General features: G+C 69.3%; 49 protein-coding genes, 1 other RNA gene and 1 pseudogene (1 of these 51 running past the window's edge). 26 read left to right on the plus strand and 25 right to left on the minus strand.

The features are described from left to right. Window positions 1–360, plus strand: a pseudogene (locus tag D7X99_RS00005) (glycosyl transferase family 1); the annotation flags it as partial. 99 nt (window positions 361–459) lie between these two features. Continuing rightward, complete coding sequence (locus D7X99_RS00010) at window positions 460–5058, plus strand: response regulator (RefSeq protein ID WP_121776027.1); 4599 nt, start codon at window positions 460–462, stop codon at window positions 5056–5058. Window positions 5059–5145: 87 nt separating this feature from the next. Here D7X99_RS00010 and D7X99_RS00015 read toward each other — a convergent pair whose 3' ends face one another. Then, window positions 5146–5373, minus strand: coding sequence for a hypothetical protein (locus D7X99_RS00015; protein ID WP_120565972.1), 228 nt, complete (start codon window positions 5371–5373; stop codon window positions 5146–5148). Window positions 5374–5563: 190 nt separating this feature from the next. Between D7X99_RS00015 and D7X99_RS00020 the strand changes: the two genes are divergently transcribed. From D7X99_RS00020 to D7X99_RS00050, 6 genes are all read left to right on the plus strand, one after another. Continuing rightward, window positions 5564–6505: a MoxR family ATPase gene (locus tag D7X99_RS00020; RefSeq protein WP_121775898.1), complete on the plus strand. Its 942-nt coding sequence runs from the start codon at window positions 5564–5566 to the stop codon at window positions 6503–6505. Window positions 6506–6619: 114 nt separating this feature from the next. Beyond that, window positions 6620–7570 (plus strand): branched-chain amino acid transaminase, encoded by a 951-nt coding sequence (locus tag D7X99_RS00025; RefSeq protein WP_121775899.1) that lies wholly within the window; start codon window positions 6620–6622, stop codon window positions 7568–7570. A 60-nt stretch (window positions 7571–7630) separates the two neighbouring features. Then, entirely contained in the window at window positions 7631–8968 is a 1338-nt protein-coding gene (locus tag D7X99_RS00030) for an AAA family ATPase (RefSeq protein ID WP_121775900.1), read from the plus strand. A gap of 120 nt (window positions 8969–9088) precedes the next feature. Further along, complete coding sequence (locus tag D7X99_RS00035) at window positions 9089–9928, plus strand: Fic family protein (RefSeq protein WP_121775901.1); 840 nt, start codon at window positions 9089–9091, stop codon at window positions 9926–9928. Window positions 9929–10116: 188 nt separating this feature from the next. After that, entirely contained in the window at window positions 10117–11238 is a 1122-nt protein-coding gene (locus tag D7X99_RS00045; protein ID WP_121775902.1) for a bifunctional oligoribonuclease/PAP phosphatase NrnA, read from the plus strand. Then, a complete protein-coding gene (locus D7X99_RS00050) occupies window positions 11235–12380 on the plus strand; it encodes a cysteine desulfurase family protein (protein WP_121775903.1) in 1146 nt (381 codons plus the stop codon). Before D7X99_RS00045 ends, D7X99_RS00050 begins: the two co-directional genes overlap by 4 nt. Before the next feature lie 59 nt (window positions 12381–12439). On the opposite strand, the gene D7X99_RS43060 is transcribed toward D7X99_RS00050, so the two are convergent. The 3 genes from D7X99_RS43060 to D7X99_RS00065 form a co-directional block, all read right to left on the minus strand. Then, entirely contained in the window at window positions 12440–12613 is a 174-nt protein-coding gene (locus D7X99_RS43060) for a hypothetical protein (RefSeq protein ID WP_167548636.1), read from the minus strand. Between the two features lie 108 nt (window positions 12614–12721). After that, the gene (locus D7X99_RS00060) at window positions 12722–13714 is read right to left on the minus strand and encodes a serine/threonine-protein kinase (protein ID WP_120595024.1); all 993 of its coding nucleotides are present in this window, start codon (window positions 13712–13714) and stop codon (window positions 12722–12724) included. Then, a complete protein-coding gene (locus D7X99_RS00065; protein WP_121775904.1) occupies window positions 13711–14631 on the minus strand; it encodes a hypothetical protein in 921 nt (306 codons plus the stop codon). Before D7X99_RS00065 ends, D7X99_RS00060 begins: the two co-directional genes overlap by 4 nt. Before the next feature lie 236 nt (window positions 14632–14867). Here D7X99_RS00065 and ssrS point away from each other — a divergent pair. The 3 genes from ssrS to tyrS all read left to right on the plus strand — a co-directional run bounded on the left by ssrS (window position 14868) and on the right by tyrS (window position 17079). Beyond that, window positions 14868–15060: non-coding RNA, 6S RNA (gene ssrS / locus D7X99_RS00070), on the plus strand. A gap of 19 nt (window positions 15061–15079) precedes the next feature. Then, window positions 15080–15712, plus strand: coding sequence for a 5-formyltetrahydrofolate cyclo-ligase (locus tag D7X99_RS00075; protein ID WP_169825797.1), 633 nt, complete (start codon window positions 15080–15082; stop codon window positions 15710–15712). 104 nt (window positions 15713–15816) lie between these two features. Next, on the plus strand, window positions 15817–17079 hold the full coding sequence (tyrS, locus tag D7X99_RS00080; RefSeq protein WP_121775905.1) for a tyrosine--tRNA ligase: 1263 nt from the start codon (window positions 15817–15819) through the stop codon (window positions 17077–17079). Between the two features lie 31 nt (window positions 17080–17110). Here the strand turns inward: tyrS and D7X99_RS00085 are convergent, their stop codons facing one another. Next, on the minus strand, window positions 17111–17926 hold the full coding sequence (locus tag D7X99_RS00085) for an SDR family oxidoreductase (protein WP_233613012.1): 816 nt from the start codon (window positions 17924–17926) through the stop codon (window positions 17111–17113). 94 nt (window positions 17927–18020) lie between these two features. Between D7X99_RS00085 and D7X99_RS00090 the strand changes: the two genes are divergently transcribed. Continuing rightward, a complete protein-coding gene (locus D7X99_RS00090; RefSeq protein ID WP_121775907.1) occupies window positions 18021–19187 on the plus strand; it encodes an EndoU domain-containing protein in 1167 nt (388 codons plus the stop codon). Between the two features lie 166 nt (window positions 19188–19353). Here the strand turns inward: D7X99_RS00090 and D7X99_RS00095 are convergent, their stop codons facing one another. Both D7X99_RS00095 and D7X99_RS00100 read right to left on the minus strand, forming a co-directional pair. Then, the gene (locus D7X99_RS00095) at window positions 19354–25410 is read right to left on the minus strand and encodes an alpha-2-macroglobulin (RefSeq protein ID WP_121775908.1); all 6057 of its coding nucleotides are present in this window, start codon (window positions 25408–25410) and stop codon (window positions 19354–19356) included. Window positions 25411–25469: 59 nt separating this feature from the next. Beyond that, window positions 25470–26102 carry an RlmE family RNA methyltransferase gene (locus tag D7X99_RS00100; protein ID WP_121775909.1) on the minus strand — a complete coding sequence of 211 codons (633 nt, stop codon included), beginning with the start codon at window positions 26100–26102 and terminating at the stop codon, window positions 25470–25472. 80 nt (window positions 26103–26182) lie between these two features. On the opposite strand from D7X99_RS00100, the gene D7X99_RS00105 reads away from it, so the two are divergent. Further along, on the plus strand, window positions 26183–26590 hold the full coding sequence (locus D7X99_RS00105; RefSeq protein ID WP_120595031.1) for a hypothetical protein: 408 nt from the start codon (window positions 26183–26185) through the stop codon (window positions 26588–26590). A 52-nt stretch (window positions 26591–26642) separates the two neighbouring features. After that, window positions 26643–26930: a hypothetical protein gene (locus tag D7X99_RS00110; RefSeq protein ID WP_121775910.1), complete on the plus strand. Its 288-nt coding sequence runs from the start codon at window positions 26643–26645 to the stop codon at window positions 26928–26930. Here D7X99_RS00110 and D7X99_RS00115 read toward each other — a convergent pair whose 3' ends face one another. Continuing rightward, window positions 26931–28070, minus strand: coding sequence for an acyl-CoA dehydrogenase family protein (locus D7X99_RS00115; protein ID WP_121775911.1), 1140 nt, complete (start codon window positions 28068–28070; stop codon window positions 26931–26933). Window positions 28071–28402: 332 nt separating this feature from the next. Between D7X99_RS00115 and D7X99_RS00120 the strand changes: the two genes are divergently transcribed. The 4 genes from D7X99_RS00120 to D7X99_RS00135 all read left to right on the plus strand — a co-directional run bounded on the left by D7X99_RS00120 (window position 28403) and on the right by D7X99_RS00135 (window position 34414). Beyond that, window positions 28403–29503, plus strand: a complete 1101-nt coding sequence (locus D7X99_RS00120; protein WP_121775912.1) for an efflux RND transporter periplasmic adaptor subunit — start codon at window positions 28403–28405, stop codon at window positions 29501–29503. 36 nt (window positions 29504–29539) lie between these two features. Then, window positions 29540–32689 carry an efflux RND transporter permease subunit gene (locus D7X99_RS00125; RefSeq protein WP_121775913.1) on the plus strand — a complete coding sequence of 1050 codons (3150 nt, stop codon included), beginning with the start codon at window positions 29540–29542 and terminating at the stop codon, window positions 32687–32689. Beyond that, a complete protein-coding gene (locus D7X99_RS00130; RefSeq protein ID WP_121775914.1) occupies window positions 32689–33252 on the plus strand; it encodes a MarR family winged helix-turn-helix transcriptional regulator in 564 nt (187 codons plus the stop codon). The genes D7X99_RS00125 and D7X99_RS00130 overlap by 1 nt, the downstream gene beginning before the upstream one ends. A 202-nt stretch (window positions 33253–33454) precedes the next feature. Beyond that, window positions 33455–34414, plus strand: coding sequence for a hypothetical protein (locus D7X99_RS00135; RefSeq protein ID WP_233613013.1), 960 nt, complete (start codon window positions 33455–33457; stop codon window positions 34412–34414). 21 nt (window positions 34415–34435) lie between these two features. On the opposite strand, the gene D7X99_RS00140 is transcribed toward D7X99_RS00135, so the two are convergent. From D7X99_RS00140 to D7X99_RS00180, 9 genes are all read right to left on the minus strand, one after another. Further along, window positions 34436–36187, minus strand: a complete 1752-nt coding sequence (locus D7X99_RS00140; protein WP_121775916.1) for an AMP-binding protein — start codon at window positions 36185–36187, stop codon at window positions 34436–34438. A gap of 36 nt (window positions 36188–36223) precedes the next feature. Beyond that, complete coding sequence (locus D7X99_RS00145; RefSeq protein WP_121775917.1) at window positions 36224–37141, minus strand: alpha/beta fold hydrolase; 918 nt, start codon at window positions 37139–37141, stop codon at window positions 36224–36226. Further along, window positions 37138–37584 (minus strand): thioesterase family protein, encoded by a 447-nt coding sequence (locus D7X99_RS00150; RefSeq protein WP_120576071.1) that lies wholly within the window; start codon window positions 37582–37584, stop codon window positions 37138–37140. The genes D7X99_RS00145 and D7X99_RS00150 overlap by 4 nt, the downstream gene beginning before the upstream one ends. A gap of 41 nt (window positions 37585–37625) precedes the next feature. Then, window positions 37626–37991: a holo-ACP synthase gene (locus tag D7X99_RS00155; protein ID WP_121775918.1), complete on the minus strand. Its 366-nt coding sequence runs from the start codon at window positions 37989–37991 to the stop codon at window positions 37626–37628. Beyond that, the gene (locus tag D7X99_RS00160; protein ID WP_121775919.1) at window positions 37991–38950 is read right to left on the minus strand and encodes a ferritin-like domain-containing protein; all 960 of its coding nucleotides are present in this window, start codon (window positions 38948–38950) and stop codon (window positions 37991–37993) included. The genes D7X99_RS00155 and D7X99_RS00160 overlap by 1 nt, the downstream gene beginning before the upstream one ends. Beyond that, on the minus strand, window positions 38947–39243 hold the full coding sequence (locus D7X99_RS00165; RefSeq protein ID WP_121775920.1) for a hypothetical protein: 297 nt from the start codon (window positions 39241–39243) through the stop codon (window positions 38947–38949). Before D7X99_RS00165 ends, D7X99_RS00160 begins: the two co-directional genes overlap by 4 nt. 146 nt (window positions 39244–39389) lie before the next feature. Continuing rightward, entirely contained in the window at window positions 39390–40568 is a 1179-nt protein-coding gene (locus tag D7X99_RS00170; protein ID WP_121775921.1) for a CaiB/BaiF CoA-transferase family protein, read from the minus strand. 90 nt (window positions 40569–40658) lie between these two features. Then, a complete protein-coding gene (locus D7X99_RS00175) occupies window positions 40659–40988 on the minus strand; it encodes an SCP2 sterol-binding domain-containing protein (RefSeq protein ID WP_120576076.1) in 330 nt (109 codons plus the stop codon). 99 nt (window positions 40989–41087) lie between these two features. Continuing rightward, complete coding sequence (locus D7X99_RS00180; RefSeq protein ID WP_169827494.1) at window positions 41088–41459, minus strand: response regulator; 372 nt, start codon at window positions 41457–41459, stop codon at window positions 41088–41090. A gap of 211 nt (window positions 41460–41670) precedes the next feature. Between D7X99_RS00180 and D7X99_RS00185 the strand changes: the two genes are divergently transcribed. Beyond that, window positions 41671–42720, plus strand: coding sequence for a sensor histidine kinase KdpD (locus D7X99_RS00185; protein ID WP_121775922.1), 1050 nt, complete (start codon window positions 41671–41673; stop codon window positions 42718–42720). A 78-nt stretch (window positions 42721–42798) separates the two neighbouring features. Further along, window positions 42799–43035 carry a twin-arginine translocase TatA/TatE family subunit gene (locus tag D7X99_RS00190; protein ID WP_121775923.1) on the plus strand — a complete coding sequence of 79 codons (237 nt, stop codon included), beginning with the start codon at window positions 42799–42801 and terminating at the stop codon, window positions 43033–43035. 127 nt (window positions 43036–43162) lie between these two features. On the opposite strand, the gene D7X99_RS00195 is transcribed toward D7X99_RS00190, so the two are convergent. From D7X99_RS00195 to folE, 5 genes are all read right to left on the minus strand, one after another. Further along, entirely contained in the window at window positions 43163–45031 is a 1869-nt protein-coding gene (locus D7X99_RS00195; RefSeq protein ID WP_121775924.1) for a long-chain fatty acid--CoA ligase, read from the minus strand. After that, complete coding sequence (locus D7X99_RS00200; protein ID WP_121775925.1) at window positions 45028–45768, minus strand: tetratricopeptide repeat protein; 741 nt, start codon at window positions 45766–45768, stop codon at window positions 45028–45030. The genes D7X99_RS00195 and D7X99_RS00200 overlap by 4 nt, the downstream gene beginning before the upstream one ends. A gap of 148 nt (window positions 45769–45916) precedes the next feature. Then, window positions 45917–46657, minus strand: coding sequence for an RNA polymerase sigma factor RpoD/SigA (locus D7X99_RS00205; RefSeq protein WP_120565939.1), 741 nt, complete (start codon window positions 46655–46657; stop codon window positions 45917–45919). A gap of 230 nt (window positions 46658–46887) precedes the next feature. Then, the gene (locus D7X99_RS00210; protein ID WP_121775926.1) at window positions 46888–48315 is read right to left on the minus strand and encodes an FAD-binding oxidoreductase; all 1428 of its coding nucleotides are present in this window, start codon (window positions 48313–48315) and stop codon (window positions 46888–46890) included. Then, window positions 48312–48881, minus strand: a complete 570-nt coding sequence (folE, locus tag D7X99_RS00215; protein ID WP_126935947.1) for a GTP cyclohydrolase I — start codon at window positions 48879–48881, stop codon at window positions 48312–48314. Before folE ends, D7X99_RS00210 begins: the two co-directional genes overlap by 4 nt. Before the next feature lie 257 nt (window positions 48882–49138). Between folE and D7X99_RS00220 the strand changes: the two genes are divergently transcribed. From D7X99_RS00220 to D7X99_RS00245, 6 genes are all read left to right on the plus strand, one after another. Next, a complete protein-coding gene (locus D7X99_RS00220; protein WP_120578126.1) occupies window positions 49139–49558 on the plus strand; it encodes a hypothetical protein in 420 nt (139 codons plus the stop codon). A gap of 100 nt (window positions 49559–49658) precedes the next feature. Then, entirely contained in the window at window positions 49659–51017 is a 1359-nt protein-coding gene (locus D7X99_RS00225; RefSeq protein ID WP_121775928.1) for a zinc-regulated TonB-dependent outer membrane receptor, read from the plus strand. 22 nt (window positions 51018–51039) lie between these two features. Further along, window positions 51040–51963: a metal ABC transporter solute-binding protein, Zn/Mn family gene (locus D7X99_RS00230; protein ID WP_121776029.1), complete on the plus strand. Its 924-nt coding sequence runs from the start codon at window positions 51040–51042 to the stop codon at window positions 51961–51963. Window positions 51964–51967: 4 nt separating this feature from the next. Beyond that, window positions 51968–52828 (plus strand): hypothetical protein, encoded by an 861-nt coding sequence (locus D7X99_RS00235; protein ID WP_121775929.1) that lies wholly within the window; start codon window positions 51968–51970, stop codon window positions 52826–52828. Beyond that, window positions 52815–53633 (plus strand): metal ABC transporter ATP-binding protein, encoded by an 819-nt coding sequence (locus tag D7X99_RS00240; RefSeq protein WP_169825119.1) that lies wholly within the window; start codon window positions 52815–52817, stop codon window positions 53631–53633. Before D7X99_RS00235 ends, D7X99_RS00240 begins: the two co-directional genes overlap by 14 nt. Next, complete coding sequence (locus D7X99_RS00245) at window positions 53614–54486, plus strand: metal ABC transporter permease (RefSeq protein ID WP_121775930.1); 873 nt, start codon at window positions 53614–53616, stop codon at window positions 54484–54486. The genes D7X99_RS00240 and D7X99_RS00245 overlap by 20 nt, the downstream gene beginning before the upstream one ends. A 25-nt stretch (window positions 54487–54511) precedes the next feature. On the opposite strand, the gene D7X99_RS00250 is transcribed toward D7X99_RS00245, so the two are convergent. The 3 genes from D7X99_RS00250 to D7X99_RS00260 form a co-directional block, all read right to left on the minus strand. Beyond that, the gene (locus tag D7X99_RS00250; protein ID WP_120578130.1) at window positions 54512–55060 is read right to left on the minus strand and encodes an isochorismatase family protein; all 549 of its coding nucleotides are present in this window, start codon (window positions 55058–55060) and stop codon (window positions 54512–54514) included. Window positions 55061–55133: 73 nt separating this feature from the next. Next, on the minus strand, window positions 55134–56876 hold the full coding sequence (locus D7X99_RS00255) for a hypothetical protein (protein WP_121775931.1): 1743 nt from the start codon (window positions 56874–56876) through the stop codon (window positions 55134–55136). Between the two features lie 10 nt (window positions 56877–56886). After that, window positions 56887–57287, minus strand: partial view of a hypothetical protein gene (locus tag D7X99_RS00260; RefSeq protein ID WP_121775932.1) — the 3' portion only. 211 nt of this gene lie beyond the right edge of the window; only the last 401 of its 612 coding nucleotides appear in the window; its start codon lies beyond the right edge, outside the window — the gene reads right to left on this strand; the stop codon is at window positions 56887–56889.

Below are 57287 nucleotides of genomic sequence, written 5' to 3' on the forward strand. Positions count from 1 at the left end.
GAGGAGATCGCCGCCGACGAGGCCCTGTCCCTGGACGACGACGCCGGGCACACGCCCTCCACCGCCAGCGCGGCGCTGGACGAAGCAGAGGAGATCAACGACGACGAGGTCCACGACGCGGACTCGCTCGACGTGGAGGCCGCGGACGCCGAGGACCCAGGGCCTCCGCCCGCGCCGCCCGACTCCACCCTCAACCCGTGGTTCGCCCAGCTCGCGCACGGGTACTGCCCTCCAGAGGGCGCTCGCTTCACCCGGCCCACCCCGCCCACCAACTTCCCCGGGCGGGATCCGGACGAAGGCGTGTCCCCCGAGTCGGTCCCCCCTGTCGGCCAGGGAGCGGTTCGCGGCAAGAACTCGTGAGGCAGCCGACCGAGCACTGCTCGGAAACTTCCCAAGCCTTGTGCCCGCCCGATAGGATGTGGCGGTTTTCACTGCACTTTTTGCTGGGTGAAGGGCTTCATGGAGCGTCGCGTCCTCATCGTCGAAAGCCAGAACGACTTCGCACTCAGCATGGCCTCCGTGCTCAAGAGCGCGGGCTACAACACGGCCATGGCCACCACTGCGTCAGACGCGCAGCGGGAATTGGAGAAGCGCCGACCGGACCTCGTCGTCGTGCGCGCGGAGCTGCCGGACCAGTCCGGCTTCGCCCTCTGTGGTCAGATCAAGAAGGGCAAGTGGGGCCAGAACCTCAAGGTCCTCCTGCTCTCCTCCGACTCCGGCGTGGAGGGTCTGAACAAGCACCGTGAGACGCCTGCCGCCGCGGACGGCTACCTCGTCATCCCGTTCGAGATGGGCGAGCTGGCCTCCATGAGCGCGGGCATCGTTCCGCCCGGCTCCGATGACTCGGACGCGGACCTGGACGCCGCGCTCTCCGGAGCCCCGCGTGAAGCCCCGCCGCCCATGCCCGGCGTGCGCACGGGCGCCCCGCCCAAGCTGCCCAAGCGCGAGCGCCGCAGCGCGATGACGGACGAGGACAAGGCCTTCATGGACCGGGCCTTCTCGTCCATCGCGGACCGCAAGGCGGAGCTGCTGGCGGAGTCGCGTCAGCTCAAGCGCCCGCCCCCGCGCCGCGAGCTGATGGGCACGCCCGAGGGCAAGGTCCAGATCCTCCGGGACGAATTGAAGACGCGCGAAGCCCAGCTCGCGCGCCTGTCCGAAATCTGGAGCGTCCGCGAGCGCGAGCTGCTCTCCGTCGAGGACCGCCTCCACGAGAAGGACGTGGAGCTGCAGGGCCTGAAGATGCAGGTGGACGACCTGCTGCGGCGCTTCAACGACGCTCAGCAGTCCATCGTCCAGAAGGAGCGCGAGCACGGCGCCACCGTCGACGACCTGCTCCTCCAGAAGTTCTCCTCGGAGAAGGACCTCATCGAGGTCGTCGCCTCCAAGGAGAAGGACATCAACGTCCTGCGCAAGGAGGTCAACCTCCGCGACGAGGAGCTGGCCCGGCGCGGCGCCGACCTGGAGTCCTGGCGCAACGAGTTCGACAAGCTGGAGAAGCACCTCGGCGTCGTCACGCTGGAGTTCGAGGTCAAGGAGCAGAAGCTCCAGGACACCGTCCGCGCCAACGAGGCGGACATCCTCCAGCTGCGCGAGCGCGGCGACCAGTTCGAGTCCGAGCTGTCCCGCACCGTCAGCGAGCGCGACCAGCGCTATGCCGAACTGGACGGCGAGCTGCAGGCCCTCCAGGAGCGGCTGACGCAGACCGAGCAGGAGCGCGACGCCACCGTGCGCGGCCTGGAGGCCCGGTCCACCACGGCGGAGGAGCACGCCATCCGCTCGGACGCGGAGATTGAACGCCTCAACGCCGAGCGCGCCGCCCTGGAGCAGCGCCTCACGCAGCAGGTGGCGGACCTGGAGTCCGACATCGCGCGCGTCACCGGCGAGCGCGACCAGCTCCGGCTGGACAAGGACGCCCTGGAGGCGGACCTCACGCAGCGCGTGGAGGAGCGGGACGGGAAGATCTCCGCGCTCGACCGCGAGCTGCAGGAGACCATCGCCCGCAACGAGAACAGCGAGGCGGAGCTCAACGCCACCATCCAGCAGCACCGCGAGCGCATCGGTGAGCTGGAAGGCGAAGTCGAGGCCGTCAAGACGCACCTGGAGGACCGCGAGAACGAGCTGAGCGCGGAGATCCAGGCGCTGCAGCAGGCCAAGGACGCGCTGGAGCAGGACCTCACCAGCCAGCTGGAGGACCTGCGCGCGGCGAAGGACGCCCTGGAGGCGGACCTCAACGGACAGATTCAAGCGCTCACCGAGCAGCTGGACGCGGCCCAGCGCCAGGGCGAGCAGCTCTCCGCGCGCGTGGCCTCGCTCGAGGACACCGTCGCCCAGCGCGACGGCACCATCGAGGGCCTGCAGACGGACGTCGCCGACCGCGACGCGCGCATCTCCGAGCTGACCGGCAACCTGGAGGCCACGAGCCAGCAGCTCTCCGATACGCAGGGCACGCTCTCCAGCACGGAAGCCACCCTCGCGGAGACGCGCGGCGAGCTGGAAGCCACCAGCCAGCAGCTCTCCGAGACGCAGGGCACGCTCTCCAACACGGAGGCCACCCTCTCCGAGACGCGCGGCGAGCTGGAGGCCACCAGCCAGCAGCTCTCCGAGACGCAGACGCGCCTGGCGCAGACGGAGGAGACGCTCTCCACCACGCGCGGCGAGCTGGAGGCCACCAGCCAGACGCTGGCCACCACCGAGGCGACCCTCGCGGACACGCAGGGAACGCTGGCGCGCACGGAAGGGACGCTCGCCGACACGCAGGCCACCCTCTCCAGCACGGAAGGCACGCTGGCGGAGACGCGCGGCGAACTGGAGGCCACCAGCCAGACGCTGGCGGACACCCAGTCCCGGCTCGCGCAGACGGAGGAGACGCTCTCCACCACGCGCGGTGAGCTGGACGCCACCAGCCAGACCCTCTCCGACACGCAGGCCACGCTCTCCAGCACGGAGGGCACGCTCGCGGAGACCCGCGGCGAGCTGGAGGCCACCAGCCAGACGCTGACGGACACGCAGGCAAAGCTCGCGCAGACGGAAGGGACGCTCGCGTCCACCCAGGGCGAGCTGGAGGCCACCAGCCAGACGCTGGCCACCACGGAGGCGACGCTCGCCCAGACGCAGGACACGCTGGCGCGCACGGAAGGCACGCTCGCCGACACGCAGGCGACGCTCTCCAGCACGGAAGGCACGCTCGCGGAGACGCGCGGTGAGCTGGAGGCCACCAGCCAGACGCTGACGCAGACCCAGGAGACCCTGGAGTCGACGCGCGCCGACCTGGCGAAGGTCACCCAGCACCGCGACGAACTGGACGCGGAGCTCAACGAGACGCGCGACATCCTCCAGGAGACCAACGGCCTCCTCGCCCGCACCACCGAGGAGCGCGACGCGCGCATCGCTGAGCTGCATTCGCTCAACGCGGCGAAGGACGCGCTGGAGCAGGACCTCACCGGCCAGATTGGCCAGCTGCGCGCGGACCTGTCGGAGACGCAGGGGAGCTACGACGCGGAGCGCACCGCCCATGCGGCGCTCGCGGAGGAGACCACCGCGAGCATCAACGCCCTCACCGGCGAGCGCGACAACCTGTTCGCGGAGCTGAACGCCACGTCCCAGCAGCTGGCCGACACGCAGGGCCAGCTCGCCAGCACCCAGGACGCGCTGGCCCGCGAGGAGCAGACCCACGCGCAGTCCCGCCAGGCCGCCGCCAGCGCCCAGGCGGAGCTCACGCGCCAGCTCACCGAGGCCCAGGCCAACGGCGAGGACCTGGCCGAACAGCTCATCGTCACCAAGCACGAGCTGGGCACGCGCGTGTCGGAAGTCACGCAGCTGTCCTCCAAGCTCGCGCAGACGGAGGACGCGCGGCACGACCTGGAGGACCGCCTCCAGACGCTCACCCACGAGTCGCAGCGCCGTGAGGAGCTCCTCCAGAACGAGGTCGACACCAAGGGCAAGGAGCTGTCGGACACGCTCCGCAAGCTCACGCACGTGACGCAGGAGAAGATGCGTCAGGCGGAGGTGCTCAACCGCGAGGTCTCCACCCGCACGGAGCACGTGAAGCAGCTGGAAGGTCAGCTGGAGCAGCAGGCCTCCGAGGCGAAGAAGCAGGCGGACGCGCTCAACCAGCAGGTCGCCAACGTCTCCGGCGAACTGGACGGGGCACGCAAGGCCATCGCGGACCGCGACTCGCAGCTTCAGCAGGGCGCGCAGCAGCAGAAGAAGCTCACCAGCGAGCGCGACGGACTGGCCGGACAGCTCCAGCAGGCCCAGGCGCAGGCGCAGCAGCAGGCCCAGCAGGCCCAAGCCTCCGCCGCCGAGGCGAAAAAGCAGTCGGACGACCTGGCCGCGAAGCTCGCCAAGGCGGAGCAGCGCATCACGCAGCTCTCCCAGGAGGCCCAGAAGTTCGCCGCCGACACGGAGACGAAGCTCAAGGACGCCCAGGCCCAGGTGCAGACCCGCACCAAGAAGGCCCAGGACCTGGAGCTGGCGCTGGAGAACGCCCAGAGCACCCGCGCCCGCGCGGAGAAGGACCTCAACGCCCGCGTCGCCGCGGCGGAGACCAAGGCCAACGAGGCGGCCGCCAGGCTCGCCACGGCGCAGAAGGACCGCAAGGACCTGGAGGCCCGTCAGGCCAAGGAGCTGGAGGACCTCAACGCCAAGCAGAAGGCGGAGCTCGAGCGCCGCGAGGCCATCAAGGCGCAGGAAGTCGCCCGCCTCCAGACGTCCGTCCAGGAGAAGAGCAAGGCGCTCAAGGTCGCCGAGCTGGAGCTGGCCCGCTACAAGACCAAGGCCCCGGCCGCGGCTGCCGCCCCCGCCGCGAAGGCCAGCACCAAGGCCACCGAGGAAGAGCACCTGGCCGCCACCGTCCAGGCGAACCCGGTCATCCCGGCCGCCGCCAAGCCCCCGGCCAAGGCCGCCGCCAAGCCCGCCTCGAAGAAGGCCGCTGCCGCGCCCACCCCCGTCCCCGTGGACGAGGAGGCCCCGGAGCGCACCATGGTGATGCAGCTGCCCACCGCCCCCGAAGCCGGTGAGGACGACTGGACGGCGCTCGTCGACGAGCTCGACAAGTAGCCCGCACTCCTCGCGGGAAACGACAAGGGCCCGTGCACTCCGTGGAGTGCCGGGCCCTTCGTCCATCTCAAGACTGTCCCGCGACGGTTACAGCGCCGTGGCCGCCTTCGCCTCACGGATGAGATCCCGGAAGTGCAGCGCGCCCACCACGTCCCGCACCACCGACACCGGACGGCCCTCTTCCAGCGCCAGCGCCTGCGCCTGCCGCCACCGCTCCAGCAGCGTCCTCGTCGCGATGTACGCCAGCACGAGGGGGAAGCCCCCCGGCATCACCACCACCAGCACCGCCATCGCCAGCTTCAGCCACGCCCACATGACCCGCGACCTCGTCGTCCTGAGATACGCACGCATAGATGCACGGTGCATGCCCGCGGTGCGAAAATAATTACGCACCCTGATTCCGCAGGGTTACAGCTCCCAAGGTCCTCAAGAGTGCGGACGGCGCCCCCACAACCCTGGCATTTTTGCCGCAGTGGCCACGGAACCGTCGGTTAAGTTGACGGGTGTGAGCCCCCCTCGACTGACTTCGGAGATTCGCTCGTTCACCAGCGTGGAGGACGCGGCGCGTTGCCTGGAGGCGGTGGGCTACCTGTCGTCCCCTGAAATCGCCACGGCGGTGTTCCTGGCGGACCGGATGGGCAAGCCCATCCTGGTGGAGGGCCCGGCCGGCGTGGGCAAGACGGAGCTGGCCAAGGCCCTGGCCCAGGCGTTGGACCGGACCTTCATCCGCCTCCAGTGCTACGAGGGCCTGGACGAGGCCAAGGCCCTCTACGAGTGGGAGTACGCCAAGCAGCTGCTCTACACCCAGCTGCTCAAGGACAAGATTGGCGAGCTGACCCAGGGCACGTCCACGCTGGCGGAGGCCGCGGACCGGCTCGCGTCCGGGGACGCGGTGTTCTTCTCCGAGCGCTTCCTCCTCCCCCGCCCCATCCTCCAGGCCCAGCTGTCGGACACGCCCGCCCTGCTGCTGGTGGACGAAATCGACAAGGCGGATCCGGAGTTCGAGGCCTTCCTCCTGGAGGTCCTCTCTGACAACGCTGTCACGGTGCCGGAGCTGGGCACCATCCGCGCGAAGCATGTCCCGCGCGTCATCCTCACCAGCAACAACGCCCGTGAGCTGTCGGACGCGCTCAAGCGCCGCTGCCTGCACCTGCACATCGACTTCCCGGACCGCGAGCGCGAGCTGCGCATCGTCCGCGCGCGCCTTCCGGACGTCCCCCAGGTGCTGGCCGAGCAGGTGGTGGAGGCCGTCGCCGCCATCCGCGCGTTGGATTTGAAGAAGGCCCCGTCCATCAGCGAGACCCTGGACTGGGCGCAGAGCCTGACGCTGCTCAACGCGGAAGCGCTCAGCGCGGACGTCGTCGCCGCCACGCTCAACCTCGTCCTCAAATACGAGGGCGACATCGAGAAGGCCCGCGCCAACCTGCCCACCATCGCGCAGGCCTGACGCAAAGCGCTGCACGCGGAGTGCAGATCGTTGGCACTTCACGCTTTGCGTCCCCGGTGTGCGTGGGTACAAGTCCCTCAGCTGTCCCACCCCTGGCCCGAGAGGAACATCCCGATGAGCTCAACCTCATCCACCGTGCTGCGCGCCGAACACATCTGGCTCGATGGGAAGCTGATAAAATGGGACGAGGGCAACGTGCACGTGATGACGCACGCCCTCCACTACGGCCTGGGCGTCTTCGAAGGCATCCGCGCCTACAAGACCCATGATGGCCGGCTCGCCGTCTTCCGGCTGCGCGAGCACATCCGCCGGCTGCTCGACTCCGCGCACATCATCATGCTGCCGATTCCCTACACCGAGGACGAGCTGGTCGAGGCCACGGTGGACCTGCTGCGCAAGCAGAAGCAGCAGTTCGCCAACGGCGCCTACCTGCGCCCGGTGGCCTTCATGGGCGACGGCGCCATGGGCCTGGGCGCGGTGAACCCCACCCGCGTGGGCATCACCGCCTGGGACTGGGGCTCGTACCTGGGCGACAAGGGAATGAAGGAGGGCATCCGCGCCAAGGTCAGCTCCTTCACGCGCAACCACGTGAACGTGAACATGGTGCGCGGGAAGATTACCGGCCAGTACGTGAACTCCATCCTCGCCAAGCGTGAGGCGGTGCTCGCCGGCTACGACGAGGCCATCCTCCTGGACATCAGCGGCTTCGTCGCGGAGGCCTCCGGGGAGAACATCTTCCTCGTGAACAAGAAGGGCATCATCAAGACGCCGCCCCTCTCCTCTCCCGTCCTGGACGGCATCACCCGCGACACGGTGCTCAAGCTGTTGCGCGACGCTGGCCACACCACCATCGAAGAGGTCACCGTCACCCGTGATGCCCTCTACATCGCCAACGAGGTCTTCTTCACCGGCACCGCCGCGGAGATCACCCCCGTGCGCGAGGTGGACAACCGGCAGATTGGCGACGGGAAGCCCGGCCCCATCAGCAAGTTCGTCCAGGACATGTACTTCCGCGTCGTACGGGGCCAGGAAGCCCGCTATGCGGACTGGCTGACCTACGTTTGACGGACAGTCGGCGGACGTGAAGTCCCGGCGGCCGGGGGAATCGGGTACAACCCGTACCCGATGCCTCCCGCCGGCTACGCGCACGAAGACAATCCCTTCAAGCTGGAGAACCCGTCCGTCCTCGACATCGCTCCCAGTGAGCCGAAGTCGCTGGAGGACACGGGCCTGAGGATGGGTCTGCTCGCGGACCTGGGCCTCAAGTTCCTCTACTACGCCGGCACCGGCACGGGCGTGGCCATCGCCGAAAGCATGTGCCTGCCCTGGTCCGGCGTGGTGGAGCACGTGGTGGACTTCCTCGCCGCGGAGAAGCTGGTGGACCTCCGAGGCGGCAAGGGCTTTGGCCGCGCGTCCGTGGAGTTCGCCCTCACGGAGAAGGGCCGCGAGTACGCGCGTGACGCACTCACCCGCTCCACCTACGTGGGCCCCGCCCCCGTCCCCATCGAGCAGTACAACGCCCTCATCAGCAGCCAGACGGAGGAGACGCCCGTCGTGGGCCAGGAGGACCTCATGGCCGCCCTGGGCCACCTCACCGTCTCCGCGGAGCTGATGGACAAGCTGGGCCCGGCGGTGAACTCCGGCCGCTCGCTCTTCCTCTACGGCCCGCCCGGCAACGGCAAGACGAGCCTGGCGGAGGCGATTTCCCACATGTTCGGCGGCGAGGTGTTCGTCCCGCACTGCCTCGAAATCGACAACCAGATCATCAAGGTCTTCGACCGCATCATCCACACGCCCGTGGCGCTGGAGGCGGGTCGTGATGCCAGCGGCCGCCGTCAGACCTTCGAAATGGACAAGCGCTGGTCGCTCTGCCGGCGCCCCGCGGTGGTGGTGGGCGGCGAGCTGACGCTGGAGACGTTGGACCTCATCTACTCGGAGAGCACCCGCTTCTACGAGGCGCCGTTCCAGGTGAAGGCCAACGGCGGCATGCTCCTCATCGACGACTTCGGCCGCCAGAAGGTCCACCCCACGGACCTGCTCAACCGGTGGATCGTCCCCCTGGAGAAGCGGGTGGACTTCCTCACCCTGCACACCGGCAAGAAGTTCGAGATTCCCTTCGATCAGCTGCTCGTCTTCTCCACCAACCTGGACCCCAAGGAGCTGGTGGACGAGGCCTTCCTGCGGCGCATCAAGTACAAGATTGAAGTAGGCAACCCGGATGAAGAGTCCTACCGGGAGATCTTCCGCCGGGTGTGCGAAGCGGCGGGCATCCCCTACGTGGACCAGGCCATCACCTACCTGGTGGAGCACTACTACAAGCCGCGCAGCATGGAGATGCGCTCCTGCCACCCCCGCGACCTCGTGTCGCTCATCCGGGACGCGGCCCGATACCGGCAAATCCCGCCAGCCCTTTCAAAAGACCTGCTGGATCAGGCGTGCGAAGTGTTCCTGGTGAATCTCTAGTCAGGTTTTATTTGTTCCAACCGCGCGGAATTTCTAGACTCCGCGTGCCGTTGTACCTCCCGGCGCAGCCTCTGAGAATCAGCGCCCGGGGCGGGCCGGAGCGAGAAGGAGCCGCAGTCCGTGAAGGAACGCTACCAGGACATCGACGAGAAGAACGAGCAGCTGCGCGAGTACCTTGAGATCTACAAGGGCAAGCCGCCGGCGCGTGAGTACCTCGACCGCTTCGAGATGTCGTGGATCTACCACGACGCCGCGCTCGAAGGCGTCGTGTACACGCACCAGGAGCTGATGGCCGCGCTCTTCCCGGAGCGCACGGCGGCGGAAGCCTCCATGATCCCGGTGGTGCTGGAGATCCGCAACCACAAGGCGGTGGCGGACTTCATCCGCGAGGAGGCCGTGGGCGCGAAGAAGCAGTCCGCGCTCACGCTCACCACCATCAAGCGGATGCACGACCTCTTCCTGGGCAACACGCCGGAAGCGCTGGCCGAGCGTGCTCGCATGGAGCGCCGCGAGCGCACGGAGAAGGAGCTGGCCAAGGAGCGCGACCGCGCGGGGCTGCGCAAGGACATGCCCCTGCACCGCACCTACTTCCACGACATCACCCAGCCCGCGAAGATCCAGGCGCGGCTGGAGAAGCTCGTGGACCACACCGCCAGCGCGGAGTTCCGCGAGTTCCACCCGATCAAACAGGCGGCGGTGGTGCAGCATGAGTTCCTGCAGATCTTCCCCTTCACCGAGCACAGCGGGAAGGTGGGGCGCATGTGCAGCAACCTCATCCTGCTGCGCAACGGCTACATGCCCGCGGTCATCCACTCCATCGACCGGCAGCGCTACTACGAGTCCTTCCGCACGCCCGTGGCCACGTTCCGCACGGTGCTGATGGACGCGATGGAGAACTCGCTGGACAACGGCGTGAAGTACTTCCGCGACCTGGGCCGCAAGTACAAGACGGTGGAGTAGCGCTCACGGGGCGGCGTGCCCCCGGAGGACTGGCGAGGGAGCAGGCGTCCCGCCCGTCCTCCGCCGTGGCGTGAAGAACGCGCGGCACGTCGACACCATTGGGGTGTTGGAAACACCCCTGGAACGTCACGGGGAGAACATCCGACTTCTCGAATACCCGTGGCGGAGGAAGTAAAAGAAGAGTTCCCATGCCTGTCACCCCGACCCTCCAAAGCCGCCGCGCCCAGCTTCCCGCCGGGAGCGAGCTCACGGAGCCTCCGCCAGCGCGGCTGGCGAAGTTGCCTGCCGCCGACAAGCTGGCCCGCCTGCTCCAGGTGGCCAAGGGTCACCGCCGGGCGCTCATCCTCACGCACGACAACCCGGACCCCGACTCCATGGCGGCGGCGGTGTCGCTCGCCCATCTGCTGGAGCGCAAGGCCGGCATCGAGTCCCACGTGGGCTACGGCGGCATCATTGGCCGTGCGGAGAACGTCGCCTTCGTGCGCGTGCTCCGGCTGCCGGTGTCGCACGTGTCGCAAATCGACTTCAGCCAGTACGACCTCTTCGGCCTGGTGGACACGCAGCCGCCGGTGCGCAACCACTCGCTGCCGGCGCGCTACCGCGCGGACCTGGTGGTGGACCATCACCCGCTGCGCGAGGAGAGCCTGCTGGCCCCCTTCGCGGACGTGGGCGGCGACTTCGGCGCCACCTCCACCATGCTGGCGGAGTACCTGCGGGCCGCCCGGTTGGAGCCGTCCGTGGAGATCGCCACCGCGCTCTTCTACGGCATCAAGGCGGACACGCGGGACCTGGGCCGTGAGACGACCCAGACGGACGTGGACAGCTACCTGTGGCTGTTCCCCCGCTGCGACAAGCAGCTGCTGGGACAGATTGAGCACCCGGAGCTGCCGGCGCGCTTCTTCCAGCTGTTCCACACGTCCATCGAGAAGGCGAAGGTCTACGGCACCGCCATCATCACCGACCTGGAGGAGGTCTACTCCCCGGACCTGGTGGCGGAGGTCGCCGAGCGGATGATGTACCTGGAGGGGATGAAGTGGTCCCTGGCGTACGGGACGTTCCGCAACCAGCTGTTCCTGAGCCTGCGCGTGAAGGACCGTCGCATGAACGCGGGCCGCCTCATCCGCGAGCTGTGCGAGGACCTGGGCGGTTCGTCCGGCGGCCACGGCAGCATGGCGGGCGCGCGGCTGCCCTTGTCCGGCAGCGCGGCCAAGCGCAAGGCGCTCAAGCGCGAGGTGGTGTCGCGCTTCCTCGAAGCCTTTGGTGTCTCCGAGGAGCGGCCAGTGTCGCTGCTGTCCGCGCAGGACACGTGATCTACTGGGACCACAACGCCGCCGCGCCGGTGCGCGCGGAGGTGGGCGCGCTGCTCGCCCGGGCCTTCACGGAAGGCGGCTTCGGCAACGCATCCAGTGTGCACGGCGGCGGTCGCGAGGCGCGGGCCCGGTTGGACGCGGCGCGAGCGAAGGTGGCGCGCGTCCTGGGCTGCGAGCCGAAGGAGATCACCTTCACCGCGTCGGGCAGCGAAGCGGATGCGCTCGCGCTCATGGGCGCCTACGCGGCCCGCCCGTTGAAGGACCGCCGCCGAGTGGTGTCCACCACGGTGGAGCACCCGTCGGCGCTGGGTGCGCTCGCGCAGTTGGAGAAGGACGGCGCCCAGGTCGTGCGGCTGTCCCCTGACTCCAACGGTCGTGTGCCGCTGGAGGCCGTGCTGGAGGCGCTCACGCCAGACACCGCGCTGTGTTCGCTGATGTGGGCCAACAACGAGACGGGCGTGCTGCAGCCGGTGGCGGAGACGGCGCGCGCGTGCCGTCAGCGCGGCATCCTCTTCCACACGGACGCCGTGCAGGCCGCGGGCAAGGTGCCGCTCACGTTGCGCGAAGTGGACGCGGACCTGCTCTCTCTCTCCGCGCACAAGTTCGGTGGCCCCCAGGGCGTGGGCGTGCTCGTGGTGCGCAAGGGCGTGGACGTGCGGGCGCTGACACCCGGACACCAGGAGGGAGGCCGGCGCGGAGGCACACAGAACGTGCCCTACGCCGAGGCCCTGGCCCTGGCCCTGGAGCTGGCCGCCGCGGAGCAGACCAACACCGCCGCGAGGGTCGAAGCCCTGCGCGACACCTTCGAACAGCAGGTGCTCCAGCGGCTGCCCGGGGTGTCGGTGAACGGCGCTGGGGCGCCCCGGGTGCCCAACACCAGCAACCTGCGCTTCGACGGCGTGGAGGGGGAAGCGCTGCTGATGGCGCTGGACCTGGAGGACATCCGCGTCTCGTCGGGAGCGGCCTGCGCGTCCGGCACGCTGTCCCCGTCCCACGTGCTGCGCGCCATGGGCCTCTCCCCCGCCGAGGCGCGTGGAAGCCTGCGCTTCAGCCTGGGCCCTGGCACCACCAGCGCGGAGGTCTCTCGTGTCGTGGACGCGCTTTGCACGCATGTGCCCCGGGTGCGCGCCCTCGAAGGCTGAGGCCCGCACCGCACAGGGTCGCGAGCACTGACGGACACGCGATCAATCCTTGGGGCGGCTCACCACTTCTGGTCCGGCAGGTTCTTCTCGCGGACCTCTGGATCCGGCTGGCCGTATCCGGGGATGCCCTCCTTGGCCTCGTCGGGCTTGGGCGGAAGCCGCTCGTCGCCCCGCCTTGTCTCCCGGGTGGGCTCGTTCTGCTCGGGCTGCTGCTGCTTTCGCTCGGTCGCCATGGATTCCTCCCGGTGCGGGTTCGCGGGAGGAAAGGTCATCATCCGGAGCAGGCACCGCAGCGGGCTCCATCGGACGGGAGCCCGCGCGACAGGGCCCTGCCCGCCCGGCTACCCGTTGTCTTCTGAGGGGCCGTTGGACGGCGAGCCCCGGTACGCGGGCATCTCGTCCGTGGTGCCGAACAGGCCGCGCACCACCGCCGCGATGGCCAGCGGCGTCCCCACGTTCTCGTCGAAGTGCGGCGACAGCGCCTTCGCGTACTCCTCCGCGGACGAGAAGCGGTCCTCGGGGTTCTCCGCGAACGCGCGCGCCAGCACGTCATCCAGCGCCTGCGGGATGTCCGGACGCACCGCCCGCAGGGGCCGGTACTTGCGCGACAGGATGCCCGCGAAGACCTCTTCCGGCGTCGTGCCCACGAAGGGCCGGCCCAGCGTGAGCAGCTCGTAGAGCACCACGCTCGCGGCCCACAGGTCCGCCTCCGGCGTGACGGCGCCCTGCAGCGACTCCGGGGACAGGTAGTACGGCTTGCCCAGCACCTCGCCGCCCTGGAGCTTGCCGTCCACCAGCACGCGCGACACGCCGAAGTCGCCCAGCTTGATTTCCCCCACGCGGGAGATGAACAGGTTGGACGGGGACACGTCGCAGTGGACGATGCCCAGCGGCTTGCCGTCCGGGCCGGTGGCGGTGTGCGCGTACGCGAGCGCCTCCATCAGCACCTTCGCCAGGTACACCGCGAAGTCGACGGGGAGCGGAATCCCGCGCGCCTTGCACCGGCGCAGGATGTGGCCCAGGTCGCGCCCGTCCACCAGGTCCATCACCAGGAAGGACACGTCGTCCAGCATCCCTGCGTCCAGCACCTTCACGATGTTCGGATGGTCCAGCTGGCGCGACAGCTGCGCCTCGCGGCGGAAGAGGTCCACCGACGCCGGGTCGCGGGTGAGCGCGGGCAACAGCCGCTTGAGCGCGACCGTCCAGCCTTCATAGGGACCGGAGCGCACGCGCGCGCGGTACACCTCGGCCATGCCGCCCTTGCCCAGCAGCGATTGGATTTCGTAGTTGCCGAAGACGCGGATGGGCTTCGACACGGGAGTCGGCGCGTTCACGGGCTGGCGCTGCCAGCTCCTTGCGGATCACGGCCCTGGACCCGCTTGCGACTGCGGGCCTGCTTCACCTGCGCCTCGTACACCGCGCCTTCATTGGCGAACAGCTGGAGCTCGCGCTCCACCAGCGCGTTGCCCTCCGGCGCGGACCAGCCCTCCGCCAGCGCGCGGCGCAGCGCGACCTGGGCGAACCCGGACTCCTGCGCCGCCCGCTTCACGCACGCGGTCCAGAAGAAGGCCTCCGCCTTGGCCGCGCCGCTGCCCACGTTGCGCGCCTGCTCCAGGTACTTGAGCGCCTCCGGCTGCTGCTTGCGCAGGTAGTGCGACACGCCCATGCCCGTCAGCGCCCAGGCGTTGTACTTCTCCTTCTCCTGGGCCAGCACCAACTGGAACTGCTGCGACGCCGCGATGGGGTTCTGCGCCAGCAACGACTGCCCCAGCTTCAAGGTGGCCGCCACGTCCAGCGGCTCCAGCCGGCGCTGCGCCGCTACCTGCGCGGCCCCACCAGACGGCGGGGGCGGCACGGGAGCCTGCGCCTGACGCTGCTCCGGGGCCTGCGCCGTTGCCGGAGTCGGCGTCAGCGCGGCCCCCTGCTCCGTCGCCCGGAACACCAGCATCCGGCTCTTGGGCAGGGCCGGGGACTCGCAGCTGTCCTCCAGCTTCACCACGCCGCCCAGTGCCCGCTCCTCCACGTTGTAGACGAGCATCACCGGGAAGCTGCGGGACGGGGTGCAGGTGTCCCCCGTCTGACAGAGCGTGAGCTCGCCCAGGAAGACGTTGCCCTGGAAGTCGCCTGTCAGAATCTGCTCGGCGACCGGGCGTTGGCAGGGCCCCCCGGCCGGCGCCGTGCCGACGAGGTGCTCCCCGTCCGAGCGCAACTCGATGGGGCCGAAGGCATCTGCCTGGTAGGTACTGTTCATCTGCGGACCCGCCCAGGCGAATCCGGAGGTGAGGCAGGCTACCGCCGCGAGAGCCAATGTTGGGGTCGGGAGCGACATGTCGGGGACCCGGGCATCATAGAAGTCCACGGGGCGGCTTGTAAACGCGCGAGGACGGCTTGACCGCACGCTTCTCCGTCCTTATCATTTTCCCAGAACGCCCTGGGATTTTCCCAGTGATTCTAAGGACTTGTAGCGAGATTTGAGCAGTAAAGGTCTGTTCCCTGCGGGGTGCGTGATGCCCAGCAGAAATTCGAACCGATACGTCCATTCCGGGGTCCGTTTCGGTCGCCATGTGCAAGCCCTCCCCCTTCACCGGGGATGAGGGAAGCCTGCGGTGACATGATTTCGGTCCCCACCTGGCTTCTAAGGGTTCAATGGACGCTGGACACACGGCTCGGCGGGGGACTCTTTCTTTGGAGCGGCGGCGGTGAGCGAGACGGCGGCGGATACGGTGGCGGCGGCGGCGGAGAAGAAGGTAACGCTTCGTGAGGAACTGACGGCGCGCCGCAAGGCGATGACCAATGACCTCATCGACGAGCGTGGCCTCAAGGTCCAGTCTCGATTCCTGGCATCGCCCTACTATCAGAATGCACGGACGGTAGCGCTCTACGCCCCCATCCGGGGCGAGGTGCCTACCCGGGACATCCTCATCGCGGCGTTGCAGGACGAGAAGATCGTCTGCTACCCGCTGTCCCACGTGCACGGGCGAATCCTGGCCTTCCGGGCCATCAAGTCGGAGAGCGAGTTGGAGCCGGGACGCCTGGGCGTCCGGGAGCCCACGAACTCCTCGGACCTGATCGCGGTGGATCAGATCGACCTGTTCGTGGTGCCCGGCCTGGGCTTCAGCCCGGACGGCAAGCGGCTGGGGCGCGGCGGCGGCTACTACGACGCCACCCTCAAGGCGGCCAGTACGCGCAGCCGCCGGGTGGGTCTGGCCTTCAACGACCAGATCGTCCAGGTGCTGCCCACGACGATTGACGACGTGGACATGGACCAGATCGTCACGGAGAGCCAGACGATGCGCGGCCTGTGCCGCAGCTTCGACTTCCTGGACACCTGAGCGGGGCCTGAGCCTCGGGCCAGGCGGGCGGACATCCACGGGTGGGGCGGACATGGAAGTCCCGCCCTGCCCGTCGTCTTTTTTGGGCTAGTGTCCGCGGCGCCATGAACCCGGACGCACTGCGCAAGGCGACCCCCGAAGAGCAGTTCGAAGAAGTCACTCGCGGCACCGTGGATTTGCACGTGCCGGAGGACCTGAAAAAGAAGCTCCAGCGCTCGTATGACAAGGGCAAGCCGCTCGTCATCAAGGCGGGCTTCGACCCCAGCCGTCCCGACCTGCACCTGGGCCACACGCTGCTGCTCACGCGCATGCGGCGCTTCCAGGAGTTCGGCCACACGGTGGTGTTCCTCATCGGGGACTTCACCGCCCTCATCGGGGACCCGTCGGGCAAGAACGCGGCCCGGCCTCCGCTCACCCGCGAGCAGGTGAAGGTCAACTCGGAGACGTACAAGCAGCAGGTCTTCAAGGTCCTGGACCCGGACAAGACGGTGGTGAAGTTCAACTCGGAGTGGCTCGACGCGCTGGGCACCGAGGGGATGATCCGCCTGGCGGCGCGCTACTCCGTGCAGCGCATGCTGGAGCGCGACGACTTCAAGAAGCGCTACCGGGAGAACACCTCCATCGCCATCCACGAGTTCCTCTACCCGCTGCTGCAGGGCTACGACTCCGTGGCGCTGAAGGCGGACGTGGAGCTGGGCGCGACGGATCAGCTCTTCAACCTGCTCGTCGGCCGGCAGCTGATGAAGGAAGAGGGCCTGGAGCCGCAGGTCATCATGACCGGCCCCATCCTGGAGGGCCTGGACGCGAAGCTGGTGGACGGCGTCATCACCGGCTCCAAGATGTCCAAGAGCCTGGACAACTACGTGGGCATCGACGAGCCGGCGGACAGCATCTTCGGCAAGTTGATGAGCATCACGGACGACCTGATGTGGCGGTACTACAAGCTCCTCTCCGCCATGCCGCTCAAGCAGGTGCTGGAGCTGGAGGAGCAGACGAAGTCCGGCGCGGCGCACCCCAAGGCCGCGAAGGTCGCCTTCGCCCAGGAGATGGCCGCGCGCTTCCAGGGCGAAGATGCCGGCCGCAAGGCGGCGGAGGACTTCGAGAAGCGCTTCGCCAAGAAGGAGCTGTCCACGGAGGACCTGCCGCTCGTGGAGGTGTCGCTCGCGGGCGCGGAGAAGATGCTCGTCACGAAGCTGCTGCCGGAGACGAAGTTCGTCGCCTCCGCCACCGAGGCTCGCAAGATGATGGGCCAGGGCGGCGTGAAGGTGAACGGTGAGAAGGTCACCGACCCCAAGGCGGAGCTGGGGGCCGGCGAGTACACCGTACAGGTGGGCAAGCTGAAGGTCACGCGCGTGAAGCTGTCCTGAGTCGCCGCGGCGGGTGCCGCCCGGGCCTGTTTCAAGGCGCGGGCGGCTCCTTCGGCAACGCGCCTTCGTACAGCGCGGCCGAGCGCCCCATCATGAAGCCGTGGGGCAAGAGCTTCATCATCGTCGCGAGGAAGCGGTTGAGGACGCCGGGCACGGAGAGCTCGCGGCGGTGCACGAACGCCTCCACGGCGGTGCGCGCGCAGGCCTCCGCGGACATGATGCCCACGTCGCCCGCCTTGAACTTCCGGTCCAGGCCGGACACCGACAGCATCTCCGTGGCGATGCCGCCGGGCGCGAAGACGGTGACGGACACGCCCGCCTTGCGCAGCTCGTAGGCCAGGCCCCGTCCGTAGCTGATGACGAACGACTTCGACGCGGCGTAGGCCGTCTGGTACGGCAGCGGCGCGAAGCCCGCCGTGCTGGCGACGAGCATCAGCGCCCCGCCCACGCCCTGCTTCGCGAACTGCGCCCCGAAGAGCTGGGACATGCGCACCACGCTGGTGATGTTGGTGGCGAGCATCGCGTCGAAGGACTCGGGCTGCTGCTCCAGCGCGTGGCCGAAGTAGGTGACGCCCGCGTTGAGGATGACGCCGTCGACGGTGCGGCCCGCCGTTGCGGTCTCGAAGACGCGCGCGGCGTCGCCAGGCCGGGTGAGGTCCGCGGACAGGGGCAGCACCTGCACGCCGTGCGCGGACTCCAGCTCCGCCTTGAGCGCGATGAGCCGGTCCTCGCGGCGGGCGACAGCGATGATGTGGGCGCCGTGCTCCTTCGCGAGCAGGCGGGCCATCTCCAGCCCCAGGCCGGACGACGCGCCGGTAATGAGCACCCAGCGGCCTCGGAAATTCATCGGTTTCATATCGAGCGCGTTTATTTCGCGGCGCGGCGCCGCGCGCAACCGGGGAACAGCGGGCTTCGGGCGCCCCTGTTAGAGTCCGGCCACCATGCGCCTCTCCGGGTCGCTCGCCTGCTTCTTCCTGGCCCTCTCCACCGCCCCCGTCGCCTTCGCGGCGAGCGGCGTCTTCGTCACCGAAGAGGCCGTGGACGCGGTGGACCAGCCCGAGTCCGCCAAGGTCGTCTTCTCCGTGCAGCCGGGCGTGTCCTATCCGCTCATGAAGAAGGGCGGCCCTGACCGCGCGTGGTGCAAGCTCCAGGGTCCCAAGGCCGAGGGCTGGGTGCTCTGCGATGGCACGCCCACGGATGCCGTCCAGAAGGCGCCGGACACGGACGCGCTCGTGCGCGCGGACCATGAGAACACGCGCCAGCAGCAGGCGTCGCGAGGCGGTGGAGTGTCCCTCGCGGAGGCGAGGCCCATTGGGAGCGGAGCGGGTGCGGGTGCTCCCGCGGCGGAGCCGGACGACGAGGAAGAAGTCACGGTGGCGGTGCGCGCACCCGCGGGCCGCGCGTCGGCTGCGGGCGACGCAGCGGCATGCGCGAGCACGTGTGATCAACCGCCCCTCTTCGCCAAGGCCCCCGCGCTGTCCGCGATGGACCGCGAGGTGCTGGACCTGTGCCCCGCGCGTCCCGACGCAAGCGTGAGCGCCGGAGACGTGCAGCGCTTCTTCGCGAAGCACTACGACGACGCGCGGGTTCAGCGCGCGCTGTCCGCGGCGGGCCGTCCGGGCTCGCGGCAGGCGAACCTCGAATGGCTCACGAGCCTGTGGGTGAGCACCGGCCCGCGCAACGCGTTCACGCACGTCTTCTGCGGAGACGATTGGCAGCGCGGCCCGATTGGCGGCCTCCACTTCCTGCCCCGCTACGCGCAGCTCGAGGCGGAAGGAAAGGTCTGCTACCAGGGTCCGGCCAGGGGCGAAGATGCAGTGCGCGGTGAGCAGCACCTCATCCGCTTCAAGGGCCTGTCCCCGTGGTCCTGCGGCGTGAAGCGCACGGGCAGCTTCGCGACGTCGCAGGACGCGGTCTCCATCGCCGCCATCGGAACCCGGGCGTTCGCGCGCTGCTGTGCGCGCGGCGGGGCGAAGAAGGAGGGCGGCGTGTACTCGGCGCCGGACGTGGGGGGCGGCAACTGGCGCATCTGGTGCGGCACGCGCAACGGCACCTACGGCATCGCCACGCTGCACCCCACCGACGAAGCCGCCACCTGCGCGGAGTAGCAGGCCGAGGACGTCCGGCCGGACGCGTGACGCCTACGGCGGCATCCAGCATGGACTGCTTCGTGGCAGCCTGCAGTCCGCCCAGGGTGACCAAGCGCTTCACGCTGCGATCGTGAGCAGCGGACCGGCGTCAATGCCGCACGCCGGTCCCCTGCCCTGCTGAGGCCTACTGCGCCTTGTCCACGGTGAGCACCGTGCCCGTGGAGTACGCGGTGAACTCCGGCGCGTACATGGACTGCACCGTCGCCGGGCCCACGCGGAAGGTGCCCGCCATGTTCGCGCGCAGCCGGTACTTGAAGTTGTACTCACCGGCCGGCAGCGCTTCGAAGAAGAAGTTCGTCCCCGAGTCGCGCGTCTCCTCGTACCAGACGATGCCCAGGTCCCACTTGTGGCGGGACTGCGCGTTCTCCGGCTCCAGGCCCGCGGCGCGCGGGTCCCTCAGGTGCACGTACTCCGCCGCGTGCTTCGTGCGCAGCGACAGCTGCACCTCCACCTCGTCACCGGGCCGCAGCCTCGCGCCGTCCGCCAGCGGGCGCAGCAGCGTCTGGTTGCCTTCGCGGATGCGCACGAAGTAGCGGCGCGACACCTGGAAGAAGTCACCGCGCTCCTCCTTGGGCAGCTCCTCCGTGGAGAAGTGCCACGTGGCGGACGCGATGGCGAAGCCCGGCGTCGTCTTCTCCACCACCGTGGTCGCCGTGGTCGCGTTCACCTCCGGCCCGGGGACGACGATCTGGTTCTTCTTCCCCGTGTACACGTCCGGCGAGAAGCTCATGGTCACCGCCTTGGAGCCCACCGTCACCTTCAGCTCCTCGCGCGCGGCCAGCGAGCCCTCCGCCTCCATGTAGTTGACCAGCGCGTAGAGCGCCTCCGCCGTGGCGCGCGTGGACTTCCAGTGGTTCACCTTCTTGTCCAGGAGCAGGTACTGCACCAGGCCCGCGCGCCGAGGGTCCTTCGGGCGCAGCTCCGACAGCGTGCGCAGCGCGAAGGCGTGCGTCTCCGTGGAGTCGTTGTACCAGAGCCAGCCGCGGTCCTCCGGCTGCCAGTACGTGCCCAGGTCCTGCGTCGTCTTCGCGGAGTCCATCACGCTGTCCCAGACCTTCTGCGCGTCCTTCGTGCGCTTCGCCCGGTTCAGCGTGAGCGCCAGGTACCCCTTGAGGTACGGCGAGTGCTCCTTCCAGTGCTTGAAGGAGAACTCGAGCATGCGCTGCCGCTCGGCCGCGGTGAGCGCCTCGCCCGTGTAGCGCGCGTCCGGATACGCCGACGCCACGAAGTTGAGGAAGGTGAGGAACTCCCAGCCCAGGTCCTTCTTCATCAGCCGGTTCGCGTAGTCCTCCCGGAAGTGCTTCGCCAGGTAGCCCCACGCGGGCCCCGTCATGGTGGGCGACACCTCCACGCCGTGCTCCATGGCACGCGACAGGCCGTGCAGGATGTAGAGCGTCATGTACGGCGACGACGGGCCGCCCGGCCACCAGGGGAAGCCACCGTCCGCGTTCTGCGCCTTGCGCAGCTTCGCCTGCGAGGACACGCGCTGGGCCTGGGCCACCTTCGGATCCAACACGCGCAGGAGCGCCTGGTCGGACTCCGCGCCGCCCTTCGCCTCGTTGAGCCAGGGCGTCTCCTCCAGCGTCATCTTCCGGTTCGGGTCCACGTCGTCGAAGGTCTCGAAGCGCGTGCTCCGCTCGCTCAGGTCCTTGGCCACCTTCGCCACCGACGGATACTTGTTGAAGAGGCTGGAGACGATGCCCGTGGACACGAAGCGGTTGAGCGTCTGCTCCGTGCACTCGTAGGGGTAGTCCACCAGGTACGGCAGCGCCTGGAGCACGGAGTAGAAGAGCTGCGCGTCCACTGTCACGACGAGCTGCTCGTTCACCCGCGTGGGGTCGTCCGACTTCTTCAGGTCATCGAACGTCAGCGTCCGGCGGTCCTTGTTGTTCAGCATGGCGAAGCGCGACTGCGACAGGTGCATGCGGCCGGGCAGCACCGGCAGGGGCCGCAGCTCGCCGTCGCTGAACGCGCCCGTCTTCGCGACCACGCGGAAGGCCACCGGCCCCACCCGCGCGGGCGTGGTGATGGGGAAGCGCAGGTTCGTGCCCTTCCCCGCCGCCACCGTGAAGGCCTGCGACGTCGTCTTCACGCCGAACTCCGCGAGCAGGCTCTTCTGCGTGTCCGGATCCACGATGTCGAACGTGAGCTGACCCTGCTGCGTCTGGGTCCCCGCGTTGTTCACCACGACCTCCAGCTCCGCGCGGTCGCCCTCGCGCAGGAAGCGCGGCAGGTAGGGGCGCACCATCAGCTCCTTCACGCTGCGGGTGGCACGCTGCGTGGAGCCACCGCGCAAGTCCCGCGTGAGTGCGTGCACCCAGACGTCCCACGCCGTCACCGAGTCCGGCACCGTGAACTCCAGCACCGCTGACCCGTCCGGCCCGGTGAGCAGCTGCGGAATCCAGAACGCCGTCTCCGCGAAGTTGGAGCGCAGCGGCTCGTCCGACCCTTCCCCCGGTTCCGGGGGGCCCGGCTCCCCCTTGATGATCTGGATGATCTCTCGCCGCTTCTGCTCCAGCACCCGGCCGGGCTTCGGCGCGGATTCCGCGGCGGACGGCGCGGGCGACGGCGGAGGAGGCGGCGGTGCGGCGTCTGCTTCCCGCCGGACGGCCCCCGGCTTCATGGCGCGCATGCGGTGGCCGCCGTAGTAATTGCGGTAGCCCGGACCGCCCAGCCCGTAGCCCTCGCCGAACTTCAGCGTGTCGTCGCTGAGCTCCGGCGCGGAGGGTCCCTCCCGGACGAGCTCATCGAAGAGCCAGTCCGCGCCGAAGACGCCACCAGACGCACGGAAGTCCACGTAGACGGTCTGCTGCGGATACAGCTGCGCCACCTGCGGCGGCGTGTGCGGCCCGAAGACGTTCAGCGACTGATCGTACATGTACGCGAGCAGCTCCGCGGCCCCGGCCTCCAGCTTCGCGCCCTTCGGCCCCTTCACCGTCACGCGGAAGGTCTCCTTCGCGCCGGGCCGCAGCGTGTCGCGGAACGTGGCGAACTCCAGGCTGAGCTCCTTGTCGTCGAAGGGCACGGCCACCGTCTGCTGGAAGCTCAGCGTCTGCCAGTCGCGCACCATCGAGAGCACCACCGTGAAGCCGCCGCGCAGGGCCTCCGTCACCGGAAGCTCCACCACCGCGCGCCCCTGCCCCGCCGTCAGCTGGCGGTGCTCGACGCGCTGGCGTCCCTGATACACGTCCATCACCAGCGGCTGGCCCTCGAAGCCGGAGGCCACCATCAGCCGCGCCACTTCGCCCACGCGCACGGAAGGGCGCTCCGCCGCCAGCACCGCGGGCAACCCCGCCGGGGCGTGGGCCCCCGCCACCACGAAGTCCCGTTGCGCGGTGGCCTTCTGGCCGAACGCATCCGTCGTCTCGTAGCGCAGCCGGTACGTCCCCGCGCGCAGCGCCGGCAGCTTCACGGTGGCGACACCGTCCGCGCCATGCGTCACGGCCGCCTGCGCCACCTCCGCGCCGTCTTCCCAGCGTTGCAGCGTCTGCTCCACGTCGTAGGCCGTGTCCCAGCGCCCCTTCTGCGCGTCACCCGGCGTGGGATAGGACTCCCTGGCCGACTGCGTGTCCGCGTCCAGGGGCTTGAGCCTGTCCACCGGAACCTCCGACGGCATCAGCGGACGGCTCGGAGCCTTCAAGGCAATGAGCCGCCAGCGGCCCGGCCCGGCCTGCGGAGCGCCATCCAGGTTCGAGCGGACCAGCCGCACCTCCGACGGGAAGTCCTCGCGGACGAAGCCCACATCGGAGTCCACGCGCCCCTCCACCGACACGAAGCCCAGGCGGAAGGACCGGCTCGCGGAGCGCGTCTCACCACCCTCGTCCGTCAGGTCCGCCTCCACGCGGTAGCGCCACGACATGCCCTGCGCCTTCGCGAGCCGCTCGTCCGCTTCCGGGGTGAACGCCACGGAGAAGCCGCCGTCCTCGCCCACCGTCGCCGTCCCGGAGGCCACCAGCTCCGTGGTGGCCGGGATGCGCTCCCAGAACCACCAGCGCGGCAGCACCGGCTCGCGCGACACACGCCACTTCACCGCGCCGCGCGTCACCGGGAGGCCGAAGTAGTAGCGGGCCTCGCCCTTGAACGTCGCGCGCCGGTTGAGCCGCAGCGCTTCCGGCGCGTCCTTCAGCGCCACCTCGAAGGTGGGCCGCTTGTACTCCTCCACGCGCACGCTCGCGTAGCCGTTGGGGCTCGTGCGTACCGTCCACTGGCCCAGGGGCCGCCCCGAGGGAATGTCGAACTCTCCCGCCGCCGACCCGAACGTGTTGGTGCGGGCCGGGAGCTTGGACACCTCCTGGCCGTTGGGGTCGACGAGCGACACCGTCACCGCCGCTTCCGGCAGGACGCGGTAGCGCTTCGACACCTCCTCCGGACGATAGGCCACCACCTTCCACAGCAGCTTCTGCTGGGGACGGTAGACGGCGCGGTCGGTGTAGATGAGCGTCTGGTCCTGCGGGTACGACTCATAGGGGGGGGACAGGTACACCGAGCCCGGGAGCACCATCACGCCCTTGCCCCGGCCCAGCACCAGCTGCATGTCCTCGTAGCGGTCGGCGTTCGTGCCCGTGAGCAACAGGTCGCCGTTCGCGTCGGTGCGGCGGCTGACGACGCCGAAGCGGCGGGTGCTGTAGTCCGACGTCACCAACCGCACCTCCACGTTCGGAGCGGCCGCCCCCGTGGCGCCGTCCACCACGTGGACCTCCGCCACGTTGGGGTTCGCCTTGCGCACCGTCACCGCCCAGGGCGACACGGACATCGGCAGGGCGAGGACCCGGCTGTTCTTCTTCGCGAAGTCCTCGCGCGTGGACAGGGCGATGATGTACGCGCCCGCCTTGAGTGTCGGCGGCGTCACGAACGTCTGGTGCCGCTGGAAGTCAGGCGTGGGCGGCAGCGCCATGCTCCACGCGGCGTCCGGCTTGCGCGACGCCACCATGCGGAGCCTCTCCTCGGTGGAGGGGTACAGCGACAGGTCCTCGCCGGGCTTCGAGAGCCGCGCCTCCACATCCACCGCGTACGCCCGGAGGTACACCGTGCCCACGTTGCGGTGGCCCACCAGGATGGAGCGCTTGCCCGGACCGTCCACCTGCATCCCGGTCGCGTACAGCTCCGGCGCCTCCAGCGTCGCCACCAGCGCCGCGCACTGCGCGCCGCCCACGGACTTCGGCCACGCCTCCGCGCCCGCCTTCGCCAGGACATGCGCGGTGATGGCGCGGCCCGCCTGCTCCTCCATCTCCGCGAGCTGGTGCTGGCCCTTGGACCACCACGGCACGTCCCGGAAGCCCTTCAGGTGCGCGGCCAGATGCTCCCGGATGCGCCGCTTGTCCGCGGCGTCGGTGAACGACGCCGCCAGCACTTCGTAGCGCCGCAGCCTCGCCTCCAGCGCCGCCTCGCGCCGGCCCGCCGCCTGGTGCCACGCCTCCAGGTCCCCCAGCACCGCCGCCACCTTCATCAGCGGATGCACCGACGGATCCTTCAGCTCCACCTTCGGCGTGCCGTCCAGGAGCGCGCCCAGGTCCAGCCGATACACGCCCTGCTCCTGCTCCGGCCGCCACAGGCCCGTGTCGGCCAGCGAGCCCACCCACAGGTACGTCACCGCGTCGCGCACCGTGGAGCGGATGCCCACCGGATACGTGTTGGGCTGGATGTACTCGGACAGCACCTTCACGGGCTCGGTGCCGAACTTCTGCCGCGACTCCCAGACGGCGGCGTACGTGCGCTGGATCTCCGCTGAAATCTGATCCTTCGTCCACGCCTTCAGGTCCACCGGCCCGGTGGACACCACCTGCTCGCGCTGGCCAATCTCGTAGCTGTACGACTGCTGGTAGTTCGCGAGCACCGCCGCGTAGAACAGGTGGAGCGTGGCCTGCTGCCGCAGCCCCTCCGGCCAGGGCTGTTCACGCAGGAAGCGCACCGTCGTCTCATAGCCATGCAGCCGCGTGCGCAGCTGCACCGTGCGGATCAGCGCGCGCGTCCACTCGTCCGCGTCACCCTGGGCCTTCGCCGCGGCGAGCCGGGCCTCGGCCCCCTGCGCGGCGGACTCGACCTTGTCGTCATCAACGAGCGCGTCGATGGCCTTCCACGTCGGGGGCGCCTTCGCGGGGGCCGCCACGGACACGGAGGACAGCATCAAGGACAGCAGGCACAACACGACGACGGACGCACGCGAGCGTGGTGGAGAAGACATAGGGGCGGCACTCTAGACGCCGCCCGCGTCCCTGGCGTTCCCTTCTCTGTTTCAGGGGGCTACGGCGCCGGGGCCCGGCGCCTCAGACCCACCACGTAGACCTCCATGCTGGCGCCGCGCGTGGCCTCCGGACGGACGATCTTCACCTCTTCGAAGTGCTGCCGCACCTCGTCACGGAAGGCCTCGAAGTCGCCTCCCATGAAGACCTTGGCCACGAACGTGCCGCCGGGCCGGCCGCGCGTGGCGGCCACCTCCAGCGCCTTGCCCGCGAGCCGCAGGCTGCGCGCCTCGTCCGTGCCCTTGATGCCGGACGTCTTGGGCGCCATGTCGGAGATGACCGCGTCGTAGGGGCCGTCGTACAGCGCGGCCAGCTTCGCGTCGAAGTCGTCCGCGAGCACGTCCAGCACCGCCGTCGTCACCCACTTCTGGGAGAAGGGACGGATGGCCGAGATGTCCACGCCGATGACGCGCCCGTGCATCCCCACCGCGTCCGCCAATATCTGGAGGAACCCGCCGGGCGCCGCGCCCAGATCCAGCACGGCCGCGCCCTTCTTCACGGACCCGGGGAAGCGCTTGAGGATCTCATCGACCTTGAACGCGGAACGCGCTCGCAGTCCCTCTTGCTTGGCTTTCTGGAAATAGTGGTCTTTAGGACGGTAGGGCTTGCCCATGTCAGAAGCCGTCCCTAGCATCCGCTACTGTCTTCGGAAAGCCGGAGCAGTCGCGGCCTGTCGGCTGGCCGCGCCCACGGATTTGCCGGAGGGTTGGTGGCATGGGCACCCGGAGCGTGACAGCGGCCTTGTGCATCTCCCTGCTTTTCGCGGGCGGAGCGGCTTTCTGCTACGCGCGCGCCGAGGCCCTGCAGGCGGAAGGGCGCTGGCTGATGGCTCGGGGCAGCGCCCAGGCCTCCGACTTCGCCCAGAAGCTGGACGGCACCTCCGTGGACGCCCAGCTGAAGACCTTCAAGGAACGCCGTGGGGTGATGGAGCAGGCCCACCGCTGGCAGCGCGGCATGCTGCTGGGCATCATGGCCGCCGTCCTGTCCGGCCTGTCCGCCTACGTCCTCTTCCTCCTCAAGCGGCTGGACGACCAGCTCCTGGACGCCACCGGCGAGCTGCGCCGGCCCCAGGAAGCCTCCTCCCTGCCCACCCCTGCGTTCGCGACCAGCGTCCAGCGGTAGACGAGACTCTGGCAGGATGCCGCCCCGTTACCGTCTGACGGGGAGGACCGCCATGCCCGGCTGCGCGCACTGCGGACACGCACTCGACATCATCGCGAATCAAGTCGGCCGGAGCGCCACATGTCCCGGCTGTGAGGAGGACCTGCGCTCGTGCCGCAACTGCCGGCACTTCGACGAGTCCGTGGCCAAGGCCTGCAAGGAGCCCTTCGCGGAAGCGCCCCGCGACAAGGACGAGGCCAACTTCTGCGAGCTCTTCCAGCTGGGCGAAGGCGGCCTGCACCAGAAGGCCTCGCGCGACGCGATGGTCAGCGCCGCGGAGGCCCTCTTCGGCAGGAAGTAGCTAGAAGCCGTACAGCTTGGAGATGATCTCCTTCATCACCTCGGAGGTACCGCCGCCGATGGTGATGAGCCGCACGTCGCGCCACATCCGCGCGATGGGCGTCTCCTCGATGTAGCCCATGCCTCCGAAGAACTGCTGGCAGTCGTAGGCCACGCGCTGGGCCAGGTCTCCGGCGAACAGCTTCGCCATGGAGATCTCCTTCACCGGGTTCTCCTTCCGGTCGTAGAGGTCCACCGCGTAGTAGTTGAGCCGCCGCGCCGCCTCCACCGCCGTCAGGTGCTCCACGAACTTGTGGCGCCACACCTGGAACTTGATCAGCGGCCGGCCGAACGCCTCACGCTCGTTGCCGTACTGGAGGGCGTCCTCCAGCATCCGGTCCATGCCGCCCACCGTGGTGATGGCCCCCACCAGGCGCTCGCCCTGGAAGTTGGTCATGATGTGGTAGAAGCCCTGGTTCTCCTCGCCCAGGACGTAGCGCGCGGGGATGCGGCAGTCCTCGAAGTAGAGGATGGCCGTGTCCGAGGACAGGTTGCCGATCTTGTCCAGCTTCTTGGAGATGCTGAACCCCTTCACATCCGTGGGGAACGTCACCAGCGAGATGCCGCCGTAGCCCTGCTCACCGGTGCGCACCGCCAGCGTGATGAAGTCCGCGCGCGTGCCGTTGGTGATCCACATCTTGGAGCCGTTGATGACGTAGTCGTCGCCGTCCCGGCGCGCCGTCGTCTTGATGCTCGCCACGTCCGAGCCGCACCCCGGCTCGCTCACGCCCAGCGCCGCGATGCGCTCGCCCTTGAGCGCGGGCTCCAGGAACTCGCGCTTCTGCTCGTCGGTGCCAATCTCGCTGATGATGGGCGTGGCCATCTGGCTCTGCACCAGCAGCGCCATGTTCACGCCCGCGTTGCGGCTGCGCGACAGCTCCTCCGCGAACGCCGTCACGTACCAGTAGTCCAGGCCGCTGCCGCCGAACTTCGGGTCGTGGCTGATGCCCAGGAAGCCCAGCTCGCCGCACTTCTTGAACAGCTCGCGCGGGAAGATGCCCGCCCGGTCCCACTCCAGACCGTAGGGCGCCATCTCCTTCTCCACGAAGGCGCGCACCGACCTGCGAAACGCCTCGTGCTCCTCGGTGAACGGATTGAGCATCGCGAGTCCTTGGGGGTTGTCCCGCTGCGGGTTGATTCGCGAGTCAATAACAGGCGCCCACCGTCAGCCACAAGCAACGCCCCGCGTCCCCACCCCGCCTGACGCCCGCCTTCCTGGTGACGCAGCGCGCCGGCACCGGTGTTGTGAAGAAGTCTGAAGGCCTGGAAGGCAGGCAGCCAACCCCGCAGGATGACTGGTGAGTGGATAGTCCGCACTCCGGAGTATCCTCTTGACAGATAATCGAGCGTCGGTAATTTCTAGCCCACAAAGAATTAGCCGGAGCAGGTGCCAGGGCGGGTGTCCCGCCGGCGACCCGGCAGGAGTTCGGACGCGTGAATCAGCGAATCTTGGCTGCCGTGGTGGCCGTGGCGGTGTCGACGGCGGGGTGCTCGAAGGCGGGCGCGGAGAAGGCGCAGCTTCCGACTCAGCAGGAGGGCTCCAACGCGCTGGGCGTCAAGGCGATCACCCCGGCCACGGAGCTGGAGCAGAACGTGACGCGCGTGACGGGCCAGGTCCGCTCCAAGCAGGAGGCCGTCCTGGGTCCCCAGGCGACCGGCACGCTCGCGAAGGTGAACGTCCGGGTGGGCGACAAGGTGAAGAAGGGCGACGTGCTGGCGCAGCTGGACACGTCCAACGTGTCCATCGCGGTGGACCAGGCGAAGGCGGCCAAGGACATGGCGGAGGCCTCGCTGCAGCTGGCCACCAGCACCCTGGAGCGCACGCGCAAGGTCGCCGAGTCCGGCGGCGTCGCGGCCAACGCGCTGGAGCAGGCGGAGATCGGCCAGAAGCAGGCCGCGGCCCAGGCGGCCCAGGCCGGCGCGGCGTACCGGCTGGCGGTGGAGAACCTGCGGGACCACAACATCGTGGCGCCCTTCAACGGCATCATCACCGCGCGCAACAAGAACGTGGGTGACTCCGTGGCGATGACGCCCTCCACACCGGTGTTCTCCATCGTGGACGCGGACGGGCTGGAGATCCGGATGATGGTGCCGGAGTCCGTCATCGACAACGTGACGCCGGGCATCGTGACGCCGGGCACCGTGAACCCCAGCGGCATGCGCTTCGAGGCGAAGGTCGCCAACGTGGGCGCCGTCATCGACGCGCAGAGCCGCACCGTGGAGGTGCTGGCGGACGTGACGGGCAAGACGGACCACCCGCTGCGCCCCGGCGCGCTGGTGGAGATGGACTTCTCCAAGGCCGCGGGTGACGCGGGCAACGGCCTGTTCCTGCCGGCGCAGGCCGTCAGCAGCAAGGGCCAGGACGGCTTCGTGTGGGTGGTGCAGGACGGCACCGTGCGCAAGCGCGACGTGCGCGTGCAGCGCGTGCTTCCCGGCTACGTGAAGGTGCTGCAGGGCCTGACGGCGGAAGAGCGCGTGCTCGCCGACGCTTCGCTGGACGTCAAGGAGGGGACCGCCGTGCGCGTCGCGCAGTAGCGGTCCCTCCTCCCCTCTTCTTCCCTGGGTATCTGAATGCTCAAGACCTTCATTTCACGGCCCATCTTCACCGCCATGCTGATGCTGGCGGTGGTGGTGTTCGGCCTGTTCGCCTATCCGAAGATCGGCGTGGATCAGTTCCCCGACGTCGACTTCCCCGTCGTCACCGTGACGACCGTCCTCCCGGGCGCGGACCCGGAGAGCATGGAGAAGAACGTCTCCGACCCGCTGGAGGAGGCGCTCAACACGCTCAACGGCGTGGACACGCTCAAGTCCATCAACCTGGAGAGCGTTTCGCAGATCGTCGTGCAGTTCAAGCTGTCCACCAAGGTGGACCTCGCGGCGCAGGACGTGCGCGACCGCGTCCAGGCCACGTTGAGCAAGCTGCCGGATGAGGTGGAGACGCCCGTCGTCGAGAAGTTCGACATCGGCGCCGCCCCCATCATCACGCTGGCGCTCGCGGGCGCCCTGCCGGTGGAGGAGCTGACGCGCATCGCGGACGACATCGTGAAGCCGGCGCTCCAGCGCAACCAGGGCGTGGGCAGCATCGACATCGTCGGTGGCCGTGAGCGGGAGATCCAGCTGGTGGTGGATCCGAACCGCCTGCGCGGCTTCGGTCTGGCCATCAGCGATGTCAGCCAGGCGCTCAAGGCCCAGAGCCTGGACGTCCCTGGCGGCCGCAGCATGGACAGCGGCCGTGAGCGCGTGGTGCGCCTGACCTCCGAAGCGAAGAGCGTGGAGGACATCCGCAACATCATCATCACCAGCTCCGGCGGCGCGCCGGTCCGCGTGCGCGACATCGCGGAGGTGGTGGACGGTCCCGCCGAGCAGCGCTCGGGCGCGAAGAGCGGCGATCGCAGCGCGGTGGCGATGGTGGTGCGAAAGCAGTCCGGCTCCAACACCGTGCAGGTGGCGGACCTGGTGCAGGAGTCGCTCGCGGACATCAACAAGACGCTGCCCGCGGGCATCCAGGTGGAGACGGTGACGGACAACGCGCGGTTCATCCGCTCGTCCATCCACGCGGTGCAGGAGGACCTCATCCTGGGCGGCGTGCTCGCCGTCCTCATCGTGCTGGTGTTCCTGCGCAACCTGCGCTCCACCATCGTGGCGGCCATCGCGCTGCCGGTGTCCGTGGTCGGTACGTTCGCGGTGATGGCGGCGCTGGGCTTCACCTTCAACATGATCACGATGCTCGCGCTGACCCTGTCCATCGGTCTGCTCATCGACGACGCCATCGTGGTCATCGAGAACATCGTCCGTCACATGGAAGAGGGCGCCTCGCCCATGCAGGCCGCGCTGGAGGGCGCCGGACAGATTGCCCTCGCGGTGCTCGCGGTGACGCTGGCCATCGTGGCGGTGTTCATCCCGGTGGCCTTCATGGACGGCATGATCGGCAAGTTCTTCTACCAGTTCGGCGTCACGGTGGCGGTGGCCACGCTCATCTCCTACGTGGTGTCCATGACGCTCACGCCGATGCTCTCCTCGCGCCTCTTGCGTGAGCACGGGCACCCGACGGGCATCTCCGCGGCGGTGGAGAAGGTGCTGGTGGGCATGGAGAACGGCTACCGGAAGATCCTGGGTGGCATCCTCCGGCAGCGCGCCCTCACGATGGTCGTCGCGGTGGTGGTGCTCCTCGCGACCTTCGGCATGGCCCGCTTCCTCAAGTTCACGTTCATCCCGGAGCAGGACAACGGCAACATCAAGCTGACGGTGGAGCTGCCCATCGGGTCCACCATCCACCAGACCCAGACGCAGCTGGACACCTTCGCGGCCCAGGTGCGGGCGCTGCCGGGCATCGCCTCCACGTTCACCACCGCCGGTGGCGGCGTGCAGGAGGAGGTCCACAAGGGTGAGGTGCTCATCAACCTGAAGCCGGTGAAGGACCGCGCCTTCAAGCAGAGCGAGCTCAAGGCCTACCTGCGCCAGACCATCAAGGCGCCCCCGGGTGTCGTGGTGGCCGTGCAGGACGTGGCCGCGGTTTCAGGTGGTGGCGCGCGTTCGCAGCAGGTGCAGTTCAACCTGCGCGGCGACAACTGGAAGGAGCTGACGGAGTCCGCGGAGAAGATGCGCCAGGCGATGCTCAAGAACCCGGGCCTCACCGACGTGGACATGACGTACCGCTCCGGCAAGCCGCAGTACGACGTGCAGGTGGACCGCGACCGCGCGGCCACGCTGGGCGTGCCGGCCGCGTCCCTGGGCGCCACGCTGCGCTCCTACCTGGGCCGGGACAAGGTGCTGGACTACCGCGAGGGCGGTGAGACGTACGAGGTGAAGCTGCGCCTGCCGCCGGAGACGCTGGCCTCCGCGGACGCGCTCGGCCAGCTGGCCGTGCGTGCGCCGTCCGGGCAGCTGGTGGAGCTGCGCAACCTGGGCCGCATCGTCCCCGCCGAGGGCCCGGTGCAGATCGACCGCCAGGCGCAGCGGCGGCAGATCACCATGCTGGCGAACCTCAAGGAGGGCTACGCGCTCTCCGACGCCATCACCTACATGCAGGGTTACGCTTCCACGGAACTGCCCAAGAGCGTCGTGGGCGAACTGGAAGGCAACGCGAAGGAGCTGGGCAAGTCCGTGGCCGCGTTCGGCACCGCGCTGCTGCTGGGCATCATCCTCATCTACATGATCCTCGCGGCGCAGTTCGAAAGCCTCATCCACCCGTTCACGATCATGCTGTCCCTGCCCTTCGCCTTCATCGGGGCCATTGGCGGCCTGCTGATCACCGGCCAGTACATGTCCATGTTCGCCCTCATCGGCGTCATCATGCTCATGGGTCTGGTGGTGAAGAACGGCATCCTCCTGGTGGACTTCACGCTGCAGGTCCGTGAGAAGGGCCGCACGGCGCACGAGGCGCTCCTCGAGGCCGCCCCGGTGCGTCTGCGCCCGATCCTGATGACGACCATCGCGATGATCGCCGGCATGATCCCGGTGGCCATCGCGAAGGGCGACGGCGCGGAGACGCGCGCGCCCATGGCCATCACCATCATCGGAGGCCTCGTCACCTCCACGTTCCTCACGCTGGGCGTGGTGCCGGTGGTGTACTCGCTGCTGGATCAGCTGGCCGCGCGCTTCAAGCGCAACAAGGGCAGCGACACGGGCTTCGCGGGGGGCTCCGGCCCGGCGCACGGTCCGTCCAACCAGGACCGTGAGCGGGAGGCCGCGGCGGCCGCTGCCCGGGTGGAGACTGCCTGATGCGCCGACCCACCTCCATCACCTCCCCCTCGGAGTCCGAAGTGCGCTCCGAGGGGAAGGACGAGGCCGCTGACGAGAAGGCCGTGATGGAGCGCCTGCTCCAGGATGGGGACCAGTCCACGCCGGACTCACGCCGCTTCATGGGGCTCATCCGGGAGCTGGCCCACTTCCGCTCCTTGAGGGACCCGCTGGCGAGCCTCTGCGACGACATGCGGCTGACCCCCACCCAGGTGCACGCGCTTGGGTGGCTGGGCATGGACGGCCCCATCCAGGTGGGCGTGCTGGCGCAGCGCATCGGCATCACCAAGAAGACCATCACCGGCGTGGTGGATCGCCTGGAGGACATGGGCATGGTGGAGCGCGGCCGGGACGCGGAGGACCGGCGCGCAGTCACCGCGAAGCTCACCGACCGGGGATGTGAAATCTACAAGGTCATCCAGCTGATGACGGACGCGGGCATCCGGCGGTTGATGGGCCTGCTTCCCGACGATGACCGCGAGGCGCTGTTCGGCATCATCGAGCGGATGCTCGCCCGCATGAAGGCCGGCGCCCCGCCGCGCTGAAGAGGGCACCCAGGTGCGCGGATGGGCGCGGGCTGCGACACTGCCCGCGCCCATGCTCCCCTCCTTCGTGGCCCTGCTCGGGCTTGGCCTGAGCGCCGCTCCCCCGCCCTCCCCCGCCGCACCTTCCGCGTCCGTAGTGCTCCACGCGCAGTGCCGCACACACGGGGCGGATCCATCCAGACCCTGGGCGCTCGCGCACGGCATGGACCTGGACGGGAAGGCCTTCCGCGCACGGGATGGCCGCGCGGCCTCGGACGCCATCGTCGCGGGGTTCCTGCGCCGCGACGCCCCCGACGAGGGAGGCACGGCCCGCTACTTCTTCGACGCCTTCACCCCGGACGGCACGCCCGTGGAGCCCCACCCGGCGCTCCAGGTGAAGACCTTCCTGCTCGCGGGCTACCCCCGCTCGCATGCGTTCCCCACGGCGTGGGGCAAGGTGACGCTGCGGGAGCTGGTGGCGTCGCTCCAGCACGACTTCCGCCCCGCGCTCGCCGCGTCGCCGGACGGAGCGTGGGCGCTGGACGCGCTGTCACACGTGCTGGAGCCCGGGGGCTCGTTCGTCAACGGCGCGGGAGAGACGGTGCGCATGGACGCGGTGATGGACACCGCGCTCGCCACGCTGGAGTCCGCGAACGCGGAGCTGCTCCGGGGCATGAAGGCGGGCCTTCCCCAGGTGCCCAAGAACAAGCAGGGCATCTACGCGCACCCGTGTGGAGGGCTCCACTTCTTCCAGGCCGTCGCGGGCTGGGCGCGCTTCCCCGCCGTGCGCAAGGCGTGGGGCTCGCGGCTGGACGCGCAGGTGGACGTGCTGGTGTACCGGCTGGGTTCGGAGGCGAAACAGTACGAGGCCGCGCTCACCGCCGCGCCCGCGTACCGCGTCCCGGTGCTGGTGCAGATGGTGAAGTTCCACGGCCACTTCCTGGAGGCGCTGGGGCGCTACCGGGACGAGACGGGCTGGAAGCCCACGCCCGCGCAGGCCCGGGCGGTGGCGGAGGCGAAGGCCGCGCTGGAACACGCGACGCTCAGGCTGGAGGCCACGGGCGCCTTCCGCGACACGGAGGCGCTGACCAAGACGCAGCCCCAGCTCGCCCTGGACCTGGTGGGCGATGCGTGCCACGCGGCGCGCGGCTGGGACCTGTGGGCCTCCGCGAAGGCCCGTTGAGACCCGAAGCTCGGGAGCCGCTCAGGGCCCGTCCTGACGCTGGCCTCCTGGCTTGAGCCGCAGGAGCCCCGCGGAGAGCGCCGCCTTCCCGGAGGCCATCCACCGGCGGCCCCGCTGCCGCGCGACCATCACCGAGCCCAGCACGAGCCGCTGCGCGCGCATCTGGAGCAGGTCCGCGCGCAGCTCCATGGGCGTCACGGTGCGGATGCGGCCCTGCTCGTAGGCCTCCGTGATGGCGCGGCGCTGGAGCTTGCCGCTGCTCGTCTTCTGGAGCTGGCCGTAGCGGATGAAGAGGACGTCCTCTTTCGCGAGCGTCACGCCCACCGTCTCCAGCACCGACTGGCAGACCTGCTTGCGGCTGTCCTCCAGGCGCTCCAACGCGGACGGGTGGTTCACCTCCGCCAGCACCACCAGGCGCCCCTTCACCTGGATGACGGCGGTGCGGCCCGGGCGGATGAAGCCCAGCCGCTCCACGGCCTGCTCGAAGTCCGCGGAGAAGAAGCTCTGGCCGTTCACCTTGATGCGGTCGTTGATCCGCCCGGTGATGAAGAGCTCGCCCTCCTTCTGGAAGCCCAGGTCACCCGTGGCGTAGAAGCCGTCGTCGCCGCGCAGGGGCCGGTCGTCCAGGAAGTACGACGGCGCCAGGCTGCCGCCTCGCAGCTCGATTTCGCCCAGCTCGCCCTCGCCGCACAACCGGCCGTCCTCCGCGCGCAGCCGCACCTCGAACTCCGTCAGCGGGCGGCCCACGGAGATGGCCGGCTGGCCGTTGGGCGCGGTGATGACGCGCACCGTCTGGCGCGGCGGCACGCTCGCGACCATCAGCACCGTCTCCGCCATGCCGTAGCAGGGCATGAACACGTCGCGCCGCAGGCCGCACGGGGCGAGGATGTCCAGGAACTGCTCCAGGTTGGGGATGTTGATGGGCTCGCTGCCCAGGTAGATGCTCTGCACGCGTGACAGATCCAACCGCTTCAAGTCATCCGCGTCCGCCGACTTGAGCGACTTCAGCGCGTAGTCGATGGCGAAGTTGGGGATGACGGAGCCCATCACCTTCTCGGAGGAGATGAGCTCCAGCCAGCCCATGGGGTCCATCAGGAACGACGCGGGCTGGGCCAACAGCAGATCATTGCCCACCGTGATGCAGGTGAGCAGCCCGCCGATGAGTCCCATGTCGTGGTAGAGCGGCAGCCAGCTCGTCACCCGGTCCTCGGACGTGCGGCTGTCGTGCCGGATGATCATCCGCAGGTTCGCGGCCAGGTTCTCCTGGGTGATGGGCACGCCCTTGGGGAACGACGTGGACCCCGACGAGAACTGCACGAACGCCACCTCCCCGGGCGCCACCTCGCGCAGCTTCACACCGGGACGCTTCGCGCCCGTGGGCGGCGGCGGCAGGCGCTCCAGGGGCAGCTCCAGTCCAGCAATGCTGGGCACGTCCAGCAAGAGCAGCGCGCCATAGCGCTCGCGGATGCGCGCGAGGAAGTCCCGGTAGGGCCCCTTCGGCGTGCTCAGGATGTATGGCTTCACGGACAGGGGCACCGCGCCCAGCTCCATCAGCCCCAGGAAGGCGAAGATGACGGACGAGGAGGTTTCGAAGGGCAGCACCACGCGCGTGCCCGGCGCCACGCCGTGCGCACGGAAGTGCTCCGCCGCCCCGGCCACCCGGGAGGCGAACTCCCGGTAGGGCACGAACTCCGGCGGCCCGATGAAGTCGTCGTAGAGAAACAGGCCGCGTCGCGGATCCGCCGACTCCAGCCGCTGGATGATGTCGAGCATGTGAAAAGCCTCCCCTCCTCCGGGTCCTTCAATCCTTCAGTGCGAGGGCGCCACCTGGCGCATCCACGCGAGCACGCGAGGCAGCACCTCCGCGCGGGCGCGCTCTCCGCGCACCACGTCGAAATGGCCCGCGTCCCAGCTCAGCCCCTGCGCGCGCCCCAGGACGAACAGATCCTTGCGGGCACTGCCCAGGTGGGCCACCAACTTCTGCGCGCGCTGCGGTGACGCATGGAACACGTCCGCCGCGCCCACGCCCGCGAACACTGGCAGCGTCACGTTGCCCAGCGCGCTCCAGTAGTCCGTCGCGCCATCCGTGCTCCGGAACGCGCCCGTGGGCGCCCAGTCCGTGAACTGCCGCATCACGCCCGCCGGTTCGTCCCAGGGCCCCTGCTTCAGCGCCTTCGCAGGGAAGCGTCCCAACATCCCCGCCACCGTGGATGAGAAGCCCAGCTGGAAGCGCTTCTTGAACCCGCCGTCGCTGTAGTCGTTCACCGCCGAGGACAGCGTGCACACGCCGGACAGCGACGCCTGGAGCGAGGGGTCCACCCCCAGCGCCGCCAGCGCCGCGTAGCCCGCCATGCTGTGGGCCAGGAGGAACAACGGCCCGGTGTGACGCGCGCGCACGGCCCGCACCAGGTCCGGGATGTCGTGGCGCACGTACGTGTCGAAGCTCCAGTCGTACGCGCGCTTCGCGGGCCAGCGGCTCTTGCCATGCCCGCGCAGGGACGCGACGTACGACACGCAGCCCGCGTCCACGAACGCGCGCGCGAACCCATCCCCCTGCCCGCCCAGGAAGAAGCGGCCGTCGGAGAACAGCCCCGGCACGAAGAGGATGCCGGGCGCGGAGTCCGGCGTCCCGGACAGGCGCGCCTCCACGACGTGCAGCGCGTGCTCCTGGGACGTGGGCACCCAGAACTCCAGCGACGCGAGCTCCGGCTTCACGTTCGTGCTCATGGGCGCGGATCCTCGACAGGGGCCACCGGGGCGCGCGCGGCGTCCAGGAACTGCTGCAGCGACGCGAGCGACCGGGCCCGCGCGTCCAGGAAGGCCACGCTCACCAGCGCCTCCACCGCCACCGGCCCGCCCACCGTCAGGAACACGCGCTGACGGAACCGCGCGCGGTAGTTGAGGCCGTCCGGCTCCAGCTCGTCCGCCGCGGGCGACTCCAGCTCCGTGTGCACCACCACGTCACCCGGGGGAATCTCCCGGCGGTAGTCCACCTCCACGCGCGACACCACCGCCACCACCGGCCCCCCGCGCGTCAGCCCCTGCCGCTCCAGCCAGGCCCACCGGCCCGCCTCCAGGTACTCCAGCGTGGTGGCGTTGTTCACGTGCCCCAGGATGTCCAGGTCATTGGGACGCACGCGCAGCGTGAGTGACGACTCTTCGAAGTGCACGGGGGGGATGTCCTTCGGCTGCCAGGGGGATGACAGCGACTTCAGGGGGACGGAGCGCGCGTCACGATGACCACCGTCGAGACGAACCCTCCGCTATGCGACAGCGAAACAGAGACCTGCAGGCCCTCGCGCGCCAGGTACTCCGCGAGCGTGCCGTGAAACTGGAAGCGCGGCGCGTGCCGGGCGTCGTGGACGAGCTCGGCGTCCGTCCAGAACCAACCGGCGACCGCGGGCAGCGCCTTGAAGAGGGCCTCCTTCGCGCTGAAGCCCGCCGCCAGGCTCTGCACCGGATCCGCCGCGCGCTCGAAGTGGGCGAGCTCCGCGGCGGTGAAGAAGACGTCCGGCTCCCGCAGGGCCCGTGCGGCCTCCAGCTCCGAAATGGCCTGGAGGTCGTGGCCCAGGCCCATCAACACCCGACGAGGTCCATCCAGGTGTCCTCCAGCTCCTCTCGCGACGCCACCGTGATGCCGGTGATGCGCTTGAGCGCGTGGAAGATGAGCTGCTCCTTCTTGCGCAGCGCGTCCGGCGCGTAGAAGCCCTCGCGGTGCTCCAGCTGATCCCACCAGTTGACGTGGGTGTCGCGGGATTCCACGCGCTCGCGCTTGCTGCCGTGCACCTCGCCGCCGTCGCGCAGGAACAGGTACGCCACCGCGAACGCCTCCTTGGCCTTGTACGCGCCGCTGTCCACCAGCGCCTTGGCGAAGGCGATGAAGTAGTTCATGTGCTGCACTTCGTCCGCGGCCACCTGCTTGAACAGGGCGCGCAGCCCCGGGTCCTGGACCATCTGCGAGCACTGGCCGTAGTCCACCGCCGCCACCACCTCGGAGATGGACAGCAGCGTGAGCGTGCGCAGCATGTCGTCGTCGGGGAAGACCTTGCGGAACTCGATGAAGGTGGCGTCGGTGATGGGCTCCAGCCCCAGCACCGAGGACAGGCGGTTGAACGCCGTCTCGTGGTGCGCCTCCTCCTCGTTCCAGTAGCGGCTCCACGTGCCGCACGCCTGCATGATGGAGGCGACGGTGGGGTTCTTCTCCTGCCACCGGCGGCACTCCTGATCCGCCAGCCGCTCCAGCCGGTCCGCGCCCGGCTTCGTCGTCAGCTCCGCCCGCCCCGCGTTCCACACCAGGTGCCGGTCGGCTTCACCCACGTGCGCGAAGTCCACGTGGGAGAGCAGCTCCACCACGCTCCAGCGCCGCGACTCGTGCAGCCGCTGCTGCTCCCAGGTGATGTCCACCAGGGACTGCCCCCGCTGGGTGAGGGCTTCGTACAGCTCCGCCTGGATGGCCGGGCGGCTTTCGGGCGAGAGGACCTTGGGGGGGGCGACGGTCGCTTCTTCGTGCTCGAGGCTGCGCGCGAGGACGCTCATGCCGACTTCCGCTCCGGGTTCGTGACTTCACCCATGAACACCGCCAGGACCTTGGACACGGGTGTATCGAGGGACAGTGCAGGCAGGCGAACTCTCAGTCCATAATCCTTGCGCAACCCGTTGGAGGTGCGGGCAAAGGCTTCCATCAAGTCCACGCTGTTGGTCATGCGCTCTGAGCGTGTAATCAGCGCCGCCAGTGTGAGGTCTTCGGAAAACAACTCTTCTTCCGTGAAACCCACGTTTTCCGCGAACTTCCGTCGGATATATGACTCGAGCTCCTGTGCGTCGGGCACGGGGGACCTTCCTTCCCAGGGCTTGAAAGTCGATTTCCCAGTCTAAAACAGGAAAGACTAACTGTGGCTCCAGACCTGTCAATCATCAACGGGTCACTTTGGATCCGCGTACGAACCCGTCCTCACGGGTTCGTTTCACGCGTCATTCATGCAATCAGGCGCGAGATTTCTTCGGCAGTGAAACCTGCGTCTTCCAGGATGACGCGCGAGTGCTGTCCGAGCGTGGGCGGTGGACGCAGTGCGACGTGGCCCATGCGCAGCGGCGTGAGCAGGTGCGTAACGCGAATGCCGCGCTGCGCATCATCCGTCTCCACGAAGAGGCCGCGCGCGCGCAGCTGCGGATCCGCGAGCACCTCGTCGCCTTCCGCCACCGGCTCCACGCAGAACTCCGCGCCGGAGAGCTGCTCACGCCAGTGCGCCAGGGGCTGGCTCGCGAAGACGCGGGTGAGCTCCGCCTTCACGCGCGCGCCGGCTTCGCCGCCGGAGTACGCGTCGTCCAGCAGCTCCGGGCGGCCCAGCTTCGCGCAGAGCGAGCCGAAGAACTTGGGCTCCAGCGCGCCCACCGCGAGCCAGCGGTCGTCCGCGGTGCGGTACAGGCCATAGCTGGGAAAGCCGCCGTTGAGCGCCTCGCTTCCACGCTGGAGCGGTGAGCCCTCCGTCCCCATGAACAGGCGCGAGGCCAGGTGAAGGTGGAGGAACGCCAGCGCGCCGTCCGTCATGGACACGTCCACGAGGCGGCCCACGCCGGTGCGCTCGCGCTCGTGCAGCGCGGCCAGGATGCCCACCAGCGCGAAGAGGCTTCCCCCGCCGATGTCCGCCATCTGCACGCCCGGGAACGCGGGTGCGCCACCGGCTTCTCCGCCGTAGCCCAGCAGGCCCGCGCGGGCCACGTAGTTGAGGTCATGCCCCGCCTTGAGCCGGTCCGGCCCCGTCTGGCCGTAGCCGGAGATGGCGCAGTAGATGAGCCGCGGGTTCTTCTGACGCAGCACCGCCTCGCCCACGCCCAGCTTGTCCATGACGCCAGGGCGGAAGCTCTCCACCAGCACGTCGTAGTGGGACACCAGGCGCAGGAGCGCGTCACGGCCCTCGGGCGTCTTGAGGTTGAGCGTGAGCGAGCGCTTGTTGCGGTGCAGCCCGTAGTAGAGCGCGCCCTCCCCTTCGCGGTGCGGCGGCATGTGGCGGGTGGCGTCCCCCACGTCCGGGTCCTCCACCGTGTCCACGGTGGCACCCAGGTCCGCGAGCACCAGCGTCGCGTACGGGCCGGGCAAGAGGCGCGACAGGTCCAACACCCGCAGGCCTGCGAGGGGGGAAGACGGCTCAGACATGAAAGGGGGCTCCAGGGGGAGATGGAGACATGCAGACGGCGCGTCCCCATCAGGGTGACGCGCCGTCGGTACGACACGAGACTCAGAGGCTCAGGACAGCAGCTTCGCCAGCTTCATGGCGAGGCCCATGTCCATCGGCTTGAACTTGAGCTTGCCCTGCATGGCGGCCATCTGCGGGTTCAGCTTGCCCTCGCGGATCTTCACGAAGTCGTCGTTGCTGACCGTGACGGTCATCTTCGACGCGCCGTTGAGACCCTCGGACACCCAGCCCTCCGTCTTGGTGGTGTCCAGCGTCCACTTGCCGCCACCGTCGCCGGAGACGTCGAAGTGGATGATGGCGTTGATGTCCTTCGCCAGCTCCGGCTTCGCCTGAAGCTTCTCGGGAATCTGCCCCTCGATGATGTCCTTCGCGGTCGCCATGACTCGCTCCTTGGGTTCAGCGTTGATTGGTGAATCAGCCCTGCGCGGACCGTAGTGGTGCCCCACCGCCCCGGTCAAGCACGGCCACGGGAGGCGTGCTCAGACGCGAGAGGTGTCCGCCGAGGGGCTGAGGGACTGTCGCACCATCGACAGCAGGTCGTTGAGTTCGAAGGGCTTGGCCAGGTGGCCCATCGCGCCAATGTCCTTCGCCTTGCTGCCGACGTTGCGGTCCGCGCTGAGGACGATGATGGGGATGCCCGCGAAGGCAGGCTTCTGGCGCATGCGCTGGGCGAACTCCCAGCCGTCCATCACCGGCATCATCAGGTCCAGGAGGATGAGGTGCGGAGGGTCCGGCTCCAGGCGCTCCAGGGCCTCCTTGCCGTTGCGGGCACGGCGGATCTCGAAGCCTTCGGCCTCCAGGATCTCGGAGAGGGCCTCCAGGATGTCGGGATCATCGTCCACGACGAGCACTACGGGTGCTTCAGCATGCTGTGCGTTGAGCGAGGTCAGAGGTGTCTCCTCGATACCGCTTCCGGAGGTCGATCTTCCACCATCACTGGCCCCCCGGGTGCAAGAAATCAAGGGTCCCGCGGACGGAGTGGGAGCCCGTTGCAAAACCGACAGTCACTGCCCACCCTTCCGGTGATTCGAAGCTCGGCCAGGGGAGGTCCGCGTGAGGTGGATGGGGGAGACGGCTGGAGGCAACGAAACCGCACCGGGGCTCGCGCTGTTGCCCCGTCAAGGGACACCCCGCCTGCTCGGTCCCCTGCTCCTGGACTACCTGGGGTTGGAGGCCCTGCCTCCCCTGCCGGCCGTGACAGGCATCGACGGGCTGATGGCCGCCGTGGGCTTCCGCCGCAAGGACGGCGAGCGCAACCTGTGGGAGCGCCAGGACCGCACGCTGCTGGTGGGCGAGGAGCCGCTGGAGGATGGCGGGCGGCTGGTCTGGGCGCTGCCGGTGCCCTGGAGCGCGGAGCCGGGTTCACCCCAGGTGCCTCAGGCTTCACCGTCAGGCGAGCGCGTGGAGGACCGCGTGCGATTCCTTTCGCTCGCGTCGCACGACCTGCGCGGGTCGCTGGCCAACATCCGCTCGTACGCGGCGCTGCTGCTCAACGGGCGCATCCCGCTGGAGCCCAAGGCGCAGCGGGGGCTGGAGACCATCCTGCGCAACGCGGACCGGGCGCTCTCCTTCGCCCAGGACTTCTTCGACTCCAGCCGCGCGGACCTGGGCGCGCTGGCGTGTGAGCGCGAGCGCCAGGCGCTCCTGCCCATCCTGGATGCCGCGGTGGAGCGCACGCGGGCCGCGGCGTCCGCCGCCAACGTGGAGCTGGTGCTGGACACGCTGCCGGACCTGCCCGACGTGACGGTGGACGCGGGCCGCATCCAGCACGCGGTGGAGGCCTTCGTGCACCACCTGCTGGCACGCGCGCAGCCGGGAGAGGCGCTCCACGTGCGCGCCGAGCGCATGGGTCACCAGGTGCGGGTGGAGGTGCGCCGCGACGGCGCGGCCGTTCCGGAAGAGGACATCACCGCTGTCTTCCAGTGCGAGGAGCGCGCCTTCCGCGAGCGCAAGCTGGAGGATCCGCTGCGCGTCTTCCTGGCCCGGCAGGAGGTGGAGGCCCACGGCGGCCAGGTGGGCGCCCAGGCGGACGAGGGCGGCACCACGCTCTTCCTCACGTTGCCCTTATCGCTTCCAGCGGAACTCGGGCATCCAGCGGGCTGGCAGGCGTGAGCCCTGGCCGGCGGAGTTGCTAGCGCGACCCACCTCCCACCGGTATGCTCCCTCGCGCATTTCGTGAGGAGCGAAGCCATGGGATTGAAGCTTCCTGAGATTCTTCTGATTTTCGCGGCGCTGCTGCTGCTGTTCGGCGGCTCGCGGTTGCCGCAGCTCGGCTCGTCCCTGGGCAGCGCGCTCCGCAACTTCAAGCGCGGCTTCTCCAGCGACGAGGAGAAGGACGACGCTGGCGACAAGAAGCCCGGCACGCTGTCCGCGTCCACCACCGTGGACAAGGACGTCGCCGCCAAGTCGCCCAGCCACCACGCCTGATTGCCGTCCGGGTGGGCCCGGGAAGGCCCCGCCCCTGACGTCAAAAGACATCGCTGAACGTTCACCCGTGACGCCCGTACCGTGACCGCTCGAAAGCGGCCTCGGACGGGCGTCGGGCTTTGGTGCGTCAGTCCATGACCTTCGCGCCTTCGTACATGGCGTCGATGGTCTTGATGTACTTCTGGCTGGCGACCTTGCGCTTCACCTTGAGGGTGGGCGTGAGCTCACCGGACTCCTGCGTGAAGTCCGCGTCCATGACGGCGATCTTCTTGATGCTGGAGTACGGAGGAATCTCCGCGTTCACCTTCTTGATGATCTCCTCGACGGCCGCCTTGATCTCCGGCCGCTGGGAGTTCTGCGCGTAGGTGCCCACCGCGATGCCCTTGTCCTCCAGCAGCTTGCGCGCCGGGTCCTCGGACACGGTGATCAACGCCACCAGGAACGGCCGCTTGTCGCCGTACACCATGGCCTGGCTGATGAGCGGGAAGGTCTTGAGCGTGTTCTCGATGTTCTGAGGCGCCACGTTCTTGCCGCCCGCGGTGACGATGATGTCCTTCTTGCGGTCGGTGATGCGCAGGTAGCTGTCGGAGTCCACCTCGCCGATGTCACCGGTGTGGAACCAGCCGTCCGGATCCAGCACCTCCGCGGTGGCGGCGGGGTTCTTGTAGTAGCCCTTCATCACGCAGGGGCCACGCACCAGAATCTCACCGTCCGCGGCGATCTTGATCTCCGTGCCCGGCACCGGCGGGCCCACGGTGCCGATCTTGATCTTCTCCACCCGGTTGGCGTTGCACGGAGCGCTCGTCTCCGTGAGGCCGTAGCCCTCCAGCACCTTGAGGTCGAGCAGGTCGAAGAAGTAGGCGATCTTCCGGGACAGCGGCGCGCCGCCGGAGATGAAGATGCGCATGTTGCCGCCCAGCTTCTCGTCGAGTGTCTTGCGCACCTTGGAGAACACGAGCCTCTTCGCCAGGCTGAACATCAGCGTGTCGTACTCGCGCCCCTGGCCCTTGGCCTCGGAGTACTCGTCGAACAGGCCGAAGGCCCACTTGAAGAGCTTGCCCTTCACGCCGGGCGCCGCCGAGCCGTTGGCCACGACGTTGTTGTAGACCTTCTCGAACACGCGCGGCACGGACGGCAGCACCGTGGGGCGCGTCTCCGCCAGGTTCGCGAGCAGCTTGTCCACCGACTCCGCGATGATCAGCCGGAAGCCCATGGACAGCCACGCGGCCTTCACCACCTGGGCGAACACGTGCGCCAGGGGCAGGAAGAGCATGACGGAGTCGTCCGGCTTCATCATGCCCATGGCCTGGGTGGCCTTCGCTTCGTAGGCCCAGTTGCCGTGGGTGAGGATGACGCCCTTCGGGTCGCCCGTGGTGCCGGAGGTGTAGACGAGCATGTTGGTCTCGTCCAACTTCACCTGCGACACGCGCTCGGTGAACGCGGACTCGGCGGCCTGGGGGATGCCCTTGCCGGAGGCCACCATGTCCGCGAGCGACAGCTCCTTGTCGCCGGAGATCGGTCCCTCGAAGACGATGATCTTCTGCAGCGAGGGGATGTCCGCCAGCTTGGAGCGCACGCGGGACAGGCGGCCCGCCTGCTTGGCGTCCTTCTCGTCGTTGTCGACGAGCAGGACCTTCGTCTCCGAGTGGTTCAGGACGTAGCGGCACTCATCCGGCGTGTTGGAGCCATAGATGGGCACCGTGATGGCCTGGGCCGCGCTGATGGCCAGGTCCGCGATGATCCACTGCAAGCTGGTGTTGGCGAAGATGGCCACCCGGTCCCCGGGCTGAACGCCCTGGGCGATGAGGCCCGCCGCCTGCGCCTTCACGTCCTCCAGCACCTGCGCGAACGTGACGTCCTGCCAGCGTCCGTCCTTCTTGTGCGTCACGCCTACCTTGGAGGCGTTCTGTGCCCGCTGAACGAGCAACTGGACGAGGTTCTGCTCCTGCGTCCCGCCCGCTGCGGGAGCCGTCGTGACCTGACTCTCTGCCCTCACTTGAGCTCCTCCTGGATGTCGGCATCCACCTTCTTGGCCCACTGCTGCACGCGCTGCCCCTCCGCGGGGTTGTACGCGGTGCTTCCCTGCTTGACCTTCTCGACGGCCGCGCTCGCCTCCTTCGCCTTGCCGTCCTTCAGCAACGTCTCGGCAAGGTAGTAGTGCGCGCGCAGCGACTGCGGAAACCTGGCGATGGCCTTCTGGTAGTACTCGGCGGACTTGCCCAGGTCCCGCTTCGGCCAGGGCAGCTCATAGAAATAACGCCCCTTCACCAGCCAGGGACCGCCGTACTCGTACGTGGCGTCGATCTTCAGCGCGGTGTCCAGGCGCTCGTTGAACTTGCCCTCCAGCCCGTCGCCCAGCGCCTTCATGATTCCCACGGCCTGCGAGTAGGAACCGATGCCGCAGGCGGCGAAGTAGTAGCCCTCCACGCGCGCGGGCTGGAGCTTGGAGGCCTTGTCCCCGGCCTCCCAGGTCTGCTTGCCCAGGACCATCTTGAGCTTCTTCTCCGTGGCCCCGTCCGCCTGCCACTGGAGGATGCGCGCCTTGCGCCACGCCAGCTCGAAGTCGTCCGGCGCGGCCTTCAGCGCCTCGGACACGTCCTTGTCCAGCGCCTTCACGGACTCCGCGTCACTGCGCTTCGCGTACAACGCGTCGAGTTGGTCGAGCAGCGCGGGATCCGCAGCGTTCGCCGGGATGGCCCAAAGCACCCAAAGGGCAAGCAATTTCAAGCGCATCGAAAAGCCTTAGCACGCACGCTCGCCTACCATCAACCGAACGTGCCAGACGCAGCGCGGCAAAAAAGAAGACGGGACCGGCAAGGTGCGAACACCCCGCCAGGTCCCGTCATCGATGCAACAGATGCCGCCCTTCGCGCTTTGCGCTTCAGGCCGCGTCGGCCGTGGCGGTGTGCTCTTCGTTCTCGTTGAAGGCGATGAGGTAGCGCTCCAGGAAGTTCTTCGTCTTCAGCTCCACCTGACGCACGCGCTCGCGCGACACGCCCCAGCGCTGGCCCAGCTCCTCCAGCGTCAGCGGCTTGTCCTGCGTGAGGCGCTCCTGGAGGATGTCCCAGCCCAGGTCGCCAATGCGCTTGCGCACCTTGGACAGGGCATCCTGGATTTCGGTGTCCTGCTCGCGGGAGAGGAACGTCTCCTGCGGGGAGGGACCGCCGTCCTCCAGCCGGTCGAGGAAGGTCGTCTCGCCCTCCTCGTCGATGGTGGCGTCCAGCGAGAAGTCCACCATGCTGCCGCGCTCCGCCTCACCGCCGCGCACCTGGCTGCGGTTGTCCTTCAGATAGCGGGTGATGTAGGCGCGGATCCACCACACGGCATAGGTGGCGAAGCGCACGTTCTTCTTCGGGTCGAAGTGCTCGATGGCCTTCATGAGGCCGACGTTGCCTTCCTGGATGAGGTCGTCCAGGCGGGCCCCGCGGTTGGCGAACTTCTTCGCCACGGCGACCACGAAAGCGAGGTTGGAGCTGGCGAGCGTCTGTCGGGCGCTCTCGTCACCCTTGCGGGCCTGGCGAGCCAGTTCGTACTCCTGTTCACGCGTGAGCTGCTGGTGGCCGCCCAGGTGACGCAGGTAATGCGAAAGGCCCTCTGCCGCGAACTTCGTCGAGTTGGCCATGATTTCCCGTCCTTCCGTTCGAAACTGCCGGACGCGATGAATCCCCCGACGAACCGCGTCCACCTGTCACTAGGACGCGCAACGGCGGAAAGGGTTTCTCATTCCTTCCAAGAAGAGCGTTTCGCCCTCTCACCCTTGTCAAATGCCCGTCACGCACTCGCACTTCCGGGCCCTTGGAAGCGCGTGACGTGTCGGGTGGGACAGCACCTACGTTTCCGGTCACGAAGTCTTCAACGCTTGAGCGCGGGGAAGATTTTCTCGGGATTGAGCAGACCTGATGGATCGAAAAAGACCTTCAGGCGGCGCTGCAGTTCCAACAGCGCGGGCGATTGCTCCAGCGCCAGATATTCCCGCTTCGCGTGCCCCACGCCGTGCTCACCAGTGATGGTGCCCCCCAGTTCCACGGTGAGCACCAGCATGCGGCGCAGCGCCTCGTCCACGAGGGGGCGCTGGCTGGGACCTTCGTACAGGATGTTGGCGTGCAGGTTGCCGTCACCCGCATGGCCATACGTGGCGACGGTGAGCCCCAGCTCCGCGCCCATCTTCTTCAGCCGCTCGATGATCTCGGGAATTTTCGAGCGGGGTACCACGATGTCCTCGGAAATCTTGGCTGGCTTGAGCGCGCGCAGTGCCGGGGAAATCATCCGCCGCGCCGCCCACAGCTTTTCGCGCTGACTTTCGTCCTGGGCCACCAGGGTCTGGGTGGCCCCGTGCTGGGTGCAGATGTCCCCCAACAGTTGGAGCTCCGCGAACACGCCTTCGGGAGTGTTGCCGTCGACCTCGGCGATGAGGGCGGCGCCCGCGTCCGGGGGGAACTGGAAGCTGCCCCGGTGCACGATGGCCTGGACGGCGACCTCGTCGATGAGCTCCAGGCAGCGCGGCAGGATGCCGGCGGCGAGCACCGCGGAGACGCCTCGCGCCGCGTCCAGCACGGAGGGGAAGACCACCAGCGCGGTCATCACCTGCCGGGGCAGTGGAATCAGCTGCACCGTGATTTCAGTGGCCACGCCGAGCGTGCCCTCGGAGCCCACGAAGAGCCCCACCAGGTCATAGCCGGCCACGCCCTTGATGGTGCGCCGGCCCACCCGCAGCACCTCGCCGTCCGGCATCACCCATTCCAGGCCGATGACGTAGTCGCGCGTGACGCCGTACTTCAGGGCGCGCGGGCCGCCGGCGTTCTCCGCCACGTTGCCGCCCAGCGTGCAGAACTCCCAGGAGTTCGGATCCGGCGGATAGAAGAGGCCCTGGGCTTCCACGGCCTTCATCAGGTCGCCCGTCACCACGCCGGGCTCCACCACCGCGGTGAGGTCCTCCTTGGAGATGGAACGGATGCGGTTCATGCGCTCCAGGCTGACCGCCATGCCGCCCTTCAGGGGCAGCGAGCCGCCGCTCTTGCCGCTGCGCGCGCCACAGGGGGTGAAGGGCACGCCGTGCGCCTGGCACGCCTTGAAGATGGCGGACACCTGCGCGGTGCTCTCCGGCAGCAGGACGGCGTCAGGCCGGTACACGCCGCTGTCGGATTCGTCGCGCGCGTAGGCGTCGAGCGTGGCCTCGTCGCGCTTCACCTGGCCCTGGGACAGCACGGTTGTCAGGGCCTCCAGCACCTTCGCCACGCGCTCGGGCGCCACCCGCTCGAAGGTCTGGGAGGCGGGGTTCATCGGCCCGCTCCCGTGCGAGCCCCCAGGCGGGCCCACAGCTCGCGGCGCAGGGGGCCGTCGCGGCGCAGGCGTCCTTCATAGGCCTCCGCGTGGGTGACGGCGTCGCGCTGGTGGTCGGCCCTCAGCCGCAGACACGCCTGCTCCGCCTCCAGGATGCAGGCGGTGGCTGGACTGTCGAGCACCCGGGCGAGCGAACGCGCCACCTGCCGGGCCAGGTCTTCCTGGAGGATGAGCCGGTGCGCGAAGACATCCACCAGCGCGCCGATGCGTCCGAAGCCCACCACGCGCGAACCCGGCACGTAGGCCACGTGCGCGCGGCCGGTGAAGGGCAGCAGGTGGTGCGGGCACATGGAGTGGAAGCGCAGGTCCGTCACGACCACCAGTTCGCCGGAGGAGTCCGCGGGCGCGGGGTAGGTCTTCCCGAGCGCCTCCTCGGGCGTGCGGCCGTAGCCGTCGAGGAAGCCGTTCGCCCACACGTCGGCCACGCGCGTGGGTGTGTCCAACAGGTTCACGTCCTGGAGGTCGAGCCCCGCGGCGGTGAGGAAGTCGCGGACCGCTCGGGCCATACCGGCGGGGTCGGGGCGCACGGCGCGAGGGGCCGGGGCCTTGGCGGCGGGGGCGCGGCGACGGGAACGGGAGGGAGGCACGGGCGGCGGAACTCCTGGCGCGAAGGGCGTGACGCTGGCGCGCCCAACCTAACCGATGCGGCCAGGAGGGACGTCTGGAATGAAAACAACGTTCCCTTGTCGTCGTGTTTCGGCGGTGTACCCAGGCTGCCTTGACACTCCCGGGGGCCGACAGTAAGCCAGCCGGGAACCCTCAGATGCTCTCGCGCGCCCACACCCTTGCCCGCCTCACCGCGATGTTGCTCGTCGCGCTCTGGGGTGCCCAGCCGCTGGGTCTGGCGCTGCACGTGGAGCAGCACGCGCACCGGTTCTGTCCGCAGCACCAGACGTTCGAAGAGGACGCTCGGCGCGCGAACCCCGCGCTGTCCCGCTTCTCCGAGCGCGCCCCCGTCGTCGCCTCCGTGCCGCCCGCCGTGGCGGACGCGACGGCCCTCAACCACGAGACGTGCCCGCTGCTCACGGCCGCCCCGCAGGTGGAGGCCCTCCAGGGCTCGGGCGTCGCTTCCGCTTCGGCGTGCGTGGAGAGCAATCACCCGGCCACCGCGCCACCCCGTTCCTTCGCGCCGCTCGCCGTCCTCGACACCGCGCCCAAGGCCTCGCCTCCGACGCACGCGTAGTTCCGCGTGTCGTGTCGTGAAGCAGGTCATCAGGTCGACGGTCGTCGCGGGCGTGCATGCGCATGCTCCACGGCCGGCCGGTTCCGAGGAGCAAACATCCGTGTCATCCCTTCCGCGCAGGCATTCCCGCGCCCTCGCCGTCGTGCTCGCAGCGCAGCTGTCCGCGAGCGCGGCGTGGGCCCAGCAGTCACCACCGCCATCCACCGAGTCACCCCCACCTTCCGAGTCTCCCGCGCCCTCCGAGGACACTCCGGCGCTGAGCCCGGAGGAGATGGAGGAGATTGAGAAGGCGCTGGGCACGGACACGAGCACGCGCGCCCGTCCGTCCGGCGACACGTCCCCGGTGTCACCCACCGCGACGAACGACTCCGGCGTGACGCCGCTCAAGCTGCCCAACGCCATCTCCAGCGGCACCAACTTCCTCAACCTGAGCTTCATCCTGGACATGGCCCTGGCGGCCTTCTCCAACAAGGAGCCCCTCCAGGGCGGCGCGCACGACCCGACGAAGAACGGCTTCAACCTCCAGCAGTTGGAGCTGTCCATCGGCTCCGTGGTGGACCCGTACTTCCGCTTCGACAGCAACCTCGTCTTCAGCCAGTTCGGCGTCGAGATTGAAGAGGCGTACGTCACCACGCTGGACCTGCCCCTCAACCTCCAGGTGCGCGCGGGCCAGTTCCTCACCCGCTTCGGCCGCATCAACGCCACGCACCCGCACGCGTGGGACTTCGTGGATCAGCCCTTCATCATGAGCCGCTACTTCGGCGCGGAGGGCAACCGCGGCCTGGGCGTGGAGGGCTCCTGGCTCACACCGCTGCCCTGGTACGTGGAGGTGATTGGCAGCGCCACCGACGCCACGGGCGAGGCCACCGCGCGCAGCTTCTTTGGCGCCGCCGCCGAGCGCGTGCTGTCACCGCTGGACTTCCAGCTCACCGGCGCGGTGAAGCAGTTCTTCCCGCTGTCGGACGACCTGTCGCTCTTGTGGGGCCTGTCCGTCGCCACGGGCCCCAACCCCACGGGCTACCGCAACTACACCAGCATCTACGGCACGGACGTGTACCTGAAGTTCCGGCCCATCACGTCGCAGAGTTCGCAGCAGTGGGTGTTCCAGGCGGAGGTGCTCTACCGCCGCAGGCAGGTGCCGGAGGACGTGCTGTCCGACTGGGGCGGCTACGCGCAGACGGTGTGGCGCTTCTCCAACCGCTGGGCCACGGGCGTGCGCTACGAGTTCGGCTCGGCCGCGAAGACGCTGGAGGGCCGGGTGGCGAATGATCCGCTCGACCCCGAATGGATTTCCGACCGCCAGCGCATCACCGCGTCGGTGACGTTCTGGCCCACCGAGTTCTCCCGCCTGCGCCTGCAGGCCGCCACGGACCGGGTGGGCTGGCGAGAGTCGCCGGACTACTCGGCCTTCCTCGCCCTTGAAGTCGTGACCGGCGCCCACGGTGCCCATGCGTTCTGACCTCTTCTTCCGGAGCCCTTCCATGCGTTCCCTTCGCCTGTTCGCCGCCCTGTGCGCCGCCGTCGTCAGCCTCACCGCCGTTCCCGCTCGCGCGGATTTGAAGGTCGTCGCCACCCTCCCGGATCTGGCCGCGCTGGCCAAGACCGTGGGCGGGGACAAGGTGGACGTCACCGCGCTCGCGCTGCCCACGCAGGACCCGCACTTCGTGGACGCCAAGCCGAACCTGGCGCTCGCGCTCAACCGCGCGGACCTGCTCATCGCCGCGGGCCTGGACCTGGAGATCGGCTGGCTGCCCACGCTCCAGATGGGCGCGCGCAACAACCGCATCCTGACGGGCAACGCGGGCTACCTGGACGCGTCGCGGTTCGTGAGTCTCCAGGAGATCCCCGCCGGACAGGTGGACCGCAGCCAGGGCGACGTGCATCCCGGCGGCAACCCGCACTACCTCTATGATCCGCGGCAGGCCCTCAAGGTGGCGGCCGCCATCGAAGCGCGCATGTCGCAGCTGGATGAGAAGAACGCCGCCACCTACAAGGCCAACCTCGCGAAGTTCACGCAGGAGCTGCAGGCGGCGCAGACGGGCTGGGAGAAGCGGCTCGCGGGCTTCAAGGGCGTGCCCGTCATCGCGTACCACCGCACGACGGCGTACCTGCAGGACTGGCTGGGCTTCAAGACCATCGCCTTCCTGGAGCCCAAGCCGGGCATCCCGCCGAACCCGGCCCACGTCGCGCAGGTGCTGGCGCAGGGCAAGGCCAACAAGGTGAAGCTGGTCCTCAAGGAGGACTACTACCCGGACAACATCGCGAAGCTCGTGGCGTCGAAGATTCCCGCCGCGCTCGTCACGCTGCCCGGCGGCACCGACTTCCGTTCCGGCCAGACGTACGTGCAGCGCCTGGAGCTGATGGTGGGCCGCATGGAGCAGGGCCTCGCCGGGAAGGGGGAATGACGCCATGACGCGCTTCTCTTCCAAGGCGTGGTTGCTTCCCTTCGCGCTGCTGTCCGGGTGCGCGTTCGACGCGGGCGAAGGCTTCGCGGTGCTGGAGCCCTCCGTCCAGGCCGCGTACTCGCCGGTGTCCAGCCGCAATGCGGGTGATGGCTACCAGGCGCTCGCGTCCGACTTCCAGCTTCGCATGGACACCGGCACGGTGAGCCTGGGCAGCATCGACCTGATTGCCAGCTCCGGGGGCGGAGGCAGCACGACGTTCGACCCGTCCTCGCCACCGCCGGGCTATTCGCTGTGCCACAACGGGCACTGCCACAGCGACTCCGGGGCGCTCGTGGACTACGAGGACATCCAGGCGGAGCTGGGCGGCGGAGGCAGCACCACCGTCACCGTGGCCAACCTGCCGGTGGACGCGGAGCTGGACCTGCTGGCGCCCGCGACCCGCGAGCTCACGTGCAAGCCCGCCTGCGAGCTGGGCAAGGCGACGCTGTCCCGCGGACGCTGGGCCGTCACGGGCCTGCGGATGACGGGCAGCGTGCGCGATGGCCGTGTGCCTGCGCGCTTCGCGGGCGCCCTGCCCTTCCGCTTCACCGCGGCGGTGACGGGCGCGGAGGCCACGCCGGTGGCGGTGCTCACCGGCGCTCTGGACGTGCCGTCCGACCGGGAGAATGAGCCGCGCGTGGCGTTGGGCCTGAAGCTGGAGCTGACGCCGGCCCTCTTCGACGCGGTGGACTGGTCCGCCGCGACGGTGGGAGCGGATGGCGTGGTGGACCTGGATGCGCCCGCGAACGCGGCGGTGCGCACCGCGCTTTTGGAGAAGGTGGCGGCGCTGAGCCCCACCGCGGAGGTGAACCGTGGCTCACGGTGATCACGAGACGGAGCTGGACCGGGGCCACCGCGCCGCGGTGCCGGAGCCTGGCGAGCCGCTGCTGAAGTGCGAGCAGCTCGTCATCGGCTACGGGGGCAAGGACATCCTGCCGCCCATGGACCTGGTGGTGCGCCGCCACCAGTTCGTGGCGGTGGTGGGCCGCAACGGCTCTGGCAAGAGCACCTGGTTCAAGACGCTGCTGGGGCTGATTCCCCCGGTGTCCGGCCACATCGCCCTGGGTGCGCCGCACATCCGCAGCGCGTACGTGCCGCAGATGTCCGCCATCGACTCGCTGTTGCCCGTGCACACGCGAGAGCTGACCGGGTGGGGACGGCTGTCCGGGTGGAACTTCCTGCGGCCCTTCCCCAACAAGACGGACCGGCAGAAGGTGGAGGCGGCGCTCGACACGGCGGGCGCTCGCGGCATCGCGAAGCGGCCCTTCCGCGACCTGTCCGGCGGCGAGAAGCAGCGCGCGCTGCTGGCGCGGGTCATCGCCACCGAGGCGGATGTGGTGCTGCTGGATGAACCCACCGCCGCGATGGACGCGGTGGCGGAGAAGCAGACGATGCTGCGGCTGTGCGCGCTCGCGCATGACCGCGGCCTGGGCGTGGTGGTGGTGAGCCACGACCTGTCCGTCGCCGCCGAGCACGCCGACGTCATCCTCTTCGTGGACCGCGAGCACCGCTGCTTCGTCATGGGCGACGCGCGCACCGTGTTCTGCCACCCCGCTTTCCGCCGCCAGTACGGCGACGACTACTGCCACACCGCGCCCCAGGGACCCCACCGTGGAAACAACCCTGCTTGAGCTCTCGAAGTGGGAACAGTTCCAGGCAGGCTGGGAGCTGTTCCGAGACCCCATCCTCTGCGCGCTCATCGCCGGGTGCGTGCTGGGCTTCCTCAGCGTCTACGTCGTGCTGCGGCGCATGGTGTTCGTCAGCGCGGCGGTGACGAACACCGCGGGCCTGGGCGTGGCCCTGGCCTTCTTCGCGGAGATCCACCTGGGCGTGCACGTGGACCCACTGGTGGGCGCGGTGGTGCTGTCCGTCGCGGCCACGCTGCTCCTGATGATTGAACCCGCGCGGCTGCGGCTGTCACGGGAGAGTCTGCTGGGGTGCGCGTTCGCCTTCGCGGGCGGCGCGGCCATCCTGGTGGGTGACCGCATCGCGCAGGAGGCGCACGACATCCAGGGCATCCTCTTCGGCACCGCGGTGCTGGTGACGCCGGATCAACTCCAGGCGGTGGCGGTGGCTGGCGCGGTGCTGATGGTGCTGCACCTGTGGTGGTTCCGGGGCATCGCCTTCGTGAGCTTCGACCGCATTGGCGCCACCGTGCAGGGGCTGCCGGTGAAGCTGCTGGACACGGTGTTGATGGTGTCCATCGGCATCATGGTGGGCGTGTGCGCGCGGGCCCTGGGGGCCCTGCCCGTCTTCGCGTTCTCCACGCTGTCGGCCATCGCCGCGCTGGTGTTGGACCTGCGGCTGCCGTGGACCTTCTTCACGGCGACCGTGCTGGGCGGCATCGCGGGCGCGGGCGGATACCTGTTCGCGTACTTCTACGACTTCCCGGTGGGCGGTTCGCAGACCGTCCTGTCCGGGGTGCTGGTGCTGCTGATGATGCTCGTGCGCCTGGTGCGCGAGCCCTTCAAGAGCAGGGCGTAAGCGGTGGGCCGCCGTCGTCCCGGCTTCAGCGGACGGCGGCGGACACCTTCTTGAACTCGGGCGTGCCCGCGCGGCCCAGCATGTCGAACAGGGCCGACTCCACGGTGAGGATGCGCGCGCCCGCGTCGCGGCACAGCTCCAGTCCCACGCGGCGGTCCTCCTCCGAGCGCGACAGCACGGCGTCCGCGAGCAGGCACGGCTCCCGGCCGCTTTCCGCCAGGTCGCGCGCCGTCTGGAAGACGCAGATGTGCGTCTCCATGCCGGTGATGAGCACCTGCTTGCGGTCCCCCAGCACGGAGAGCACGTCCGGCGTGGCGGCGGAGAACTCCATCTTCTCCAGCGGCTTGAACTCACCCAGGCGCAGCTTGAGCAGGGAATGCGTGCGGCCCAGCCCCTGCGGGTACTGCTCCGTGACGATGACGGGCAGGCCCAGGGCCCGCGCTCCCTCCACGGCGGCGCCCGTGCGCGCGAGCATGCGGTCCAGGGCGTCGCGGTCCATCGCGGCGCACAGGCGCTCCTGGATGTCGACGACGAGCAGCGCGGCCTGCTCGGGCTTCAGGCGGAACGACGGCATGGGGCGGCTCCTTGGAGGATGACCCCTAGTGACGCGAACGCCGCGCCTGCGTCAAGCGCGGCGGCGTGCCTCCTCAGGCCCCGTGAACGGTCCAGGGCGCTCCTCCACCCCGAGGGACGGGCGCGGTGTCCACCGAGGCCACGTCCGGCACCCGACGGAGCGCCGTGCGTCCGCGGTGGCCCCGGGCCGCGAAGCCCCGTGCGCGTTGCAGGCCCGGCAGGTGCGGATCCGCGTCGCGCCACAGGTCCAGCACCACGGCGAAGTCGTGCTCCGCCTCGGACATGCACTCGCAGGCGACGTGGGCCTCCGCGACCAGGAGCATGCAGTGGCCGCAGCCGGGCCGCTCCCCTGCCCGCTCCAACGCCAGCTCCAGCGCCTTCTCCTCGCGGCCGGAGCGCAGGCGTACGCGGGCCAGCGTCTCACGGGGCGGCCGGCAGAAGAGCGCGGGGCCCACGGGACGCAGGCGGCGCTCCAATCGCAGTGCCCGCGTGAGCGCGGCCTCCGCCCGGCCGGAGTCTCCCCGGCGCGCATCCAGCGTGCCCCGCAGCTCCTGCGCGGCGACCTCCACCGTGCGCGCCACGTCGCGAGCACACAGGGCGCGGCCCTCGGAGCGCGGCGCTTCGGACAAGGTGAGCACCAGCGCATCCAGGGTGCCACACGCGCGCTCCACGTCGCCCAGCCGTCCCGTCTCCAGGGCGCAGACGCCCTTCGCGTACAGGCGCACGGCGTCACGCAGTCCCGCCTCCGCGACGGTGGCGGCGTCTCCCAGCTCCATGGGGACCTCCGCCGCCGCCCGGCTGAAGCCGAAGCGCAGGTGCGCGGCGACGAGCGTGGTGGCGGCGAAGAGCACCGCCTGCGGCTGGCCTCCTGAAGCCTCCACGCGCTGCCGCAGCTTGCGCGCCCAGGTCTGCGCTCCCCGGTACTGCCCCACTTCCACGCAGCCTTCGCTGAGCAGGCGCAGGGCGGTGTCCGCGCTCGGCGCTACGTCGAGGGGCAGCGACTCGCGCGCGAGGTACGCGTCATCCGCTGTCACCGCCGACTCCAGGATGCGGTTCGCCTCCACCGCCTTGCCCACGCGCAGCAGCAGTCGTCCGGCGGCGAGCAGCGCGGGACTTCCCGCGGGCACGAGCGATGGAAGGAGTTCCGCGCTCTCCAACGCCGTCTCCGGCCGTGCGCTGGGCAGCCATGCCTGCACCCAGGCCACGTGTACGCCCGCGTGGTGCGGGTGCGTGCGCAACAGGTCGCGCAAGATCATCTGCGCATACGGCTGTCCCTGCCCGGGGCGCCCGTCGGATTCGTACCCGTCCAGCAGGAAGCCCGCGAGCAGCAGGCGCGGCTCGGGCTCCTGGGGGAAGCGGTCGATGAGGCACTCCATCTCGCGCACGAAGGCATGTCTGCCATTGGCAGGACCCTTGTCCGCGAGGAGGCTGGCCGCGACGACCAGCCGCTGCTCCATGTCGGTGGTGCCCTCCGCCAGCGTCAGCGCCTTGCGGATGGCCTCCGCGCGGTCCGCGGTGAAGCGCTGCCCCACACCCCGGGCGAGCGCGAGCCCCCACCACGCCATGGCGAGGGATGGATCCTGCCGCGCGGCCTCCGCGAAGGCGCGCCGGGCCTCCAGCGCCCAGCCCAGGTGCAGCAGGCGCAGTCCCTGATCAAAGTACGCCTGCGCCAGGGGAACCTGCGTCGTCACCTGGAGGTGTGTATCTCCCAGCCCGTCCTGGAGCGGCGGCGTGGGAAGGGCTTCGTCCGGCAGGTCCTCCCACGCGACGTGAGAGTGGACCGACGGGGCATCGGCTCGGAACAGACGTGCCAGCATGGTGTCCTCCTCACGCTCCGGTCATCGGAGCGACATGGTGTTGCACGGAGGCATCGGTCGCACGCACGCGCACGGCCAGCCGCCTCCAGGCGGTCGACAACTCTTCGGCGGGGATGGGAGACGCCTTGCGCCGCGCCGCCAGGCACTCGCGCCGCCAGGCCAGGCCCACGTCGCGGGCCACCCACGCCTCGTACTCCGCGAGCCAGTCCGCCAGCCGCGCGAGTCCCGCCCGCGCCGCCCTGCGCTCCAGCCCCGTGGTCGCGTCGCGCCGGACGCCCACGTCCTCCACCCGGAAGGCCGTGCCGCGCGCGTCCTCCACCCACCGGGGAGTGAAGCCATCACGCGGCACGAAGATGGCGGCGCCGCACGAATCGCACAGCGCGCCGAAGCCCCACAGCGTGAGGCGCCCCC

It is taken from the genome of Corallococcus sp. AB032C, assembly GCF_003668935.1.
Lineage (GTDB): Bacteria > Myxococcota > Myxococcia > Myxococcales > Myxococcaceae > Corallococcus > Corallococcus exiguus.

Bases quoted from the DNA above. Each gene is read 5' to 3' on its own strand.
- D7X99_RS00010 (WP_121776027.1), top strand. From the start codon at position 460: ATGGAGCGTCGCGTCCTCATCGTCGAAAGCCAGAACGACTTCGCACTC.
- D7X99_RS00015 (WP_120565972.1), bottom strand. From the start codon at position 5,373: ATGTGGGCGTGGCTGAAGCTGGCGATGGCGGTGCTGGTGGTGGTGATG.
- D7X99_RS00025 (WP_121775899.1), top strand. From the start codon at position 6,620: ATGAGCTCAACCTCATCCACCGTGCTGCGCGCCGAACACATCTGGCTC.
- D7X99_RS00030 (WP_121775900.1), top strand. From the start codon at position 7,631: ATGCCTCCCGCCGGCTACGCGCACGAAGACAATCCCTTCAAGCTGGAG.
- D7X99_RS00045 (WP_121775902.1), top strand. From the start codon at position 10,117: ATGCCTGTCACCCCGACCCTCCAAAGCCGCCGCGCCCAGCTTCCCGCC.
- D7X99_RS43060 (WP_167548636.1), bottom strand. From the start codon at position 12,613: ATGGCGACCGAGCGAAAGCAGCAGCAGCCCGAGCAGAACGAGCCCACC.
- D7X99_RS00065 (WP_121775904.1), bottom strand. From the start codon at position 14,631: ATGAACAGTACCTACCAGGCAGATGCCTTCGGCCCCATCGAGTTGCGC.
- tyrS (WP_121775905.1), top strand. From the start codon at position 15,817: ATGAACCCGGACGCACTGCGCAAGGCGACCCCCGAAGAGCAGTTCGAA.
- D7X99_RS00085 (WP_233613012.1), bottom strand. From the start codon at position 17,926: ATGAATTTCCGAGGCCGCTGGGTGCTCATTACCGGCGCGTCGTCCGGC.
- D7X99_RS00090 (WP_121775907.1), top strand. From the start codon at position 18,021: ATGCGCCTCTCCGGGTCGCTCGCCTGCTTCTTCCTGGCCCTCTCCACC.
- D7X99_RS00095 (WP_121775908.1), bottom strand. From the start codon at position 25,410: ATGTCTTCTCCACCACGCTCGCGTGCGTCCGTCGTCGTGTTGTGCCTG.
- D7X99_RS00100 (WP_121775909.1), bottom strand. From the start codon at position 26,102: ATGCTAGGGACGGCTTCTGACATGGGCAAGCCCTACCGTCCTAAAGAC.
- D7X99_RS00105 (WP_120595031.1), top strand. From the start codon at position 26,183: ATGGGCACCCGGAGCGTGACAGCGGCCTTGTGCATCTCCCTGCTTTTC.
- D7X99_RS00110 (WP_121775910.1), top strand. From the start codon at position 26,643: ATGCCCGGCTGCGCGCACTGCGGACACGCACTCGACATCATCGCGAAT.
- D7X99_RS00115 (WP_121775911.1), bottom strand. From the start codon at position 28,070: ATGCTCAATCCGTTCACCGAGGAGCACGAGGCGTTTCGCAGGTCGGTG.
- D7X99_RS00125 (WP_121775913.1), top strand. From the start codon at position 29,540: ATGCTCAAGACCTTCATTTCACGGCCCATCTTCACCGCCATGCTGATG.
- D7X99_RS00130 (WP_121775914.1), top strand. From the start codon at position 32,689: ATGCGCCGACCCACCTCCATCACCTCCCCCTCGGAGTCCGAAGTGCGC.
- D7X99_RS00135 (WP_233613013.1), top strand. From the start codon at position 33,455: ATGGACCTGGACGGGAAGGCCTTCCGCGCACGGGATGGCCGCGCGGCC.
- D7X99_RS00140 (WP_121775916.1), bottom strand. From the start codon at position 36,187: ATGCTCGACATCATCCAGCGGCTGGAGTCGGCGGATCCGCGACGCGGC.
- D7X99_RS00145 (WP_121775917.1), bottom strand. From the start codon at position 37,141: ATGAGCACGAACGTGAAGCCGGAGCTCGCGTCGCTGGAGTTCTGGGTG.
- D7X99_RS00155 (WP_121775918.1), bottom strand. From the start codon at position 37,991: ATGGGCCTGGGCCACGACCTCCAGGCCATTTCGGAGCTGGAGGCCGCA.
- D7X99_RS00160 (WP_121775919.1), bottom strand. From the start codon at position 38,950: ATGAGCGTCCTCGCGCGCAGCCTCGAGCACGAAGAAGCGACCGTCGCC.
- D7X99_RS00170 (WP_121775921.1), bottom strand. From the start codon at position 40,568: ATGTCTGAGCCGTCTTCCCCCCTCGCAGGCCTGCGGGTGTTGGACCTG.
- D7X99_RS00175 (WP_120576076.1), bottom strand. From the start codon at position 40,988: ATGGCGACCGCGAAGGACATCATCGAGGGGCAGATTCCCGAGAAGCTT.
- D7X99_RS00185 (WP_121775922.1), top strand. From the start codon at position 41,671: ATGGGGGAGACGGCTGGAGGCAACGAAACCGCACCGGGGCTCGCGCTG.
- D7X99_RS00190 (WP_121775923.1), top strand. From the start codon at position 42,799: ATGGGATTGAAGCTTCCTGAGATTCTTCTGATTTTCGCGGCGCTGCTG.
- D7X99_RS00200 (WP_121775925.1), bottom strand. From the start codon at position 45,768: ATGCGCTTGAAATTGCTTGCCCTTTGGGTGCTTTGGGCCATCCCGGCG.
- D7X99_RS00205 (WP_120565939.1), bottom strand. From the start codon at position 46,657: ATGGCCAACTCGACGAAGTTCGCGGCAGAGGGCCTTTCGCATTACCTG.
- D7X99_RS00210 (WP_121775926.1), bottom strand. From the start codon at position 48,315: ATGAACCCCGCCTCCCAGACCTTCGAGCGGGTGGCGCCCGAGCGCGTG.
- folE (WP_126935947.1), bottom strand. From the start codon at position 48,881: ATGGCCCGAGCGGTCCGCGACTTCCTCACCGCCGCGGGGCTCGACCTC.
- D7X99_RS00220 (WP_120578126.1), top strand. From the start codon at position 49,139: ATGCTCTCGCGCGCCCACACCCTTGCCCGCCTCACCGCGATGTTGCTC.
- D7X99_RS00230 (WP_121776029.1), top strand. From the start codon at position 51,040: ATGCGTTCCCTTCGCCTGTTCGCCGCCCTGTGCGCCGCCGTCGTCAGC.
- D7X99_RS00235 (WP_121775929.1), top strand. From the start codon at position 51,968: ATGACGCGCTTCTCTTCCAAGGCGTGGTTGCTTCCCTTCGCGCTGCTG.
- D7X99_RS00250 (WP_120578130.1), bottom strand. From the start codon at position 55,060: ATGCCGTCGTTCCGCCTGAAGCCCGAGCAGGCCGCGCTGCTCGTCGTC.
- D7X99_RS00255 (WP_121775931.1), bottom strand. From the start codon at position 56,876: ATGCTGGCACGTCTGTTCCGAGCCGATGCCCCGTCGGTCCACTCTCAC.